The following is a 57,671-nucleotide window of genomic DNA, read 5'->3' on the forward strand; positions in this document are numbered from 1 at the left end:
AGCCGCGACGAGAAGCTGGTGATCCCGTTGGTGCTCGTCGTCGTCCTGATCATCCTCGGGCTGCTGCTGCGAGCGGTGGTGGCCCCGCTGGTCCTGATGGCCACCGTGGTCGTCTCGTTCGCGGCGGCCTTCGGCGGCAGCGTGTTCGTCTTCGGCACGGTCCTCGGGTTCAAGGGCATCGACTACTCGGTGCCGTTGCTGGCGTTCCTGTTCCTGGTGGCGCTCGGCGTCGACTACAACATCTTCCTGGCCAGCCGGGCACGGGAGGAGGCAGTGCGCCTGGGCACCCGCGAGGGCATGCTCAAAGCCCTGTCCGCCACCGGTGGTGTGATCACCTCGGCGGGCCTGGTCCTGGCGGCCACGTTCGCGGTCCTCGTCACGCTCCCGCTGGTGATGCTGATCGAGGTCGGGTTCCTGGTCGCCTTCGGCGTGCTGCTCGACGCCCTGCTGGTGCGGTCGGTCCTGGTGCCCGCGCTCACCCTGCTGATCGGCCGGCGGATGTGGTGGCCGAGCCGGCTGTCCCGGCCGGTGGAAGAGCTGCCGGACGCCCAACGCCCGCCCGCCGACGATGAGGAACCCGCGCTGCGGCGGTGAGCACGGACGAGATCCGGGACGGGACCCGCCCCGTCCCGTCCCGGATCAGCGCACCGCGGTGTCCTCTCCGGCGGTGAGCCGGGCGATCGGGACGGCCGGGAGGTCGACCCGAAGCAGCGCACCACCGCGTGAAGAGCGGCCCACGGTGGCCCGGCCACCGTGGGCGTCGACGACCCGCTGCACGATCGACAGGCCCAGACCGGATCCCGGCAACGCCCGTGCGCTGTCGGCACGGTAGAACCGGTCGAACACCCGTGGCACATCGGCGGCGTCGATGCCCGGCCCGGCGTCGTCGACCTCAAGGACCGCCGAAGCGCCCTGGGCACGGAGCCGGACCTGGACCGGCTGGTCCGCGGGGGACCACTTGCCGGCGTTGTCGATGAGGTTGAGCACCGCCCGTTGGAGCGCAGCGGGACGCCCGCTCACCCACACGGAGGTCACGTCGAGCGCGATCTCGACATCGGGCGCACGGGAACCCGCCTGGGCCGCGGCGGCCACCACCACGTCGGCGAGGTCGAGCAGTTCGGTGCTCTCGTCGCCGACGTCACCGCGCGCCAGGTCGGTCAGCTCGGCGGCAAGGGTGCTCAACTCGACCACCTGGGCGCCGAGATCGTTGAGCAGCCGGGTCCGGCTCTCCGAGGGCAGTGCGCTGTCCAGGGTGCCGCGCCGATCGAGCCGGACCAGCAGCTCGATGTTGAGGCGCAGGCTGGTGAGCGGGGTCTTGAGCTCGTGGGCGGCGTCCTCGGCGAGCAGCCGCTGGGCCTGCCGGGAGTCCCGGAGCGCGGCGAGCATGTCGTTGATCGACCGGATCAGCTGCCGGATCTCCCCACCGCCCTCGTCCGGGATGTCGGCGTCGAGGTCCCGCGTGCGCGCGACGCGGACCGTGGCGGCGGTCAGCCGGTCGATCGGTGCCAGCCCGGTCCGCGCCACGGCCCGTCCGACGAGGGCCCCGCAGACCACGCAGAGCAGCCCGATCAGCAGCATGCCCAGCCCGAACCGGTTGATCGGGGCGTCGTCGGCGGCGCGGGCCACCTGGACCGCGCCACCGCCCGCCCGCAGCGTGTAGACGAGGTAGCCGTCTTCGTCGCTGTCACCCGACTCCACCAGGTCAGCGGACCCGCCCTGCGCCACGCGCACCGCGTTCTCGCTGACCGGGGGCAGCGCGGGCTGGCCGACCGGCGTCCGGATCGAGCCGTCGGGCAGGACGACCCGCACCAGCCGGCCGGAACCGGGATACGGCGGCAGCTCGACCCGCGCCAGACCGACACGCTCCGCATTCGCCGCCAGGACGCGGGAGTCGGCGCGCAGCTGATCCTCCGCAGTGGCCCGCAACTCCCAGTCCAGCAACTCGCTGGCCACCTGGAAGGCCATGAACACGCTCGCCGCGATGGCCGTAGCCGCGATCACCGTCAGCCTGGTCCGCAGGGACCGCCGACGCCACCACCTGGTCACCCGCCCGCTCACGGAGGAGTCTCCCGCAACGTGTACCCCAGGCCCCGCCGCGTGTAGATCAATCGCGGCTCACCCCCGGCCTCCATCTTGCGGCGCAGGTAACTCACGTACACCTGGAGGTTGTTGGAGGTGACGCTCATGTCGAAGCCCCAGATCGCCCCGAACAGCTCGCCGCGGGTCAACACCCTGGTCGCGTTGCGCACGAGGACCTCCAGCAGGAAGAACTCGGTCCGGGTCAGGCGAAGTGCCCGCTCCCCCCGCCACGCCTCGAACCGGTCGGGATCGACCCGGACATCCGCGAACGTCAGGACCTGCGACTCGTCGTCACCCGGCGAGCGGCGGCGCAACAGGGCCCGGACCCGAGCCAGCAACTCCTCGGTGGCGAACGGCTTGGGCAGGTAGTCGTCAGCGCCCGCGTCCAGCCCCGCGACCCGGTCGGAGACCTGGTCCCGCGCGGTCAGCATCAGCACCGGCAGATCCCGCCCCGCCGCCCGCAACCGCCGGCAGGTCTCCACCCCGCCGAGGCGGGGCATCATCACGTCGAGGATCAACAGATCCGGCTCGTCACCGTCGACCCCGTCGAGCACGGCGAGACCGTTGGCGACGGTGCTGGTGTCGTAACCCTCGACCTGGAGCACCCGCTCCAGCGACTCACGGATGGCCGCCTCGTCATCCGCGATCATGATCCGCACCCGGCCCGCCCTCCAGTCGATGTTTTGCCGCACATCGTCTCCGATCAACCTGAGGCCAGGATTAGAGCGTCGTCACGGTGGTGCCCGCGGGCCGAGCACTTACAGATGCCCAAGTGGTCCGCGCCGTTGATGCGTTGGGGGCCCAGGTAAGCGCAAGTCCTTCAGTGCAAACCTGCAAGCGCTCGCGAGGCCTCGCACGGTGACGGGGATGATCGTGGGCTACCGCGTCGATGCGCGACGCGCTGCTCACCGTCACGATGTGCGGCAGGACTTCATGGCGGAGAGCGTCTAGTCGGCGTCGAGGTGTGCGTGACCGGCCGCACGCACGTTGATGCGGTACGAGCTGTGGCCCAGCTCGTGGCGGTGGGCAGCCACGGGCACGGCGGTTTCGCCGGCATGTTGCTCGGCTCGACGAGTCAGTCACTCGTCTACAACGCGCCGTGCCCGATGGCGATCGTGCGGCCCGGCTAGGCCGCGTTGCCGGCCGACTTCCTCTTCGTCTTGGCGGTGAAGGGGATGTCGGCGAACTGCAGCTCGATGCCGAGGCCGCGCAGCTCGTGGCTCAGCCGCAGCAAGCTCACCTGGGACAGCGCGAACAGCGTGTCGACGTCCCAGGTCCGGCCGGCGATGGCCAGCACGACCACCGTCGGCCGGTCGGCGACGTCACGGGTGCTGTCGAGCGCACGAACCTTGTCCCGCAGTTGCTGCATGGCCTGCGGTTCGAAGTACTGCGCCCACGCCGACACCTGTGCCTGCGTGTACAGGTGGCTCGCCGCGGTCGCCCGGCCGAGCCACTTCATGTGCACGATCTCGTTGCCCGGACCGAAGACATCGGCGATCTCGAAGCCCCGCAGGTGCATCGGCGTGTACGCGAGGCCACGGTCCATGCACAGGTAGCCGGCCTGCTTGGCCACCTTCCTGGCGAACTGGTGCTCGTCGTCCCGCTTGCCGGTCGGCACCCACACGGGGAATGTCAGCGAGCTCTTGTTCTCCAGCAGCGCACGGACCTGCTCGCGAACACGTGCGACGGCGCCTTCACCGATCTCGTACCACTTGCCCTGGTGCAGGGCGTAGGTCTTGTCCTTGACCACGGTCTGGAACGCCACCCACTTGATCATGGAGATGGGCCGGGTGAGCGGTTCCGCGCCCAGTTCGTCCTCACAGGGAGCGAGCCCTGCCTTGCGCAGCACCTCGATCCGGCGTGACGCGTCGACGGCTGCGAGCGGTTTCACCAGCTCGTGGATCTCGAACCCCGGCTCCAGCACTCGGGCGCTGGTCGGGCCGACTCGGCTCGACAGGAACGACTGGGCCTGCCCGATCTCCCGGATCGCGGAGGAGGGCCAGCAGACGCCCAGCTGTCCGGACTGGTCGTCGCCACCGAGTGCTGCGGCGAGCTGGTTCTCCAGGTCCGGCATGGCCGGGTCGTTGGCGGCCACGGGACGGATCTCGGCGATGTGGCGCAGTGGCGCACCCGCGAGGTCTTCGTCGACGACCGCGCAGATCTTGCGCAGGTCGCAGATGAAGGCTTCGGGTGAGCGACCGAGCTGGATGTTGAGTGCCCGGCCGGCCGTGATGTGCCACGTCTTGCCGTCGGTGGCGGTGTGGTAGGTGAGCCCGGACAGATCGGCCGGTCCCTCGATGCCGGTGACGAGCTCGCCCGCGGGCTCCAGCGGAAAGCCGGACAGCGAGCTCCCGGACGGGAAGGACACCTCCATGCCGCGTGCGGACACGTCGAGGAGGTTGCTCCGGATCGTGCGGACCTTGTCCGGGTCGATCCGCCTGATGCCGAAGTTCAGGCCGAAGTCGTCGTCGAGCAGCAGCTCGTCGAGCATGAACCTGCTGGAAGCGCCCCACGTGACGGCGCAGACCCACTCGTCGTCGATCTCGACGACGATGAGGGCGAACGGGGAGCTTCCCGCGAGGTCCAGGTTCTCGAGGCCCGACGCCTCCGTGAGGTGCCGAATCCAGTTCGGCTCACCGCTGCTGCGGACGCCTGCGAGGACGTGTGTGCGGGTGCCGGCGATCAGGAGTTCGCCGTCGTACCTCACGTCGACACCCTCGACCTTCTTGAGGTAATCGCTGAGGTTCTCGTGCGTGACCGGGAGGCGGTACACCGTCGCCGCACCGGTCGGAAGTGCCCTGGGCAATGTTCTTCCTCGGAGTTCTGGGGACGACGCGGTGGAGATGGCGGATGCGTCGCCAGGCTGATACGGGCGCGCGAGGGAACGCGCGCAGCCGGACAGCCGTGCGGCAGGCCTGTGACGGTCCGATGTGGACATGGAGTGACGTCGCCCGTTCGGATGCCGACGTCACACGATCGTGACTGGTCCTGCGCGCTTGTGAAGCCCTAGACTCGGCGCGCGTTCTCCCGACTTGTTCTGGTTTCTGAGGCCAGGTTCTTGCCGGTGGAACTTCACGCGGCCTCCTGCTGGAACAGGGGGTCGCGTTCGTACGTCCAGGGCATATTCGCCTTGGCCGTGATCCAAGGGTGACACGCCCCACGTATCAAGTCTGCCTCCGACACGCGTCAGACCTTGAGTGGTCGACGCCCTGCGCCGAGTGGTGAGCAGTGAGCGGTAGGGCCGAACTCGGCGGCCGCTGGAGCGATTCCGCAAATGGTTGCCGATAAGTGTTGTCCACTTTTATCGTCGGCCCGCTATGACAACCTTGTCGGCGGCCTTTATTGGACAGAAAGTGGTCATTCCAAGCCGGTAAATTGCCGCGATGTTGCGCAGAGTAACTGATCGTATGCTCATTGCGGCTTCGGTCGCGAGTTGCTGAACGACCGTTCGTCGCAGACGGGAGCGGTTGTGTCCGCCGCGACATCGTCGTCTCGATCAGCGCGTGCGTTACAGGGCGTTGTTCGCCTGGTGTCGTCGAGGCTGGTCGGCGTGGAATCGATTCCTGCGACTTGTTCGCGGGTTGGGTTAGCGCGTCGCGCAATGTGCGCATGCGCTGCCCGAATGTCTACTCAATCGCAGCCGCAGCCGCGTGGGGTTGAACCCGTCGAGCACAGGCAGCGGACGCGGCCACGCCGGTCACGGGTGGTGCAGCGGGGATCCGGCACCTGGGACACTGGACCCCCGACCACCCGCAAGACCAGGAGTGCACCGTGCAGCAGGGAACCGTCCGCTGGTACGACCTCGAGCGCGGCTTCGGCTTCCTCGCCCCCGACGACGGCAGCGACGACATCTTCGTGCACGTCTCGCAGGTGCAGGGCGAGGGCGCGGCCCGGGCGCTGCGCGAGGGCCAGACGGTGGAGTTCGAGACCGGTGAGGGACCCCGCGGTCCGCAGGCGCTGCACGTCGCCGTCACCGGGGACGTCGCACCCGACGCGGCCCTGGGTGTGCTCGCCACCGTCTCCTGGTACGAGCCGGCCAAGGGCTACGGGTTCGCCGCGCCGGACGGCGGGGGTGCGGAGGTGTTCGTGCACTCCTCCGCCATCGTCACCGGGGGAGTCCTCGCGGCCGGGCAGCGGGTGGCCTTCGTCGTCATCGCCGGCGAGAAGGGGCCGCAGGCCCAGCACGTGGTGCCGCTGAGCTTCGACGCCGGCGTCCGCAAGGGCCCCCTGGTCGCGCCCGGCGACGGCGCCGACGGCTCCGTCCTGTGGTTCGACGAGGAGAAGTCGTTCGGCTTCGTGGCCGCCGACGACGGGGCGGGTGACGTCTTCCTGCACGTGCGCGCCCTGGTCGACGACCGGTACCTGCCGGAAGAGGGCGACCGGGTCACGTTCACCACGGCCACCACGGACCAGGGCCGTCAGGCGCGCGAGGTGCGGTTCGTGACCACCGGCGAGCCGGTGGAGGCCGCCGCGACCCCCGCCACCCGGCCCGCAGCCCGCGCCGGCAACGGCTCGGTGGCCCGCTACGACGCCGACCGCGGCTTCGGCTTCATCACCCCCGACGAGGGCGGGCCCGACCTCTTCGTGCACGTCTCGGTGGTCTCCGGCGAACCCCTGGTGGCCGGCGAGCGGGTGCGCTTCCGCATCCGGCAGAGCGACCGTGGCCCGCAGGCCGACGCCGTCGAGCACGCCTGACCGTCCGGGACGTTCCTGTCACATGGTCCGGCAGGACCTGAGATAGCTGAGGAACGAGGCTTGCAGTCCGGTCACGTGCGTGTCGTGCAGCACCTCGCTGGTGACGGCCGCGCCGCGGGCGGTGAGGCGGTGCACGATGGTGGCCGCGTTCTTCGCGAGGTTCTGGTAGATCGGGATGTTGCCGAGGATCTCCCGGACGTTGAAGGTCACGTGGAGCTTGGCCGGTTGGTCGGTGAGTTGCTGGAGTTGTTCGAAGACAAGGCTTTTCTCGCTGGCGACGCCGGGGCTGCCCGCTCCGACGCTCTCGAAGAGCGTGGTTCCGGTGAGCCAGGCGTAGAGGCTGAAGAGCCCTCCGTAGGAGTAGCCGAAGAGACCATGTCCGGTCGTGGCCGTGCGGTAGTCGCGTTCGATCCGGGGGTGTAGTTCGTCGGTGATGAAGCGCAGGAACACATCGGCCCGGGTGTCGCGCAGTTCGTCGACATATGCGTCGGCTTGCTCGCGGGCCATCGCGTCCCTCTGGACTGCCAGCTCCACAGCGTCGAGGAGCTCCTGGGCAACAGGCTCGCCGGGCGGCACCAGGTCCCTGTTGCGCACGCGTTCCCAGTGTTCCGCCTCCTCGCCCGCGTAGCCGATGCTGACCTGGACGTAGGGCTTGATCTGCTGCATGGGATCGTGCTGGGTGACGATGAGCGGGGCCGTCAGGCCCACGGTCCAGTTGCCGTCGATCACGTACAGGACGGGTGCCTGCGCCGTGGTGGGGTCGTAGCCCGGCGGCCTGGTGACCCAGACCCCGTAGTCGTGTCCAGCACCGGAGGCATCTCGAAGTAGTCGGTGTTGGCGAGGCAGCCCTGCCACAAGGTGCTCATCGGAGGTCCTTCACAACTCGGCCGGCCTGCATCACGAGGACGGCGTTGGCGGGGTTGGCGAACAGTTCTGGGTCGTTGAGCGGGTTGCCGTTCCAGAGCACGAGATCTGCCTTCATGCCAGGAGCGATGGCACCGATCTCATCCAGTCCGAGGATCTCGGCGTTGGTCTTCGTGGCCGCCACGAGAGCGTCCATCGGCGTCTCGAGCTGTGCGCGTAACGCGAGTTCTTCGCCTCGGCGGTCCTGAGCCGGGCCGATGAGATCGGAACCGAGGCCGATCCGCACCCCGGCGTCCCTGGCGACGGCGAGCGCCCGCGCCATCCGCTCGCGCACGCCGGTCACGCGTGCGCGGACCGACTCGTTCAGCCCGGCTGCGGCGGGATCGTGCAGCAGCCGCTCGACGACGGCGAACGTGGGCACAAGGGCCACCCCGCGAGCAGCCATCAGTGCGGCCGTAGGTTCGTCGATGTCCGTGCCGTGCTCAACACAGCGGGCCCCGGCCTCGACCGCGTTCCGGATGCCGTCGTTGTTGTGGGCGTGCACCGTCACGTAGGTGCCTCGTGCCGTGGCTTCTTGGACCGCGACGGCGATCTCCTCGACGGTGAACTGGGTGTCGGCCAGCCGATCCTTGCCGCCTACCACTCCGCCGGTCACGCAGAGCTTCAGGAAAGTCGCCCCGCGCCGGAAGGCCTCGCGCACGTTGCGCCGCAGCTCGTCGGCGTTGCCCGCCATCATGGACAGGGCGCACAGGCCAGGAATGTGGTGGCTGCTCCACAGCTCCGTGGGCTCCCATTCGGCCCCGTAGTAGCCGTGGCCGCCGGTCTGGCACTGGACAGGCCCGCACGACAGGACGCGAGGCCCTCTGACCTTGCCCTTGGCGATCGCGGTGACGACGCCACCGTCGATCCCGCCAGTGTCCCGGACAGTGGTGAAACCGGCGTCGAGCGCCGAGCCGGCCGCGGCGAAGATGTCCGCCGCGATCTCGGCGGCGCTGATCTGGAACGAGAACTGCGGCTGGATCGGACTCGAGAGACCCAAATGCACGTGAGCGTCGATCAGGCCGGGCGTCATCGTCAGCCCAGCGGCGTCGAGTCGCTCATCGCTGGTGCCGCGGGCCCCGAGCGCAACGATGCGGTCGTCGTCGACCGTGACGGTGCCGCCACCCGGCTCGCGACCCGACCCGTCCACGACTGTCGCGCCCACGATGTGGAGACGAGCCACGGGCCCTCCGAAGTTATCCAATGGAAAATTTCTTCCAATGGATAAACTACATGGGTGGACCTGTCAAGTTCGATCCCTACCGGTGGTGCCCGCGAGCGCCTCCTGGCACGGCTCCTCGACGCTTTCGCCGACGGCCTTCCGCCGCCGGAGACGTCACTCCGTGAGATCGCGTCCCGAACCGAGACCAGCCACGCACTCCTGCGGTACCACTTCGGGTCCCTCACCGGCACCCTGGCCGCCATGCTCGAGGCACAGCGAACCCGAGACAACGAGACGCTGTTCAGGACCGCTGAGCGGGGGACTTTCCACGACCTCGTCCTGGCGATCTGGCGGGCCTACACCCGTCCGGAGCAGATGTCGCGCATCCGCGGGTTCTTCCACGTCGTGGGGCTCGCCGCATACAGCCCGGATGACTTCCGCGCATTCATCTCGTCACTGGAGGACCTCACCAGGATGTTGGCCTCGCTGGCGGAGCGCGAAGGGCTCGACAATACGGAAGCGCTGACCAGGGCCACCGTCACCGTCGCCGCGATCCGCGGCCTGCTGCTGCAGGAGGTTCTGACGCCGGGGGCATGCACGAACGACGCGCTCGCGCTGATCCTGGGCATGGGCGGAGAGGGACCTCTCCGAAGCCGGTAGATCGGTTCCGACGATCGCGAACCATGCGCGCTGCAACAAGTATTTGACTCACGTCCAGCGGAACCGGTTCATGAAAGCGGCAGCGACTGGCACCCGAGACAACATGGAGAACGCCCACATCCAACGCCGGCCACGTTGAAGAACAGATCGTTCACGTCGGTCAGGTGCCCACTCCTGATCCGATCCTTGAGGGGATGCAGGGAACCGCCCGTGCGTCACGGGCGAACCAGTACTCTCACTGGCCGTGGCGAACAACGAGTCTTGAGGCAGCAGCCGGTCCAAGGACCGCGCGGCCCTGATCAGTGCGATCGCTGCACTGATCACAGCGCTGGTCGGCGTGGCCGCCTTTTGTTCGGTAAGGGCGCTGCCGACGCAGCGGCGCCAGCGGCGGCCACCATCGTGCCCGTTGTGCCGACGGCCAGCGGGACGAGCGCCGCTCAGGCGGTGCAGCAGACGAACCAGGCGAAACCGCTGCCTGCGGGCGTCCAGCTCGACGAGGAAGTCATCTTCGGTCAGTGGAACCTGGACTCGGTGCCGCCGCGCAAGGTCGACTCGGAGAAGATTCAGGCGCTCGCCGGCAAGATGCTCTACGTGACTGGGAAGCACGTTCTGGCGGAGTGGCCGGGGTCAGGTTCACCGGAAAGGAGCAGTGCGCCGCGCAGGTGTCTGAGCACGGCTTTGATCACGTTGACAACCTGGTCAAGGGCGGCATCGTCTGCGGTCGGACGCCAGAAGGCCGGATCTTCCGGCTCGACGTGCTCGCGTCCGGAAGCGAGATCTGGGCCCACGCCACGGTCTGGACCAAGTAGACGGTTGAAAGCGGCTGATCGTCCAATCGGCTGTCAAGCGGGTGGTCCGGCATCTGAGCAAGGCTATCGACGATCAACTGCGGCCAGTTGGTCACAACCGAGCGGAGCCGGGAGTCCGAGCGCCGCAACAACTCCGGTGCATGTATGACAGCGGCTGTTCGCCTTCGTAGTAGGCGTCCAGCAACTCCAGCTCCGGCAGCTGCCGGTTGTGCAGCCGCGCGAGGCGGGTTACCCAATGCTCGGGGGTAACTCGAACTTGGTCATGATCAGGAAGACCACCACCGTCGCGCTTTGTGCTCAGCTACAGGTAGCTTCGCCAACCGTGGATCGCATCGTCGCTGTCGTCAGCATGATTGCTGGTATCGCATCGTCAATCTTTGCTTACAGACAGGTTCAATATGCCAAAAGTCGGCATGTCAAAACTCGGCCTCGGAGTCTGAAAAGTTCGTCCATTGGGCGGAGTTTCTTCGCGGCTTTGGGATTGACGTGGCTTTGCTTGGCGTGCAGGCATATATGGTGTGGGCGGTAAGTGCGTCTGTTCGTGTAACCAAGTTTGGCGCCATTTTGGTGTTTGTAGCTGGATGGATAGTACTGGTTGGGGGCATCCTTCATCAATTCATCGACTTGCGCAACCCGGAATCGACCGACGCCTTGTGTGATGCCCGGAAGGCTCGTGTCGGTGCTCGAACAGCTCGTCTGAGTTTGGTTGCTGGCCTCGCGATTCTCCTCATATCGTCCTGGCTGTTCACTCAGTTGATTCACTTGTTCAACCGATGATCAGCATCTGCGAAGGCTTTGGAGGCTGGCTTTCAGCAGGGTCCGGCCCCGGCCGTTTCGATGCATTGACCCTAACTCGCAGATCAGGCTGGAAAATTGCCCAATGCGGTCCCTTCAGGTCCTTTGAGGACGTTCTGGCCCGTTGAACGCACGGAATTGCTCCCACTCTGTTCTCCCGCGGGCGTCGGTTCTGTCCGATGAGGCTGGTTGAGACAGGCTGGAAGGAGTCTCCGGGTTAGCGTCTTCGGCAGAGCTGATGGCAAGAGTGACTCCAGAGGTGTGTAGACGTTGGCGCGGTGAGCTTGTGTGAGCGGCCTGCGGGCATCGTGTGTCCATTTGGGGGGCAGGGTGAGAGTTCGGGCACCCGTAACGCAGGGTTTCGGTGCCTGGACCGCAGCGATATGACTTCGGGCTGGCTGCGGCGGCAACGTTCGCCGGTGCCTTCTAAGACGAGGCCGAAGACCGACGACTCGCTCCATACACGCTTGCGGGGCGATCCGGTGAAGATGTGAACGTCAACTTCGCCACGAGGCAAAGTTGATCTTGCTCGCCGCGTTCCCTTCTCGCATGGACTCGTCCATGCTGCTTCAGCACAGGTCGGGGGACCGTATGTGAGTGGCTGCCGGGAGTCCCGGTAGTGGGGGGATAGATGAGAATCGCCAGAGGGCGGGGCTTTGCCCTGCCCGTGTTCAGTGCTGCCATCGTGTTCACGAGCACGCTGATCGGCTCGGTCGCCACGGCGAGCGCCGCTGTACCGGACGAGGTCGCCGACGCGGCCGGTGCGGAGAAGCTGGCGCGGCAGAGTGGCAAGTCGATCGTCATCGGGGCGGAGACGACCGAGGGGTCGCAGGTCAAGGCCAATCCGGATGGTTCGCGGACGCTGATCAGCCACACGCAACCGGTGCGGGTCAAGAACAATGGTTCGTGGGCCGGGATCGACCTGGATCTCGCGCCGCGGGCCGACGGTTCGCTGGCGCCGAAGGTGGCGCCGGTGTCGATGTCGTTCAACCCCGGCGGTCCTGGATCGGCTGCGGTGCCGGTGGCGCGGCTGATCAAGGACGACGCCGAGGTCGGGTTCGGCTGGGAGACCGACCTGCCTCCCGCCCGAATCTCCGGCGAGGTCGCGACGTATCCGGACGTGCTGCCCGGCGTCGACCTCGAGGTGAAGGCGACGCTGACTGGCTTCTCCCAGAACCTCGTGGTCAAGAACGCCGAGGCCGCGAAGAGCCCGAAGCTCAGGAAGTTCTCGTTCAAGTCCCACGTCAAGAACATCAGGATCGCGGGTCCCGGCCAGATCGCCGCCAGGTCGGCTGCCCCGGCGGACGCGGCTGACGGGCTCGCGGGGTTCGGGGCCGACGGCACGAAGATCTTCAGCGGTGACGCCTCCCGCATGTGGGACTCGTCCGAGTCCGGCCGGACGGCGATCATGGGCGTCGAGGTCGGGCAGGACACCGTCTCGATCACTCCTGACCAGACGTTCCTCGCTGATCCGACGACGGTCTACCCGGTGCGGCTGGATCCCGACTACTCCTGCACGACGTGTAGCAAGCAGCACCACGTGGTGGTGCAGTCGCCGTGGGGGAACGCCACGAACTACGACGTGACCTCCGGCCAGTTGGGGGACCTGAAGGCGGGGTACGTCAACGCGGCAACGCTCGGCTCGCCGTCAGCGGGTGTCTCGCGGACCTACTTCGACATCAACACGTCCCAGCTGGCCAACAGGACGATCCATTCGGCCACGGTGCACGCCACGGTGATCAACTCGTACTCGTGTGATCCGACCCCGACCGAGCTGTGGCTCACCGCCGGCATCGGACCTTGGACCACGTGGAACAACCAGCCGGCACCGGATCGGAGCCTGTCGGCGAACAACACCCGCAACAGTCCCGGCTACTGCGCGACCGATGGCGGTGCGGACTTCGGCGCGCTCGAGGCGGTGAAACTCGCGGCGGCCGGATCGTGGCTTTCGACGACCTTCATGTTCAAGGCCCAGAACGAGCTGTCGCTCGACCGCTCGTGGCGCCGGTTCGGCCTCAACCCGTATCTCGAGGTGAAGTACAACTCCACCCCGAATCCCCCGAGTGAGCACGGGATGGAGGGGTGGGGGCCCAATAAGCTCGACGCTCTGCAGTGCGTCAGGGGAGCCGCTCGTCCGGCGCTGGCCACGCGCACACCACGGCTTCGGGCTCGGGTGTCCGATCCCGACGGCGGGATGATCGGCGATTCGGGCTTCGCCGTGTATCGAGGACCGGTCGAGGCCCGCACGTGGATCGTGGAGCCGGTGGCGCTCAACGTCCCTTCCGGCTCGTATGCCCAAGTGCAGGTGCCGCCGGCAAAGTTGCCCGAGGACGGTGTCTACAGCTGGTCGGTTTTCGCGGGTGACGGGGACATTCGTTCCCCATGGAGCGGCGACTGCGAGTTCACCGTGGACACGGTGGCGCCGAACAAGCCGGCGGTGGCGTCCACCGACTATCCGGCGAGCGGTTTCCACGGCAGTGTCGGCCGCACCGGCACCTTCACGTTCTCGCCCAACGGCAACACCGGTCCGGCGGGGTCGATGGACGTCATCCGCTACGGGTGGTCTCTCAACGTCGACACCGTGCAGAACCAGGTCAACGTGACCGGATCCAACGGTGTGATGAATGTGCCGATCACGCCGACGCAGGGTGGCACGAACACGTTGTTCGTGCAGGCGTACGACAAGGCCGGAAACCGCGCCGCGGCCCCGCAGCAATACGTGTTCAACGTCGCGGCGCCCTCCAACCCGATGGCGGCGTGGAATTTCAACGAGACCGGCGGCACGACCGCGGCTGACATCACCGGCCAGGGCCGCCCGCTGACGTTGACCGGTGCGACGTTCGGTGCAGGCTACGCGAGCAACGGCCAGGTCAACACCGCCAGCACGTTCTCCACCACCACGTCCGCGCCCGTGAACACGTCGCTGGCGTTCTCGGTGTCGGCGTGGGTGAAGCTGGCCGACACAGCCGATTTCTACACGGTCGCGAGCCAGGACGGTGACCGCTCGAGCGCGTTCTTCCTGCGGTACGCGCGGGATGTGAACCGGTGGTCGTTCAACGCGGCTACCGCCGACCAGGACCACTCCCCGCTGGTCGGCGCGACCTCGGCGGCGCCGCCGGAAGTGGGTGTGTGGACGCACCTGGTGGGCACCTACGAGCCCAATGGCGGCACGATGTCGTTGTACGTCAACGGGAAGCTCGACGGTACCGCGACCGCGACCCTGTGGAACGCGACGGGTCCGTTTGTGGTCGGAGCAGCCAAGTGGGTCGGTGGACGCACCAACCAGGTGCGGGGAACGATCGACCACGTCCAGGTGTGGGACCGGCAGATCAGCGCGGCCGAAGCGGCCGGGCTGAACAACTTCGCCGTGCTGCGCGCCCACTACAACCTCGACGAGCGCACCGGAACCACGACGAGGGACGAGGTCACGGGTCAGAACGCGACGGTCTCCGGCGGCGCTACATGGGCGGGTACTCCGGTGGACCCCGACGACCCGAACCAGATCCTGACCAGCAAGGACAAGTGGCTGAACTTCGACTCGTCCTCGACGGGACAGGTGGCGGGCGGGCGGCCAGCGAACCTGCGTACCGACCGGTCATACACGGTGTCCGCCTGGGTGCGGAGCTCCGGGTTCGACGCCTCTGGTCGGGGCGCGGTGAGCTTGGGAGACGCTACGCACTCGCCGTTCATCCTGGGCTATCGCCCGGAAACGGGTAAATGGGGCTTCTCGCTGACGAGAACACCGTCTGGTGACGGCAGGGACGCACTGTCCGACCGACCTGCGGTGGCAAACGTGTGGGTGCACCTCGCGGCGACCTTCGACGCGACCACCGGAACCGTCGCGCTGTACGTCGACGGGATCAAACAGGAGACGTTCAACGGTCCGAGCACCGGGCAGCAGACTTTCAACGGGTCAGGGGACCTATTTGTGGGACGCGCCATCTGGGCGGGCCAGAAGTCGGACGTCTGGAAGGGCGACCTCGACGATGTCCGCGTTTACTCGGGTGTTCTCACCCTCAGGGACATCGAGAGCATTCGCACGTCCACTCAACACGGCTGACCTGGGGATTCTACAGTGAGAACAAGCAGAAGAAGACGCCTCACGACGCTCGGTGTCGTGCTGACGTTGATGCTCGCGACCGGTCAGGACGCGCTCGCGGCCGGTGAGAACAAGTACAGCTGGAAGCTGCCGGAGCTGCAGAAGGACAAGTCGGTCGCGACGAGCGCGGTGAGTGCGCGCCCGAAGCCGGTGGATCCCGCGGCGCGGGCCGCGGTGACGAAGATCGACGCGCCGTCGTGGCCCGGCGAGTCACAGGCGGACGTCGACCTGGGCGGGGCCGGAGCGGCCGCTGCGAAGGCGGCGCCGGGGCTTGTGTCGGTGCAGCGCAAAGACAACGGCCTCGCGGCGAAGTCGGCGAAAACCGCGAAGGTGCGGGTGAACGTCAAGGGGCAGGACGCGGCGCAGAAGCTCGGCCTCAACGGTGTCGTGTTCACCCTCGGGGACGCCGGTGGTGCGGCGGGAGCGCCGCTGCGGTTGGGCGTCGACTACGGCAAGTTCGCATCGGCGTTCGGCGGTGACTACGCCTCGCGGCTTCGGCTCGTGACACTTCCCGCGTGCGCGCTGTCCACTCCGGACAAGTCGGAGTGTCGTCGTGCCACGCCGCTGGAAGGCACTGGCAACGACCGCAAGACGAACACCGTCTCGGCCGACTTCACGCCGTCCGCAGGCACGGGGGTGCTGGCCGTGGCGGCCGCCCCGTCCAGTGGCAACGGCAGCTTCGCGGCGACCTCGCTTGCTCCGGCGGGATCGTGGAACGCGGGTGGTTCGTCGGGTGACTTCAGCTACGGCTATCCGATGCGCGTTCCGCCCGCGGTCGGCGGCAAGGCGCCGTCGGTGTCGCTGGGGTACTCGTCGCAGAGCCTGGACGGGCGGATGTCCGCGACGAACAACCAGGCGTCGATCGTCGGTGACGGCTGGGACATCTCGCCCGGCGGGTTCATCGAGCGGCAGTACAAGCCGTGCAGTCTCGACCTGGGCGGCAACAACGGTCAAGAGAAGACCGGTGACGCGTGCTGGGCCACAGACAACGCCACGATCAGCCTGGCCGGTGTCTCCGGCAAGCTGGTCAAAGCCGGTGAGGACGCTGCCACCGGCATCACCACCTGGCGTGCGAAGAACGACGACGGCGCGCGCGTCGAGCGGCACAAGGGCGCGGTCAACGGTGACAACGACGGTGAGTACTGGAAGGTCACCACGACCGACGGCACCCAGTACTTCCTGGGTGTGAACCGGTTGCCGGGCTGGACCGCGGGCAAGCCGGAGACGAACTCGGCGTGGACGCAGCGCGTGTTCGGCAACAATTCTCTCGAACCGTGCAACCAGTCTTCCTTCGCGGCGTCCGGCTGTGATCAGGCGTACCGGTGGAACATCGACTACTCGGTCGACCCGCACGGCAACGTCACGACGTATCACTACAAGAAGGAGATGAACCACTACGGGCGCAACGGTGACCCGGCGAAGGGCACCCCGTATGTGCGTGGTGGGTGGCTGGACCACATCGAGTACGGCCTGCGCAGCGACAACTTCTTCGGCCCGGTGGGCGGGCGCGTCCAGTTCGACATGGCCGAGCGCTGCCTGCCGAATGGTGCGATCACGTGTGCGGAGGGGCAACTCAACGCCTCGACAGCGGCGTCGTGGCCGGATGTTCCGTTCGACCAGATCTGCAACGCGGGCGAGCAGTGCACGCTGCGGATGACGCAGACGTTCTTCACCCGCAAGCGGCTGGTCAAGGTCATCGCCCAAGTGGGCGACGGCAGCGGCGGGTACTCCGATGTCGACTCGTGGGCGTTGACGCAGGACTTCCCGCCCACCGGGGACGGCACGTCGCCGGCGCTGAACCTGAAGTCGATCGTCCACACCGGACACGTCGGTGGTGGCGCCGGGATCGCGCTACCCGCCACGACGTTCGACCGGCAGGTGATGGACAACCGGGTCGACAGCGGCCATGACAACCTGTCGCCGTTGACGCGCTACCGGATCACCGGCATCACAGGCGAAGGCGGTGCGCGTACCGAGATCCGCTACAGCGGCCGGGACTGTGTACCCGGTACGCGGATGCCCGCTTCGCCGGAGTCGAACACGCTGCGGTGTTATCCGACGTGGTGGACGCCGGACGGTGCCCAGAATCCGATCTTGGACTACTTCCAGAAGTACGTCGTCACCGATGTCGTCGACGACGACCGCACGGGTGTGTCGTCGTTGCTCAAGACGCACTACGACTACCTCGGTGATCCGGCCTGGAAGTTCGACGAGAACGACTTCGCCGAAGCCAACCGCCGGACCTACTCGCAATGGCGCGGCTACGGGACCGTACGTACGGTCAAGGGCGACCCCGGCGGCAAGCAGAGTGTCTCGGAAACCGTGTACATGCGCGGTATGGACGGCGCCACGGTGTCGAACAGCGAAGGCGAGCCGATCACCGATGCCGACCGCCTGCAGGGTTTCGTGCGCGAGACGCGGGAGTACAACGACGGCGTGCTCGTGTCGGCGTCGGTCAACGACCCCTGGGTCAGCGAGGCGACCGCGACCGGCACGGACGGCAAGCAGGCGAAGCTGAGCAACGTTCTCGCCGTGCGCGGCCGGACGTTGCTGGAAAACGGGCAGTGGCGGCGCACCAAGGTCGTGAAGTCCTACGACTCGGTCGGCATCGTGACCTCCGCGGAAGACCACGGCGATCTTGATGTGACAAGCGATGAGTCGTGCACGGCCACCACGTTCGCGCGCAACGAATCGGCGTGGATGCTGAGCTACGCCTCGCAGGTCGAGACCACCAAGGGGCTCTGCGGTCCTGCGGCAACCGCCGCGAACATCCTGTCGATCGCGAAGTCCTCCTACGACGGCCAAGCATGGGGAACCGCGCCGACCAAGGGCGACATCACCAAGGTCGAGGCGCTGGACAAGTGGGACGGGACCGGCCAGAAGTGGGTCACCGCCACCACATCGACGTTCGACGCGTATGGCCGTCCGCTGGAGGTGGTGGACGCGGCGGGGCAGAAGACGACCACCGCCTATACGCCGGCGACCGGCCCGGTGAAGCAGGTGACCAGCACGAACGCGCTGGGGCATGTGTCGAACGGCTATTTCGAGCCTGCGTGGGGTGCCTCGACGGCGTCGGTGGACGCGAACGGGCGTCGTTCGGACCTTTCCTATGACGCGCTGGGCCGGATGACGGCGGCGTGGCTGCCGGGCCACCCGAAGGCGACAGCCAAGGCGGACGCGGTCTTCGAGTACACCTACAACACGAACGCGCCGAGCGTTGTCACATCGAAGCAGTTGAAGGAAGACGACACCTATCTGGTTTCGTACACACTGTATGACGGTCTGTTCCGCGAGCGGCAGACACAGTCACCGTCTCCCGCTGGTGGCCGGCTGATCTCGGACACGTTCTACGACTCGCGTGGTCTGCCGTACAAGACGAACGGCGCGTACTGGAACGACCAGGCCGCGAGCGGAACGCTGGCCGGGGCGCTGGACAACGCCGTGCCGAACCAGACCATCACCGAATACGACGGGATGGGCCGGGCGGCGGCGTCGATCTACCGCAAGTACGCGGTGGAACAGTGGCGCAGCACCACCTCCTACGGAGGCGACCGTGTCCACACGGTTCCACCGCAGGGTGGCACGGCGACGACCGTCATCAGCGACGCCCAAGGACGTACGACTGAGAAACGTCAGTACACGGCGGGTCTCGGGACCGCGTTCGACGCGACGAAGTACGCCTACACCCCGGCAGGGCAGCTCGCGTCGGTGACCGACCCGGCGGGCAACGCGTGGCGGTCCACCTACGACCTGCGCGGCCGCAAGATCGCCTCGGACGATCCGGATGCCGGGCACACCGACATCGTCTACGACGCGGCGGGCCGGGTGCTCTCGTCCACCGACGCCCGTGGTCGCACGGTCGCGTACGCCTACGACGCGCTGAGCCGCAAGATCGCGTCCTTCGACGGGTCGACTTCGGGAACGAAGCTCGCAGAATGGCAGTACGACACGACCGCAGCCGGGCTCGGCATGCTGACGTTGTCTCGCAGGTGGGTCAACGGCCAGGCCTATGTCAACAAGGTGAACGGGTACGACGACGCAGGCCGCCCGACCGGGCAAAAAGTCATCGTGCCGGCCGCTGCGGAAGGTGTGCTGGGCACGACGTACGAACTGAAGTACTTCTACTCCTACACCGGAAAGCTCCGGAGTCTGAACTACCAGGACGCCAACTCCGGCGGTAAGACGATCGTGCCCGGCGAGGGGGTGACGACCGGGTACAACAGCTTTGGTCTGCCTGAGTACACGCTCGGCCAGGATCGCTACGTGAGCAGCACGAACTATTCGGCTATGGGCGAGGTGCTGCAGGAAACCTACGACCACGAGAACAGCGAGAACAACCTGTGGGTGACCAACTTCTACGAGGAGGGCACCCGCAGACTGGAACGCACGATCGCGGACAAGGAGACCCCGACCGGGTACCGGATCGCTGATCGGAACTACAGCTACGACGCGTCGGGCAACATCAACCGGGTCGCGGACACGCCCGAAGGCGGCGCGTCGGACATCCAGTGCTTCGGCTACGACCATCTCCGTCGCATGACACAGGCATGGACGCCAAGCTCAGGTAGCTGTGCCGCGGCGAGGTCGACGTCTGCTCTGGGTGGTGCGGCGCCGTATTGGTTGTCGTGGACGTTCGACAAGACCGGTAATCGCTTGACGCAGACCGCGCATGCCAGCGCGGGTGACACGACCAACACCTTCACCTATCCCGCAGCCGGTGCGGCCCAGCCGCACACGGTGTCGAAAGTCGACACTGCCGGTCCGAACGGCACTTCACAGGACACGTTCGGTTACGACGCCTCCGGCAACACGACCTCACGCAGGATCTCGGGCGACACACAGACGTTGGAGTACGACGTCGAGGGGCGTGTGTCGAAGGTGCGCAACGCCGACGGTAAGGAGTCGACGTACCTCTACGACGCGGACGGCAACCGCCTGATCGCACGTGAGCCGTCAGCGAAGACGCTCTACGTGTTCGGCCAGGAGATCCGCCTGGAAACAGGCGCCACCACCCCGTCATGGACCCGCTTTTACAGCCACAACGGTCACACCGTGGCACAGCGGAACTCGATTTCGGGTGTGAAGTGGTTGTTGTCGGATCATCAGGGCACGGAGATCGCCGCGGTGACGCAGAGGAACCTGACCGTGGCCTCCCGCCGTCAGACCCCTTTCGGTGAGACCCGCGGTAGTGCCGCGACGCCGTGGAACACGCAAGGGTTTGTGGGTGGTACGCGTGAGGAGTCGGGTCTGACGCGTGTGGGTGCGCGTATGTACGACTCTGGTTCGGGTCGGTTCTTGTCGGCGGATCCGATCATCGACAACAACGATCCGCAGCAGCTCAACGGCTATGCGTACAGCAACAACAGCCCGGTGACGTTCAGCGATCCGACGGGTCTGCTGGCCGGTGGCCAGTGTGGTCCGGACGGGATCCTGTGTGGTGGTGGCCGGGAGAACTACCAGAACGACAAGGAGTACAACCAGGTCCGGGACGATTTCAAGCGGGAACGCAGTGCTCAGCAACAGCAGGCTTCGACCATCCGGCAGCACACCGATCAAGGCTTGCGGGATGCGGGGATCAGTCGGGCGCAGTACGAGGAGGCCTTGAAGAACGCCCACAAGACGAAGTGGGACGTGATCAAGGAGGTCGCGTGGGAGATGTTGAAGGACATCTCCGGCTGGAACGACATCGTCGGCTGTTTCACCAAGGGCGACATCTGGGCCTGCGGCGGGCTGGTGATGAACCTCGTGCCGTGGGGCAAGGTCGGAAAGGTGATCGAGGCCGGCTACAAGGCGGTCAAGGCCGTCTCGTCGATGGCCACCATCATCTCCAAAGCCCAGGGGTTGCTGCGCCGGGTCGAGGGCTTTGTCGCTAATGCCCAGAGGGTGGCTCTGGATCAACTGCGGAAGATCGGTGGCACGGCGCCCGGCTGTGACAACAGTTTCATGCCAGGCACCAAGGTGCTTCTTGCGGACGGATCGTCCAAGCCGATCGAAGAGATGCAGAACGGCGATCAGGTTCTCGCGACCGACGAGAAGACGGGAGAGTCCTCGGCGCGCGCGGTCGTCGGCACGATCGTTGGTTTCGGCAACAAGAACCTCGTCGAGATCACCGTCGATGGTGGCGGCATGGTCACTGCGACTGACAACCACCCGTTCTGGCTTCCGGAGCAGAAGAAGTGGGCGAGAGCAGACCAACTTGAGGTCGGTTCAGTGCTCCAGGCCTCGTTGAACACTTGGGTAAAAGTCGTCGCTCTGCGAATGTGGACAGCACAGGAGAAGGTCTACAACCTCACTGTCGACCTGCACCACACGTACTACGTCGCCGTTGGTGCCAGTTCTGCCTTTGTTCACAACTGTGGAGATGGGGGAGTCTGGGGTCGCCTGAAGCCTTCAGGCGTGGGTAACGAGATCAACCACATGCCTCAGAACGCTTCCACCAGTATTACAGAGTACAGTGGTCCGGCAATTAGAATGGACATAGAGGACCATCGGCAGCTCTATTCGACCGGTAGTACAAGAGTGTCACGAGCGTGGCTTGCGATGCAACGCGATCTCGTGAGCTCGGGTCGGATCGATAAAGCTTTAATGAACGACGTTAATGACGTGCTTACGCGCTTTCCTGGCAAGTATAACAATGCAATAGGTGAAATGATCGGTGATCTGGCTGGAAATGCTCAATATCAGGACTTGCGCAAGGTGCCGAGTCAGGTTCATGTTCAGTTGACGCTATGGTGATGCGGCGAGCCCTTCGCGCGACCTGAGGAGAGTTATGGACCTGGTGATCGATCCGCCGCAAGCTGTAGGCTCCATCCGGATCGGCATGCCGTTTGAGGAAGCCCTTCAACTGGTGCGAGGCATCGAAGGGTTCCGGCTGCAGGCGCCAACGGGTGGCTACATGTCACCTGGGTTTGCACATTTCGATTCTGGAATGTCGATTTCGATCGGCGCGGATCGCAGCGGTGCGGTGGAGGCGATCGAGGTTTACCGGCCCAAACAAGGGGTCAATGTCTTCTTTCGAAATATCGAAATCTTCGCCGAGGAAGCCGATGAGGTGATTCGCTTGCTGGCGGGTGAGGCTGAGGTGGTTGTCGAAGACAACGGTTTGAGGGTTGTTGCGCCGCAGCTTTTGCTCGTTTTGGCGAGAGACGTTCTGCCTGGTGGTGGAGACGCTGAGAGTGGACGGCACTTCGAATCTGCCCTGATCGCTACACCTGGTTACTACGACGATTTGCTTTAGTTAGTCGGAATTGGCACGCAGGTGCGCTGGTGATTTGGTAAATGAAGCTGAAGGTAAGCTTAGTCAGCGGCCGTGATGGTGATGATGCATTCGCATCATCACCATCACGGCCGCGCTGAACATGATTAACGCAAGTGGTGCACCAGTTGCGGCCGTATAGCTTCTAGGGGATGGTGATAGACCTGGTGCTGTGGGGCAGGGTTGGGAAGGTGATCGAGGCTGGCCACAAGGTCGTCAAGGCGGTCGTCTCCCTGGCCACCATCATCTCGAAGGCTCAAGGGCTGCTGCGCCGGGTGGAGGGATTGACGCTCGTGCCCAGGAAGTCGCGCTGAACCAGCTGCAAAAGCTGGGTGGCAAGCCCAGCGGTGCCGGTGGTTCATGTCCACTGCACAGCTCGTGGCCGGTATGGGGGTGTTAATGGCCGACGGGTCGTCCAAACCCATCGGCGCCGAGGGGGGAAGGCCCGCTCGAGACCCGCCTCTCCAGTAGGAGTGAGATCGAGCTGGAGGTCACGGCCTCGGCTACGCAACCCGCACCCTCCGACACCCAGCCGGAGATCCTCGATCCCAGCCCAGCGCAGGGCCTGCGGGAGCGCCACCACGGATCGGACCGCGCAGACGTCGCTGGTGCGGAGGGGGAGCGTCCACAGCCGGGCGAGCTCACCGATGATCCGGCGCCTGCGGACGGGCACACCGAACCCGTGGCCGCAACACCGCCGGTCTTCGCCACCCACCACGAGGACGACATGGACGCCGCGCAGATCACGGTCACCGTGCTCGGCGGCCTGCGTGTGCACTGGCACCCCGAGCCCCACCCGGCCACGAGCTCCCTGGAGATCACCGGGACCTTGCAGCCCAGAACCCAGGAACTGCTGGTGTTTCTCGCCCTGCACCACGACGGCGTCACCCGCGACCCGCTCGTCTCGGCGCTGTGGAGCCACGACCCGCCAGCCCGACCGACCAACACCCCGCACACCGCGCTGGCACGGATGCGCACCGCACTGGCCGCCGCCACCAACGGAGCGGTAACCGACATCGTCTCGACGAGCAACGGCCGCTACCAACTCGACCCCGCGGTGGTGAGCGTCGACTACCGGCGCTTCGCTCACGCTGTCGCCGTACGCCGCGCCGCCACCACCGACCAAGCCCGAATCGACGCCCTCTGGGACGTGGTCAACGCCTACGGCGGAACACTGGCAGAAGACACGACAGCCGAGTGGATCGAATCCGGGCTCACTGTGTCTCCGCTGGCGTTCTTCGCTGCCGATGCGATCACTTTCGCTGTTTTTCCGCTGAATCTTCCGACGCCTCCGGAGGAGCTGCAGCGTTCGTAGGAGGACATGCGGTCCTACATCGAGAAGCTCGCTTCTGAGGCGGAAACCGAGTTCAGGGAGATCGGTGAAACCCTGATCAAGATAGCCGATACATATGAACGTAACGAAGAGATCGTCGAGCTTGACCTGGATCAGGTCTACTAGGTTTCGAGGGGAACCGGGGGATATGAGCAGTCCTGAAGCGTCTCACTATCCGGCGTTGATCGAAGCGTTGAACGACTCGTTCCGCCTGGCGGGTGAGGCGGTGAACCTTCTCATCGACAACTTCAACAAGGGTGTCCACAACATCAACACCAACCCGCTCATCTACGTGGCGCCGGACTTCTTCGGCGGGCTCGAGCGAGCGCTGAACAATCTGCGTGACTACGTGGACAAGTTCGCCAGGGTGATGCTGGGCTTTCTGAAGCACCACGCCCCGATCATCGGGTTGATCCAGGCCAGCTTCGACTGGCTCACCGTGATGCAGAAGCCCGTCTCGGACATCGCCGCGCGAGCGGGAGACCAGAGCGAGAACAAGAGCTTCGGCCAGTGGACCGGTCCCGCTGCCACGTACTACAACTCGCAGGTGCTTGCCCGGCAGCAGAAGGCAGCAAGTGGCTGACGCAGGTCGCCCAGACGAACATCAAGCTGCTCAACACCTACGCGGACAGGATCGGCAACTTCGTCGCCAAAGCCGTCTCGGCGCTGACCTCCGCGGGCACGATCATCGGTGCGCTGGAAGCGATCGGCGACGCCGCCGAGATCTGTGGGGAACTGGTCGCATCCGCTGTGACGGTCTTCGGTGACAGCGTGGAGTACTACACCAACACCGTCGGATTCATGCGAGACATGCTCAGCACGCGCACCAGCAACGGAGCGTTTCCCAACGAAGCATGGCCCCAGGCGGTGACCTGAGAACATGCTGGACAAGGAACTGAGCAGCCTGAAGCTGGCCGAGCTTCACCTACCGCCGATCGCCGCGACCAGAATGTCGCCACCTCCGGAGCTTCCCTCCGCGCCGGCCGACGCCTACAAGGCGAGCGACGCCTCAAGGTCGCTGTGGGTCATCGTGGACCCGAACGGAAAAGTGCTGCGGTTCGACGTGAGCAGCAGCTGGCAGTCACGGCTGCCCGTCGCAGAGTTCGGGCAGGCACTGATGATGACCTACCTCGACGCGGTGCGCATCGCCGCCACGGTCGAGCGCCAAGCGCGTCGGGATCGCCGCGAGGATCCCGAGCCGGTCAGCTTTCAGAGCTGGTCCAGCATGCCCGACATGGACACGTGGCTGGCTCAGATCAGGGAAGAGCAGTCTACCATCGGCCGGCAGTTGCGCGAAGCCTGCGAGAACGCGGACAGGGTGTCACACGAGGTGACGGCTTTACGCAGCCCGTATGGCCTTGTGACACTGCAGATCCGCAACGGAGCATTGGTCGGCCTGACGGCGAACACCGCTGCGATCTCGCAGGCTGGCGTCGGACAACTGCAGCAGGACCTGTGGGAGGTGTTCGGCGATGCCGGGCTCACCTCAGATCGAGGTACGGCCCCGGTGAGCCCGCCCCGGCGTCGTTCGCGTGCCCAGGAGGATCCGGAAGAGGACTTGTGGAAAGGGCTGGGGGCGCAGTGAACCGATCCGCAGGGATCGTGGGTGCGGTTGTGTTCGCGTTGAGTGTGACGGCGTGCACCGCTGACGGCACGGTGATCGGCAGGCCGGAAAGCATGTCGATCGCGCCGCCGACGTCCACCACACCGTCCACGCTCGTGCAGGCCAAGTACACAGCACTCCCAACCTGTCGGCAGGTAACGGACAAGGTGACGGGCCTGCCGCCGTTGCGGTCAGGCAACGAGAAGCCTTCAGCGTCCGACATGCTCACCGGTCGCGAGTTCCAGCGCATACCCGACTGGCCGCGGGTGAACTTGCAAGTGTCGGCCTGGCGAGACGACGTTGGTGACATCTCGTATCCGGCCAGTGCCGGCCGAGGCGCGCTCAAGGCGCGCGAAGCCTACGACGCGCCCTCCAAGCCGGGCTCCGACCCGGCCGACGACGGCACTGCCGAGGACGTGCAGGTCGGCGAGAAGGCGAAGTGGCTGACACCGAAGGACAACGGCAGCTGCACCCTGATGATCCTCGATCAGAACGCCGTGCTGCATCTTGAGTACAAGCCCGCCGACAAACCGGCGCCGAGGTCACAGGAGTGCCGAGGGCCGCTACGTGAACTCGCGAAGTCGTTCTACAACGCAGTCCAGACGCAGTAAGCGCCGCGAAGACTCCAACCGAGACCACGGCCATCGACTCCTCTGCCACGGCGATCTACCTGGTGTGAAGCAAACGAGCGCTTGAATTGCCAACGGTTCTCTCGACGCCAGCCAAGCACGTCACACCCGCAGGCAAGCGGAAATGCCGTGTCCCGACGGGCGATTCCCGTTGGGACACGGCATGACCTGACACAGACGCGGGCTAACTGATCGGGACCGGAATCGCCGTCCGTTCCGTCAGAGCTAGGGCGAAACGCTTCGGCTTGTCGTTGGTCTGCGCGGCTGTACCGTTCGCGACCAGCTTGTCAGTGCGTTGCTCACCGCGCCCGATGACTTCCCGTCCAGGGCCTTCGCGATCGCGGCAGGACCGAACTCCTCGCCGGGGTGGTCATGCAGGTAGTCCTCGACCATTCCGAGCAATGCACTGGCTGCCAGCCGCGCGGTCATCTGTTTGATCAACTTCGCCACACGTTCCGTCGTCGTGCTGCGACCGCCATCGACGGCTTCAGGAGCGCTCACCTCGGCGACGACAGGTTCTGCCTCAACAGCGTCGATCGCTACGGAGTTGATCGGATCCTGTGCCTCGTCAGCTGCCGTGTCTGTGAGGTCGACGCTGTCTTCCTCAGCAACCGTGATGCTGCCGAAATCGGTGATGACCCACAGGTCGGCAGCACGCCGACCACCCTCGGCGATCCCAGGGGTACGGGTGACGGCGCCATCCGATGCCCATTTCGCGAGGATCTTCGGTGCGGTTGACTTTCCGATCTGCGCCAACAGTGACAGGTCGGCGGCGGTGCTGTTCGGGTTGGCGTGCAACGCCTTCCAGAGCTTGTCTTCGGTGTCCGTGCGGAGGTTCGCGGCAACGGTCTGGTCGGGAACCGACCGCAGCGTCGTGGCGGATCCCGTCGTGTTAGCAGTGGTGCGGGGGTGTACGGGTCTTGCTGGGCATGACGTCCCTCGATTCGTGTACGTGATCGCAATGATGTGGTCATGCCCCGGCTGGAGCGGGTTGTGGCCCCCGGTGCGCTGCCGGAGTGTTCGGGCTACACGACTATGGACGCTTCCTTCGGTCCCTGAAGTCAAGCGGTTGCGGACCAAGGCATCCGTCTGGTGTGGATGGTTGTCGATCTGCGACGCCAGGCCGCTTGGTCCGTGTCGCTTCGGTCCCCACACGGGTTCATCCGCTGTTGCATCGCACAGCGCTCATTGACAACGGTGCGCCGACGAAACATCTATACATGTGGACACGCGATCACAGCTCGAATCCCAAGGCATGTATGGGAAATGGCCAAGGATCGCGCCAACCGAACCGAGTCAGGAGGCTGGCATGACATCCACTTTTCACAACGAGATCAGATTCGGCGACATCAACTACAGACTCTGCGCAACGCGGATTCCGAAGGCTCACTGGTGATCGACCTGCTTGGAGCGGCACTGTCGGCTCCGCACAGGCTCGGCCGTGCGCACCTCCGCTGCTTCTTGATGCCGACCGGTAACGCCGCGAAGCGTTTGGTGTGTCGGCGGCCTGGTCTTCGAAGCAGTGCGCTGACATCGGCAACGGCGTCGGCGTGCACGGGGAGAGTGGCAAAACCTGATGAGCGACTACAAATTCCCGGATGCGCCGAAGATCGAGGCTGCGTATCGGAAAGCGTACAAGGCTCTTGAATCCCTCTTTCCTGGAAAAAAATCGTCGATACCGAGGAAAGAGCGTCATTTTTGAACGTGCTGACAGAACCGCGGTCGAACTCGCAGACCTCGTGACCGTGGCGCAGTTGGGCTCGCGCGTCTCACCGCAAGGACTGCGTCAGGACGGCGACTGGCAGCCGATCATCGCTGGCCTTGATCTGGACGATGGCCCACACGACTTCGGCGCCGACCTCAACGCGACCACATATGAAGGTCCGGCCGGTCGCTGGGCAGGTAGCGCTCTTGATTGTGCTGCATTGGTCTACAAGCGAGCGTGCAGGTGGGACTTCCCGCCAGGAGAGGCGGGCGTGTCGCTGCTGATGCTGGCTCCGACACGCGCTGTCGGTGGCGACGAACCGTGACTCTACAGCGGCTACATCGTCGACTTCGTAATCCTGTACGACCGCGACGACGACGGCTCCTATGAGTCAGTGGGCCATATCTGGACTGCGGCGGCATGGCAGCGCCAGGGGATCGCGCGGCGGCTGCTGACTGAGGCGAGGTCACGATTCCCGGTCACGAGAGTCGAGGAGCCGTATACCGACAACGGTAAGGCGTTTCTGGCCGCATGCCCAGAATAGAGGCTTGGCCTCAGGACTGCCTCACGCAGTTCGAGATGAGGGACGCGTAGCGGCAAGGTTGCGCCCGATCGGATCGGTGCGCACAACGGCGCCGGGTTCGGGGGCGTTCACCATGTGGGTGGATGAGATGGCGAGACCGACGTGAGTGATAGCCCCTGGCGAACGGCACTAGCTTCTTCGTCGAGCAAATGGCGAGCACGGGTGGCCCAGTCTGCGTCGATGCGGAAGCTGTCGCCGCGGAAGCGCGGAAAGACGTGCAGATGGAAGTGGAAGATCTCCTGGAAGGCGGCTTCTCCGTCGGCGAGGAACACGTTGACGCCCTCGCAGCGCAGGCCAGAGCGTCGAAGGGCGCGGCCGACGCGGTGGCCGATCCTCCAGACGTGTGTGCTCGTCTCCTCGTCCAGGTCTTCCAGCCCGATGGCATGCAGACGTGGCACTATGAGGACGTGCCCCGGCGTCACCGCGCCGAGGTCCATGAACGCAACGACTCGATCATCTGCGTACGCCACGCTCGCCTCGGCCTCTCCGGCGACAATGGCGCAGAAGACGCATTTCTCTGGCCTCTGGTCATTCACGTGCAAAGCGTTGCAGCTGCGTCCTGGGCGACGCGAGCGAGTTTCTCTCAGGTCTGAACGCACGGTCACGACGTGGCTGGCTGCAGTGATCGTGTGTCCGGCCTCGGCTGACTCGCCGCGTCCGGGCACCGAGAGCCACCGGGCGCGGGTATCTTCACCGGATGACGGACGTCCGCAACTTCCGGAACGCCTGTTACGAAGCTGCGCGCCGCACTGGCGGCAATGTGATCGAGTTCCGCCTTGCCGGCGACGTGACACCCAACTTCCACCAGGGGCTTATCGCCTACCGCGAGCGTACGGTCGCCGTCGCCTGCACGCGCGACTCAGCGGTGCTGGCCCTCGCAGAGCCCCGGACCATCGACTTTGTCGACGGCGTCGGGGAGTCGGGCCCGCTGACGTTTGTCGACGCCCCTGAGTTGGTGGCTGTACTGGCCGCGCTGCTGCCGGGGTCTCAGGTGCGCACCCCGTCCGAGCTGAACGGCCCGTTCGACGCCACGACTTGGCCCCATATCTCGTCAAACGACATCACGCACTGGCGGCCCGGCACCCTCGGCGAAGCGCTCTTCAACTACTGGGACTGAAAAACCCGCAACCTCTCATGCTCCGATTGTCGTCACGCACCGCACTGACATCGCGGCCAGATAGCCTCCCTGCAAAGTGGCCGCCTGCGGGGGATCCGACTGGCCACCGACAGGCGGCAGGCTCCTCGGCGGAGCAGCGGTAGCATCAACGTTTTCGCACGTCAGCTGGCAGTTGCGTCCTCTTTGTGTGCAGCAAGGATGCTGGACCCAGACCGGTGAACGTGGTGGACTCGGTGCGTGACGCAGCGGGCGGATGTCCTTCGCATCCTGGCAAAATCTCCAGCCGGAATGACTGATGCCGAGATCGTGCGAGAACTTGTCCGGTTGCATCCTCGCGCAACGCATCAAACCGTCAACCAGATCTGTCGCCAGCTGGCCGTGGAAGGCCTGATCGCGCGAGACGGCGCCGACCGTCCCATCCTCAATCGGCTACGCGACGGCATCCAGCAGGTTCCTCGTGAGCCGGTGCCGGTGCCTGCCACCTCGCCCAAGGCGTGGCCCTGGGAAGGTGCGGTCCAGGAGGCCGTTGTGGGATGGCTGGAGGCGCGTGGAGCCGCGATTCGATCCCAGGTCGATACCGCGGCGCGGCAACGTGGCACTGATGTCGTTGCGTTTTGGCAGGGGTCGGTTCTGCACATCGAGGTCAAAGGTTGGCCGTCCGCCGAGTACGCGGACCCCAAGCGTGCTCACGAGACGAAGCCAACGCGACCGAGCCTGCAGGCGAGTCATTGGTTCGCTGGCGCGCTCAGCAGTGCGTTGAGGTTGCGTGAGGCGCATGCAGATGATCGCGTCGTTATGGCGTTTCCGAACAAGCAGCGGTACCGGAACCTCCACGCTGAGCGTCACGGCGTGCTCCACCAAGTGCGCATCGAAGTCTGGTACATAGACGAGTCGGGACAGATGGAATGCGATGGCGCATGAGCACTGCACGACAGATTGCCCGAGCGTGAAGTACGTATGCATCTGCAGACGGTTCGATTGGTTCAGCTGCAGAGCTCGATGCCGTTCTTGCGGTAGAAGGTGACGGGGTCGATGGTTTGGCCGCGGACTTCGATCTGGAAATGCAGGTGAGGTCCGGTGGATTGGCCTCGGTTGCCGGCTTCGCCGATGGGTTGGCCCGCGAGGACGGTCTGTCCTGTATGGACGTGGTTGCGGTTGTTGTGTCCGTAGGTGCTGATGGTTCCGTGGGAGTGTTGGATGCGGATCCAGAGGCCGTATCCGCTGGCAGCTCCGGCGTCGATCACCAGGCCGTCGCCGACTGCGACGATGGTGGTGCCGATGGGTGCGCGAGCGGTCGTCATTCGCCGACGAAGGTCTGCACGCTTGTGGCTACATGTTCGATCTGCCGGCGCAGACACCGCTGGGCGCCCCTCGTCATCTTCTTCGGCTACTCCGAAGCGGAACAGTGGCCCAAAGCGTGGCTGTGTCCCATGTGTCATTCGCGATGGCATCGAATGATGCGACAGGCCAGGGGATGGAAGCTCGCCGAGGGCGAGATCGCAGCGGAGCTCATGGACTATGCGCGGCAGCGCGGACCTGCTGAACAACAGAGCCACGAATGCGTCGTCGACCTACGCACCGTACTTGCCTTATGGCCAGACATCATGACGGCTGTGCGGGCACGGAGCCGGACGATCGAAATGATGCTGGAATCTGCTTAAGCGCACGCGATAGGAGGACAGACGATCGTGATCCGAGTTCGGGCTGGCGCGATCGCAAATTGACTCGGCGAGGACCGAAACGCCGCCGTCATCGAGGACGCTCTGGCCGAAATTCTCGGAGGAACGTGGTCGGTCATATGGGACTTCGACACGCGCTTCACACCTGATGCCGCCCGCCCAACTCCTGAGCACCGTCGACCCACCGAACCGTGAGCACGGCATGCGGTGGCACCGGCCAGCGGCTTGGCCGCTGTACCGGAACCACCGCGACGGACCTAGTAGCCGGAACCGAGATGTTCGAAGTCGCCAAACGGCGACGGTTGCCAGCCGACCCCCGGCACGACCCACTTGTGCACGAGGTCGCCTCCCGTGCCCTGCCCGAAGATGTCGAGCTGGCCGTTGGCTTGCTGGATCAGCGAAGGCTCGCTGGCCAGGCCAGTGCCGAGACGTTCAGGTTCACCGAAGGCTGAAGGTTGCCAGCCGACACCGGACACGAACCACTTGTGCCAGAGATCGTTCGCGCTACCGCGGCCGAAGATGTCGAGCTGCCCGTTGGCCTGCTGGAGCACAACCGGTTCACTCGCCAAGCCGCCACCAAGCCGTTCAAAGTCACCGAAGGGAGACGGCTGCCAGCCGACGCCGCTGACGAGCCACTTGTGCATCAGATCGCCCGCAGGTCCTCGACCGAACACATGCAGCTGACCGTTCGCCAGCTGAGTCACGGACACGTCGCTGGCCAGGCCGCCACCGAGCCGCTCGAAGTCCCCAAACGGCGACGGCTGCCAGCCCGCACCGTCCACCATCCACTTGTGGAGCAAATCACCGTTCGTGCCGCGCGCGAAGACGTCCAGCTGACCATTGGTTTGCACGAGCGCAACCGGATCACCACCCAGGCCGCCGGCCAGCCGTTCAAAGTCGCCGTACGGCGATGGCCCCCATCCGACACCGTCGACCATCCACTTGTGCAGGAGATCCCCGTTGATGCCGCGGGCGAAGACGTCGAGAGTCCCGTTGGGACCGATGATGGCGATCGGATCGCCGCCGAGCCCGGTGCCGAGGCGTTCGAAGTCCCCGTAGGGCGACGGTTGCCAGCCGACGCCGGGAGTGAGCCACTTGTGCAGCAGATCTCCGTTGGTGCCGCGGGCGAAGACATCGAGAATCCCGTTGGGGCGCCGGATCGCGGTCGGCTCACCGCCGAGCCCGGTGCCGAGGTGCTCGAAGTCGCCGAACGCGGACGGTTGCCACCCGGCGCCGGGAACGAACCACTTGTGCACCAGATCATCCGTGGGCCCTCGGCCGTACACCTCCAGGTAGCTGCTCGGGCCGAACACTACGCTGCTGCTGCGACGCGGCGACGGCTGCGCGGGCGGCGGGTTGTTCGGAGCCGACGCTACGTCCTTGAAGTGGATGAACCCGGTCGGGTAATAGCCGCCCGGCGTCATCTTCTTCCAGTGGAAGTCGCCGCCCCAGTTGTCCTCGGACGCGAGGATGTAACCCGAGCCGACTTCCTCGACGTAGGCCACGTGCCCAGTCGAGCCTGAACCGCCAGAGTTGGCCGCCCACCACGCAATTGCACCCACCGCTGGAGTCGAGTTGACGGTAACACCATGGGCTTGTGCCTGGGATCCCCACTCGTAAGCCATCCCGTGGCCGCGTAGGTAGCTGGCATCGGCGCCATTGCGGACGAGGCGGTAGGCGGCGTAGTTGGTGCAGTTGTGGCCGGCGTACATGCCCCAGTACGACGTGCCGCTGTTCGCGCTGTAGTCGCCGTTGCCGCGTCCGGCGTTGGCACATCCCGCATACCCACTGCACAACGTTGTCGACGCTGCCGATGCGGCGGGCGCAACGAGCGCTACACCCAGTATCAGGGCGACCAGGGGCGCTAGCCGTCTTCGCAAGGTGAGATGGATGCGCATGAACGGTTCCTCCTTGGCGGTGGTGAGGGTGGTATGTCGAGGAGCGCTCCGCGCCGGTTAGCGCGGTCGTGCTGGATCACGTGGACCGCTCAAACGAAGGTCTTGCAAGGCGACACTCGGTGAGCCGACCAGTGGCCATTGGCGCGGCTGGACCACTGCCGTGATGGAGCGGCGCGACGGCGGTGGTGTCCGGCAGGTGTCGCGCTTGCCTGTCTGAGTGGGCGTAATGCCCGGACGCTTCGCTACATGACGAACCGGTCAGACGGTCCGGCGTAGCCGGCAAGGGTCGCCCAGTGCGCCCACCACGTCGAGTAGCCCGTCGCGCTGTCGAGGACGTGCGCTTCCAGCCTGCCCGACCCTGTAGGTCCGGTGCTGACGACGACCAGATCGGCGCGGCTGTCTCCGTTGACGTCGCCTAGCACGAACCTGTCCGATGGCGCGGCGTAGCCGGCTGTGGTTGCCCAGTGTGCGTACCAGGTCGAGTAGCCGGTGGCGGCGTCGAGAACATGCGCTTCGAGCCGGCCTGAACCGGTGGAGCCAACTCCCACGATCACGAGATCCGCACGGCCGTCGCCGTTCACATCACCGAGAAGGTGCCTGCCGTTGGGGCCATCGGTGTATCCCGATGCGGTCGCCCAGTGTGCGTACCAAGTGGAATATCCGGTCGCGGCGTCGAGGACGTGCGCTTCGGTGCGGCCCGACCCGGTTGGTCCGGTGCCGACGATGACGAGGTCGGCGCGGCCATCGCCGTTGACGTCACCGAGGAGGTGTCTGTCGTTGGGACCGTTGCTGTACCCGGCGGCGGTCGTCCAATGAGCCAGCCAGGTCGAATAGTTGGTCGCGCCGTCGAGGACGTGCGCCTCGGTCCGGCCTGAACCTGTCGGCCCGGTACCGACGATGACCAGATCCGGCTTCCCATCACCGTTGACGTCGCCGAGCAGGTGCCTGTCGTTGGGACCGTCGCTGTACCCGGCAGCTGTCGCCCAGTGCGAGTACCACGTCGAGTACCCGGTGGCTGCATCGAGGACGTGTGCCTCGGTGCGACCGGAACCGGTGGGCCCGGTGCTAACGGCAACGAGGTCGGCGCGGCCGTCGCCGGTGACGTCCCGCTGGCCCATGTCCTTGAAATGGATGAATCCGGTCGGGTAGTAACCGCCCGGCGTCATCTTCTTCCAGTGGAAGTTGCCGCCCCAGTTGTCCTCGGACACCACGATGTAGCCGGGGCCAACCTCCTCGACATAGGCGACGTGTCCCGTAGAGCCCGAGCCACCGGAGTTTGCGGCCCACCAGGCGATGGCACCGACCGCGGGCGTCGAGTTCACCGGCACGCCGTACTGCGCGGCCCGAGATCCCCACTGATAGGCCATGCCGTGGCCCTGCAGGTAACTTGCGTTGGCGCCGTTGCGTTGGAGCCGGTACGCCGCGTAGTTCGTGCAGTTATGACCGGGCTCCATGCCCCAGTACCTGGTACCGCTATTCGCGCCGTAGCCGCCGTCGCCGCGGCCGGTGCTCGCGCATCCCGCGTACCCGGTGCAGAGGGTGGCGGACACGGCCGAGGCGACGGGTGCAACCAGCCCGGCGAGCAGTACCAGGATGGCTAGCAGCACGAAACGTCTTCGCAGGGAGGCCAAGATCGACACGATTGACTCCTTTGTCGCGGAGTGGCCTGTGGTCTGTCGCGCGGTTATGTCTCGCAGTTAGCCAATCCGCCTGCAACCACACGGAACGCTCAGCGGAAAGTCCTATACGCAGACGCACGGTGGCTGCATGTCCTCAATGCTCACCCCAATGTCCTCGAATGCGTGCACGGGGCCGATCGCGGATGCATCAATAACCGTCCATATAGGAATTTTCCACCCGCTCAGGCATAAAAGTGTTCTGTCACAATCGATTCCAATGAGCCGATAGATCCTGCATGGGTCGATCAACAGATCCACGGCAGACAGACCGACAGCAGCGACTACCGACATCGAAGACGCCTGTTCGGGATGGCGGGAGTGATCGCGTTCCTCGCCGCGTTGCTGATCCCAGCCTCGGCACAGGCACTGGGCGACGTCTACCCGTGGCCCAACGCGGCTATGAACCAGCTCTCACCCTGAACTTCAACTACCGCAACTGCACCGACTACGCCGCACGGACGCTCAACCGGCAGCTCGGCGGGACGACCACCGACATCCGATGCAACTGGAGCAGCATCCAGTCAGGTAACAGCGATCACGCCAAGGACTGGCGGCAAGGAGCGATCAACCGGGGCAAACCGGTCGACAACATGCCGAAGCGTGGCGCTGTCGCCTGGTGGGGAGCCAGCCACGGCGGCGGGTATGGACACGCGATCGTCGCCGAGGTGCGCGACGGCGGGAACACCGTTGTCGTCCACGAGTACAACGGCAGCAACACCGGAAGGTTCGGAACCCGCACGCTCATGCGGTCCGGCGAGTGGCCTCAGGCGTCCCTGCACATAGCCGACCTGCCTGACGCGCCGCTCGCCGGTCCAGCCGCGCCCGGCGCGATCACCGTACTCACGCACGGGTCGCGAGTGAACCTGTCCTGGGGTGCGTCGGCAGGCACAGCCGACTACCAGGTATATCGCGATGGCCTGCTCGTCGCGACCGTGGGTGGCACCACCCACCTCGACGCGCACGTGTTACTGGGCCAGTCATACAACTACACCGTCGTCGCACGGAACTCGGCGGGCATTTCGCCAGGAACGGTCAAGCGGATCTCCACCAACTTCGAGGCCGCGGACCGAGCTTATCTGCCCACAAAGGACGGTCCAGCGCAGTGCGGCCGCGCTGGCGGGCAGCACTACCAAGCGCTCGTCTGCACCATGCATACCTCGACCGGCTGGTCGTCCGTGTCGACAGGGCACGGCGACTGGGAATACCTCGCTGATCGGAGATGGCTGCCCAACCGCGACGGGACCGTGTCGTACTGCCGCCGCGTCGGCGCGGGCGGCCAGATCATGTGCGACCGGTTCGACGGTGTCACGTGGACGAGCTCCACGTCACCCAACGTGGACGTCGGCTACCCGGAGGACCGCGCGGTGCTCGCCACCAAGGACGGCCCGGTGCTGTGCGGTCGCGCTGGTGGGGACAACTACCAGGTGCTCGTCTGCACGGTGCTCACCTCGACCGGCTGGAGATCGGTGTATTCGGGCGGCGGCGGCTGGGGCTACCCGGCTGACAGGTCGTGGCTGGTGAATCGCGACGGCACGGTGTCGTATTGCGCCAGGGTCGGCGATGGCGGTCAGGTGCGTTGCGACCGGTTCGACGGCACGATGTGGACGAGCTCCACATCACCACAGGTCGACGTCGGCTATCCCGACAACCGCACCTACCTCGCCACGAAGGACGGGCCGGCGTTGTGCGGTCGTGCGGGTGGTCAGGAGTGGCAGGTGCTGGTGTGCACGGTGCTGACGCCGAACGGGTGGACATCCGTGACCTCTGGACGTGGTGATTGGGGCTACGGCTCAGACCGAGCCTGGCTCACCAACAACGACGGCAGCGTGTCCTACTGCCGTCGAGTGGGAACTGGTGGCAATGGGCTGGTAACGGCCTGGGACGGCGGTGATCGGGGTCAGTGCGGGCCAGAGCGCGTCCTTTGAGCTCGAGGTCGGCGTGGACGTAGGTTTGTGTGGTGGCAACACTTCGTGGGCGAGCCAGAGGGCGATGACAGTGACGTCGACGCCTGCGTGCAGGAGTCGAAATCACGGTCGAGTGCCGCAGCACGTGCAGAGTGATCTTCTTGCCCATCATTGAGTGGCTCGAGGCCGGTCGCAGGGCGAGTCGAACTTCCTGGCGTTGGTGGTGCTGCTGCCGTGGTTCCGCAACTGCGACCAGCCGCGATCGCGCGAGAGACCCATAATGGCCTCGAATCCGCCGCCCGGCACGGACGCAAGCGGCTGCTTCCGCGTCGCCACTTGGCCGGGAATCGCTCGGCGACTACTGCGGTTCAGACACACCTTCGAGCACTGCGAGGTCGCGCACCGCGTAACGGTGGTGCTCGGCTTCTTCCTTCAGCACTACCTTGAGGCAGCGGCGCACGACGTACTCCTGGTCGGGATACATGTCCGCTGGCTTGCGACCGCACGCCCGGTCAAGCTCCGTCGCAGTGAGCCCGTCGACGACACGCCGCATCGCGGCCATGCGGGCGAGCCGCGGCGCGAGCACCTCATCGAGCGTCGGGACGGCGTCAAGGGTGAGTCCGAGCCCCGCCGCAGCGTCGGGTGGCGTCCCCCCGGCGGGCAAGCCCAACGGATGGTAGGGCGCTTCCTCCTCGAGCACGGCATTGCCGAGCCAGGCATCGCAGGCGAACAGCAGATGCCGTTGTGTCTCGACCAGCGACCACTCACCGTCGACCTGCTCGTGCAATGTGGCCTCGGGCAACAGCCTCGCCCGGTCGAGCGTCGCGTCCCACAGGGTCTCGATGGCGTCCCAGGCAGCCCGGTAGTCCTCCGGGGACGCCGCGTCCCGCGCCAGCATCCGCGCGGGGTGCCGGCGGTCGAGCTCAGCCTCGACGTAGGCGGTCACGTCGACGTCGTTGACGACAAGGCGCTCGAAGAAGCCACCGAGGTAGACGTCGCTGCCGTAGCAGTCAACGATCTTCAGACCGTCCACCCCGCAATCGCGGATCTCAAGGCCCGCGAGATCGCATAGGTGGATACGAGCACCGCGAAATTGGTCGCTCTGAACGTATTCGGAAACCATCGAAGCAGTCTGGCCCATCCGTCCCGTCCGCGCCACGTTCGGCGACGGCCCTGAACGTCGACTCGAGGCGCGGCGCAGGACGGCACATCGAGACGAGGTCCTGAACCACATCTCCTCGGCGCACAGCAAGAACATCAACTCCCGTATCCCGGCGGTCCCCGCTCAACGGTCCTGCAACCGGGCGGACAACCAAGCCAGTCACCCGTCCACACTGGGGAAGCGTTCTGGAGCTGCCTTTCGCCGCGCCGGTCAGATCCAGGCTGACCGGTAGAGATCACGTGCCTCACTGCACCGGGCGTGCGGGTGAACAGGCTGCCCAATTGGACCGAGACGCCGATGACCATGGCTCTGCGGCCGTGCCGCTGTCTTATGAAAACTATGTGGTTATACCGATCTTGCGTCGGTTAGGGCTGGTAGGCAGCGCAGCCATTCGAGTGAGGTCCGCATCATCCGCGTCACGTGCCACCGGTTTCTCCGCCTGGTCAATGCCAGATCCAGACAGGAGAAAGATCATGACCTGGTCTCGGGCGCGGTTGGAGATCTCTGGGCCGCTGGCGTGGTACGCGGCGGGTTTCGCCGAGTGGTTGGGGCACAACGGTTATGCGCCGACGACAGTGCGGACACATCAGCGTCGCATGATCCGCCTGAGCCGGTGGATACAGACAGCAGGAATCGACTCCGCCGAGTTCGTCCCGGCAACCGTGGCCGCGTTCATCTCGGCTCAGAGTGCAGTGGGGCGGTTCCTGGACTGAAAGGCCGGATCGTGGGAGGCGCTTCTGCGGTATCTGCAGTCGATCGGTGTGTCGTTGGCCGACCCGCCGACCCCGGTGGTCACCGCCGCTGACGCGCTGTTGACCCGGTACGCCGAGTACGAGGCATCGGAGCGGGGCCTCGCTACTCGGTCGATCGAGCGGAATGCCCGCGCACTTCGGCCATTTGTGGAATGCCGGATGCACGACGGCCAACGTGGGCTGGAGCAGCTGACCGCCGCCGAGGTGACCGCATTTGTGGTCGAGCAGGCGCGGCTGGCTCCCCGTTCGCTGGCGCATCTGATGCCTGCGTTGCGGTCGCTGTTGCCGTACCTGCACGTCACCGGGGTTATCCCGGTGGGGCTGGCGAGCGCGGTGCCGACGGTGGCCCGGTGGTAGTTGACCGGGTTGTCCAAGGCCCTGCCCGAAGATCAGGTGCGGGGCGCTGTTGGCCTCGGGCGACCCGGAAATCGAGATAGGGCAACGGGATCAGGCCATCATGACCGTGATGTGGCGGCTGAGGCTGCGCATCGGCGAAATCGCCGCGCTGCGGCTCGAGGACATCGATTGGCGCCGCGGTGAATTGATCATCAGGGGTAAGGACCCGCGCTGTGGGCGGCTGCCGCTGCCCAGCGATGTCGGGCGGGTGATCGTGTCCTATCTGACCGGCTGGCGGCCCGAGACCGATGCCCGGCACGTGTTCGTTTGCGCGAAGGCCCCGCCCGGTCCCATGTTCCGCAATACGGTAACCAACGTGGTGGCCAGAGTCGCTCGCCGGGCCGGCCTGGGCGTGGTGCACGCGCATCGGCTGCGGCAGTGCGGCCACCGCCATGCTCAGCGCCGGGGCCTCCCTCGGAGAGATCAGCCAACTGGAGAGTGAAAGAGGAGTGGGGCGACACCTACACAGGACCACGGTCTGGCGTTCTGCTGGGAAGACGGTCGGCCGATCTACCCAGACATCATCACCGAGGAGTTCAACCGGATCGTCGATTTCCTTGGGCTGTCGAAGATTCGATTTCATGACATACGCCACACATACGCGGCGATCGCACTCCGGACCGGTGTGCACCCGAAGATTGTCAGCTCCCGGCTTGGTCACGCGACCGTGGCGTTCACCCTGGACACCTACTCCGCGGACATCGAGGACCTCGACCGCGACGCTGTCGAGGCAGTGATTGGTCTGTTCCTGCCGTCCTCAGCGAGAGGGCTGATCTGACGTGCGGCGACGCCGGTTTACTACCACTTTTACTACCGAGACCTTCAGGACAGGGGTCTCACGGTATGCAAAAAACCCGAAAACCCTCGACCTGTGCAGGTCAGAGGCTTTCGGTTTGTGTGGGCGATACTGGGATCGAACCAGTGACCTCTTCGGTGTGAACTATGGCACCAATACCGCGCTGACCTGCGGAAACAAGACTTCTGCAGGTCGGTGCGGGGTCCATTCAGGTCCATTGATGACCGTTCCGGCATGTTGAGTGCGCGGAGCTGCTCCCAATCTGCTCCCACTCCGTGCTCCCAAGGCTAATGACTCTGTCTCGTCTGTGGTCGGCGTGCACGCTCGGCGACAGAAGTGGATGTTTGACCGCTGTTGAACATTTCTGGTTTGGGGTGATCGCGTGCGCACCCCACCGAGGGTGGACGAGGCGGTTGCCCCCAGCCTGGACACCTTCGAACGCATGCTGACCAGTCTGTGACTGACAGGTTGCTTGACTTGATGCTGAACCGCCGTTCGAGCTTGTCCGAACTGAGCCTCGGCGCCAGGTTCCGCGAGCCTGAGATCGAGGCGGTGTCCGTCGCGGGTGCGGTAGTGGACGCGCCAGGACTGCACGCGGATCTGCTCTGTCCAGGCCATGACGGCCTCTCAGGTGTACTGGAGCAGAGGCCTCAGTTGTGCGCCCAAGTTTCATGAACGCAAGCTGACCCGACAATCGGTCTTGATGCCCTGGAACGGCAACGCCCGACTTCAACCCCTTGGGCCCCGGTGGATGACCTTCATCGGTTCAACGTCGGGCCTGTTCGCGTGTGTAGGGATCATCGGACACGTTTTTCGCCGTATCGACCGTCAATTCGACTAGATCGAATCCTTGTGGACCTCTGCCCCAACCGCCGGCGGTCCGGCGAGTAGGACAAAAATCTTGTGGAACGAGTGGGGGGACGCGCGGACCCGGCGCCTAGAACCAGATCAGGCGGGTGGAACCCCCGACGCCACCTGCTACGGGAGACGGCATGACGGAAGCGCGACGACAATCGGGACACCCCGAGGACGATGATCACGCCCAGGCCTGGGCGATGCTGTCCGACGAGGAACTCGCCGAGGTCGTTGCCGAGGCGGTGACCAGTGAGGACGTCGTCCGTGCCGAGGCTGCGCTGCTCGGTGCGGACGCGGCCGCGAGTTCCGACGCGGAGCGGTTCGAGCGGATCGAGGCCGACCGCCAAATGGTCGAGCTGCTCGCGTCGACCGGGTTCACCGGTCCGCGGTTCGACGGGGTGTTTCCCAGGCTGAGCGGCCGGATGATCGGGTACGCCTACCCGATCATCCGGCTGTGGGTTCGCGAAGGGCAGATCTTCCGCGAGTGTCTGCGGTACCGCGGCCACATCAACCCGGCCGCAGCCGCGGCGGCGAGGGCGTGGTCTGACGCCGAGCGTGAAGAAGCGGTGATGGACACTCTCCTTCGCGGCGTCGACTTCTTTCTCGACTACGGGCTCCGCAAGGGGAAGTGGGACCACCGTCGGGGAGCCACCCTGGCGACCTACTTCATCGGGTCGTGCGTGTGCTGCTTCATCAAGGTCTGCAACGACCGGTGGAAGCAGGACCAGCTGCAGGAGGCGTTCATCCGCTCCGGCTCCCGCAACGAGCAGGTCGATGGCGACGGGACCATCGACCTCGCGGAGCACCTGGTGGATCCGGGGATGGACCCCGGCGAGCGGGCGCTGCTGCGCGTCGAGGCGGCGAACGCCATGTCGGCGATCACCGACGAGAAGGTGCGCCAGGTGCTGGCGTTGCGCATGACGGGGATGACTCAGGCCGCGGCCGCCGACGAGGTTGGGCTGACCGCCAAGGCCGTCGAGCGCAGGCTCCACACGCAGCGCCGGAAGCTCCGGCCGCCGAATTCCACCAGCGCAAACGAGGACGAGGGGAGGTCGTGATGACCTTCAACACCAGCAACGAGATCGACCTGTGCTTCCCGCCCACCGCCGATGAGGTGGCGACCGCGTTCGAGGATGAGTTCGACCGGTTGCTCGAGCAGTCCAGCCTGGGGGCCTCTAATGCGCGCGCAATCCAGGAGTTGGCCGGAGCCGATGTCGTCGAGCAGGTGCAAAGCCGTCTCGATCGCAAGCACGGCGAAGACGGTTCGGCTGAACCCGAGGGCGATGTCGACGACTTCCTGCTCAGCCTCGTGTGCTGGGCGGCTGCGCCGGGCAAGCGGGACCAGCTTCACAACATGCACGTTCGTTTGAAGTTCTGGAAGAGTGCGCCGTTTCCGATCTCCTTCCTGGCCCCGGAGAGGGAGAGCAGGGGCACGGCCATCGCGATGGTCGCCTGGCTCGCTGAGGCGAACGTGTTCGAGCACGTGCGGCGGGACATCGCCAGGTCGGTGCTCGACCTGACCTTCCGCAGCGAGGGCATGCCCCTCGGTGTGCTGCTTCTATTGCAGCACAGCGCATTGCCGTGCAGCGGTGTAATCGACGACTTGACCTGCCGACGCCCGCGGGCCGCGCTCACGGACTGGGTGAGCTGGTGCGAGCGGCGTGGGCTTCCGATGGTCTCGCTTCCACCGGCCGCGACTTGCCCTGCTTTGGAAAGGGCGGCGACGGAGCAGGGCGATGAACAACGTGACGCCGCACGGAAAACTCCGCACGAGCTTTGGACGCGTGTTGAGAAGGGCCGTCCAGACACGCGTCTGGTCCGGCCGCACGACATGCTCGACGACCTGGTCATAGCCATCGAGCAGTTCGCCGTGCGCTGGGACAGCAACTTCGCGGAGGTGTGGTCGGCGTCGATTCCCCCACCTGCCAGGGAAACGGCCGATGTCACGCCGCTCATGGGTGCCATGCTCGGGCTGATGCACGAAGGACCGCAAACTAGCAGGATTCTTGTGCCTGCGGTGCACCGACGATTCCAATTGCCGGATGTCACTCACGCGGGCGTATGCGATTCACTGGGGCGTTTGCACAAGAGTGGCCTGATCCAACCCACCAGCAGAGGCCGTGCGATCAGGCGGTACGAACTCACCAGTTTGGGGAGAGCAACGTTCCGGCAATGGCTGTTGGGCGAGCAGGGACCAGACAGGGGAGGGGTGGTGCTGGGAATGCTCAGCACCACGTCGTTCACGGAGGAACAGCAGACCAGGCTGGTCGTCCTGTCCAGGGTGCTGACGATCGACGACGACCAGGCCCGTGCCCTGAAGAAGTGGATGACCGCGAAGCAGGTCACGATCAACGACACCTGCCACCGCATTCTGGTGAACCTCATCGGCACAGGCCGGCCGTGAACGATCGCCCCGGCTCGCACGAGTCCGATGGAGGACTGCCGGACCGCCCGCAACGACCGTTGTCCCGAACAGGCACCGGTTCTGCTCGACGGCGGCCCCCCGCCCGGCACACGACACCTAAGGCGTTTCAACGGCGCAGCGACAGGAGATGAGGCAGGTTTCTGTAACACGCCCCCGAGTTTCTGACCATGACGACGTGACGTGTCCTGGCGTCAGTGATGGCGGCAGGACACGGGAGAACGACGATGGCGGGACATGACCTATACGGGTCTCCTGCGGGCGGCGTCGACCGACTCGTCACCTGTCAGCTGACTCGCGGCGTTGCGTAGTGGTCACGGATGTGGGCGTGGAAGTACTTGCCATGACTCGTGGCCTTGATGAACTGAGCGTGCACCTCGACAGGCACCGCCTGATACCTGTAGGTGCTGCCGTCCGTGAACGTCACCTCTAGGAGGGTTGACGACGCGTCGTAACCGATGGAGCGGATGTTGGATGAGGTGACCTGCTGGTGATGCATGTCTCTCCGATCTGTCAACGAGGTCCTTGACCTGCGGATTTGGCCTTCTTGAGTAAAAATGTCGGTGGTGCGCGGTACAACATCGGTAGCGGACTCGGGGAGGGCTGATGGCAGGCAGTGGGCGTCATGACGACTGGGATCTGACCACTCCGAACGGCTGCCGGTGGTGTGGTGTGGTCCAGCGCGAGCACGCGCGAAGGTGGACGCCCCCGACTGGCTGGCACCAGTGGGAGCCTCCGACCGACGAACAACGCAAACACCGGATGCTCGCGCGCCGACGTGGCGGCGCAGAGCCTCAGGAGGCTGAGGCGTGGCTACTGTGCGGCTAGTTCGGTGAGTTCCTGAAAGATCTCCCGCAGTTGGCGTGGCACCTCGTCGGCGCTGCGCAGGGACAGGGCCAAGCCGACCATCATGGCCGGCTTGCCCGCAGGTCCCAGTTCGCTCTCCGTCTGGAGCATTTCCTGGACGTCCCCGCTGAACTTCTTGCCTGCCCGGTGCCGGGTGAAGTCGGCTGGAGTCCACGGCTCCGGCCTCGGCCAGCGTTCGTTCGCCACCCGAGCCCAGAGTTCGTCGTTGAACAGTTCCTCCAACTCCCGGACGTTGTCCGGCTGTCCCACGAAGACGACCACGTCGTCGAACCGATCTTCGAAGATCCGCCGGAGGGACGCCTCCTTGAACAGCGACTCGCGTTGGCTGTCCGCGTCGATCATCACGAGCACGTTCCGGCCGTGTTGGACGAGGTACTTCCCGAGGTGCAGGGCGCCCGCGTTGTTGTCGCAGGACCAAAGCGCGACTCCGGCGGCTTGGAGCGAGAGTCCCTGGCTGAGCCGGAAGAGGTGCGGCACCGCTTGCTGCTCGGTGTCTCCCTCGACGGCGAGGAAGTAGCGTTCGTGCAGCAGCACCGAGTTGCGCAGACCGACGCTCGCGGCAATCTTGCCGAGAAAGTTGTCGATGTTGTCGTGCGTCTCGGTGCCGAGGCGCTCGACGACGGAGTGCCCGTCCTCGATCTTCAGGTGCACCACGTCGGCGATGTCCACGCCGTCGATCAGGTTCATCGAGTGCGTCGCGACCACGACGTTCACGTGCGGGATGGCGCTCTGCTCGCGGATGAGGTCCATGACCTTCCGCTGGTGGGTGTAGTCGAGATGGGTGTCCGGTTCGTCGTAGACGACGATCGTCTGGAGAGGCGTGGCCTGCTTTTCCCCGTCGGTGACCTGCTCCTGGGCCTGGTCCGCGAGAAGTTCGCTCGTCCACTCCCAGATGGCCAGCGAAATGCGCCGCTGACTGCCCAGCCCGGACCGGGTGAGGTCGACGGGGCCGCCGGCCTTGCGGGAGATGCGGATGCGGGTGCCGCGCAACGCCTGGCTGAACGAGACGTCCGGCTCGACCACGACGTCGGTGATGTCGGGGCACCGCTGCATGATGTGGTCGCAGAGCGACTTCGACTCGGTGCTCAACCGCATTCGGACCTCTTCCTCCAGCTCGGTGAGCTTGCCCTGGAGGCTCGGGTCCTTGATGTGCGCGGAGAAGCTGGAACTCAACGCCACCTTGATCGCGTTCTCGGCGCTCGCCTTGGTGCCGTCGAACGACAACAGCCGGGGGAGCCGGTTCTTCAAGTCCTTCGGGAGAGGGATCCAGTCTTCTCCGCTGGAGTTGTCCTGGCCGTACGCGCGCAGAGCGGCGAGACGCTGCTCCTTGAGCGAGACGGGAGGCAGCCCGAGGTCCTTCATCAAGGCCGCGAGCTCGGGGGCCTTGTGCTGGGACAGGTCCCGCAGCCGCGGGTCCGTGGGAACGGCGGCCCTGAGTTCCCACGAGGCGCTGGTGCCGTCGCTGATCCTGCGGATGCGGATCAGCGACGGCCGCTGGAAGGTCTGCTGTTCCCACTCGTCGAGGGCGAACTGCCCTTCGACCACGATCGTCGCGCAGCGCTCTCCCGAGCCGCCGGTGGTGTAGGTGAGGTCGGCCTCTTCCGCGGTGTGCTCGCCCAGCAGGAAGCTGAGTCCGTCGAGCAGCGCGGTCTTGCCCCCGTCGTTGTGCCCGGCGACGAGTGTCGGCGAACTGACCGGAATGCCTTCGACCCGCATGAGCGAACGGAATCCGCTCACGGAGAAGTTCATCAGGTCCATGTTTCGGGAATGCTCCGTTCTGCAAGGCCGCCGCGCTCCCCGAACCTGCCCGCGGTCTTGCTCATGTGAACTCCAGGGCGGCTGACGGCACGCCCGAGACTCTGATGCTAACTCCGCCGCGAACCGGTTCCTCACCGGGACACGCCAAGCGAGTCGTCATGACTGAGTGCTGATTCGTTGTCCTGGCAGGAAGTGCGGGTTTGACAGTCCGTGGGGTTCGACGCCGCGCCGTCTGCTGCGGGGCGATGGCCAGTTTGCCCGCCAGACTTGCGTTTGGACAGTTATGGGACAAATCAAGGACATTCGAGGTGAGTGAGGCACATACGAGGATTATCGATGTGTGGATGCGACAGTCCAATGGGTCACAACCCGAGCAGGCGTCGCTGCAGGAGGGCGCCCGAAATTGTCGGGGTCGCGTCGTAACCTCAGCTGATGGGGAACTCAGGGGACCTTCGAACACCAAACTGCAGCAGGGAGTCGTCGCTGTTCACGAACTTCATGCCCGTCCGGTTCTCCGGGCAAGTCATGGCCGGCGTGGTGCCCTTTGAGTCCGCGGATCAGTTGAAGGACCTCCGGGAGCGCCTGCGGGAGTCGCACGTGGTCGTCCGCGAACGCGGCAACATCATCTGCGTTCAGGTGGCCGAGGGCGCTGCACAGGTCGGCACGCAGCGCGTGGTCACGTCCGGCCCTGAAGACGTGCTGTTGCAGACCAGACTGCTCGAGGACCGTTTGCGGCGCGTGCTGATCACCGAGTGGAAGTACGAGCTGCGGCGTGAGTATCCGATGCGGTTCGTGTCGCGGAGGACCGGCGGGGACCTGCTGGCACAGGCGTTGGGGCGCGCCATCGGTGGGCTCCACGTGCATCCGGAGCACTCGATCGAGGTCCGCCGCAGTGGACCTCGTGGGTTTCCCGGTGTGGTGATCGGGATGAAGGCCCGCTACGAGATCGACATCCCCGCTGACGTCCTGCTGAAGCGCGGGGTCGCCGTGGTGGGGACCTACGTGATGGCCGAGTCGGAGCTTGCGCGGAGCTGGCCAGGTCAGGATCCGCAGGCGAAGCGCGCACTCGTCGGCCGCGCGGTGGCGGTCGAGGGCGACGAGCTGGTCGTGCAAGGACGGGAGGGCGAGGTGAAGATCTACGCCGCACAGGCGTGGATCGAGCCGAACAAGGCCAACTTCCACTCGGTGCTCCGAAAGGTGTGCGGCCGTTCTTTCGACCACGCTCTGGCCGCGCTGGAGGGCAAGATCGCCGCGTTCAACGATGCGCAGCGGCGCATCGCGGACACGGACAAGATCGCGAAGGTCGTGCTCGGCCTCGGACCTCTCGACGTCGCCGCAGGCATGAAGGCCCACCTGGCCATGCCGTTGCGCCTGAAGCGGGATCAGCCTTCGCATCTGCGGACGTTGACCGAGCCGACTTTTGTGTTCGACCACTCCGGCGACAAGACGGACCGGTACCCGGACTCCGGTCTGACCAAGTTCGGTCCTTTGGACGCGGAGTCGTTCACGCCGAAAGCGCCGACCATCGCCGTCGTGGTGCCCCGGCAGTTCCAGGGCAGGGTGGAGACCTTGCTCAACAGGTTCCGCGACGGTGTGCGAGGTTCCCCGGCGTTCCCAGCGGGCTTCGTGCGCAAGTTCAGGTTGACGGACTGCTCGTTCGTCCTCACAGCCTTCGACGGCGACGTTCAGGACGCTGCTGCGTACAAGCGCGCCTGCCTGAGCGCGTTGGAGACAAAGGAGAAGATCAACCTCGCGTTCGTCTTCACCAGCGCTGCCCAGGAACACCTGACGGGCAACGACAGCCCCTACCTCGTGTCGAAGTCGACCTTCATGAGTCAAGGGGTCGCGGTGCAGGAGTTCCAGGTCGAGAACATCACGGACCAGCCCAGCATCGCCTACCCGCTGACCACGATGGCGCTCGCCGTGTACGCCAAGCTGGGCGGGACCCCGTTCGCGATCAAGGACAGCGGTCAGCCCATGGCGCGGGAGCTGATCTTCGGTATCGGCAGTGCGCAGGTCGTCCAGGACCGCATGGTCAAGGGAGAGCGCTACGTCGGGATCACGACGGTCTTCAACACCGACGGCACCTATCTCGTGTCGAACGTCTCCAGGGAGGCGCCCTACGAGCAGTACCAGCAGGCGCTGCTGGACACATTGCGCGCGTGCCTCACCGAGGTCAGGGACCGGGAGGGGTGGCAGCCGAAGGACTTTGTCCGGTTGATCTTCCACGTCTTCAAGCCTTTGAAGGATGAGGAGGCCACCGCAGTGAAGGAGTTGGTGGCCGGGCTCACCACGGACTTCGCCGGGGTCGAGTTCGCGTTCGTCAACGTCGTCGCCGAGTCGCCGTGGATGATTCTCGACGAGAGGGCTGAGGGCATCAAGGCTGGACGGGGCTACAAGGGGAAGTGCGTCGCGAACCGCGGATTCGCCGTGCCGATCAGCAAGAGCGAGATGCTGGTGACGGTCACGGGACCACGGGAGTTGAAGACCGAACGGCAGGGGGCGCCACGGCCGTTGCTGCTCAAGCTGCACCGCGAGTCCACTTTCACCGACATCGACTACCTCGCCGGTCAGCTCTTCAGGTTCACCGCCATGTCGTGGCGTAGGCCGTACCCGACCTCGAAGCCGGTGACCATCCTGTACTCCGACCTCATCGCCGGCTTGCTGGGCAAGCTGCGCCACGTGACGAACTGGAACTCGGACGTGGTTTTCGGAAAGTTGCGCTACAGCAGGTGGTTCCTGTGACCGGGCCCGTCGACGTCCCAGCGGAACGCACGTACTTCGGCGGTCAGCTCCTGGCGTTCGCGGACCGGGTCGAGAGCGAGAACGTGCCGGGCAGCCTCGACGGCTTGTTCGCGCGCCACGTGCTCGGCGAAGGCACATCGATCCGGTGGCACGTCGAACCACAGCTCGACGAGTGGCTCAAGACCAACGCCGGCCGGTTGGAGTCCCATTCGGCGCTGGCTGTGCTGGGATATCTCGTCGGCCAGCGACCGGCGTGGCTTCCCGTGGTTAGCGACGTGCTGGTGAACGGACTTGAACGGCTGGTCGGGCGTGACCCGTATCCGGCGGATCGGATCACGCCGATGTACTCGGCGGGTATCGTCCTCGGTCTCTACCTCGCGGCGCGTGCGGTACGTGACCGCGTGCCGGGTTTCCTGGACTGGTTGAGGAAGTCGTTCGACCATCGCCTGCGGGAACCCAACGAACTGTGGATCGACCTCATGCAGAGGCACGTTCTCGCCGAGCTGACCGGTGAGCCGGCAAAGGTCTCCGATCTGGCGGCGATGACGGACAACGCGCTTGTCGCCGCGTTCTACCTGCTCGCGTCCGGCACCAGCGTCACGCGGGAAACCCCGGAGGATCTGCACGTCGCGAAGCGGCGGGCGATGCTCGCGTTCCTGCGCGCTGATCCCGCACATCTGGAGGTTCGGCACGCCGCGTTGTGGCTTCACTTCGCGGAAGCGGTCGCCGCGACCAGCGCCGACCAGTTGGTCGTCAGCGTGCCCCAGGTGAGTCAGGTGCTGAGCCGGTTCCCGCCGGCGATGAAGCGGTGGGTGTGGGACCCCAGCCACCACAAGGATCCCAAGCGCTGGCGCGTCGACGCGGAACGGGAGGTGCAAGCCATCCTGTGGGTCATGCTCCGGGCCGTGTTCGACGACGTGGTCGACGAGGAGAACCTGCCGAAGCTCGGGCACAGCGCTTATCGCGCGGACTTCGCGCTGCCCCGCCTCGGGTTGCTCGTCGAGGTCAAGTACGTGCGCACCAAGCACCACTTCAAGGACGTGGAACAGGAGGTGATCATCGACTCGATCGGTTACCTCAAGGACAGCGAGCGCTACCGCGAGGTCATCGTCTTCATCTACGACGACTCGTGTTCCACCGAGCACCACGACGAAACCCGACGAGCGTTGATCGACCTGCCGGGGATCACCGACGTGATCATCGTGTCGCGCCCAGGAGCGATCCCGTCAGCGGCCGAGCGCGCTGCCGTCCCGCCCTCTGATCCGTCCGCGCCATAGGCACCGTGCTTCATCGCGTCAGGCGGTAGGCCGTCCACGTCCTGTTGAGCGGTGTCCGCTCGAGTTCGACGTCAACACGGTCGTTGAGGCTCAGCGGGTATCGTCCGCCAGGCCCGCGATCCGGGTCCTCGAACTCGATGCGGACCTGCGGCCAGCCCCGGTGTTCTCGCCGATGCGGCCGAGCACCGCCACCAGCCGGCGTTCCAGAACCGCCACGCTGCCAGGAATCCTCACCGCGGCCGCCCGGTGGTCAACGAAGCAGGCCAAGACTTCGAGCAGGCGTTAGTGAAGCTGCGTGATCTCATGCGCGAGAACCTTGGCTTTAGTCGCTGCTAGCGCGCTTCAAAGTTCCTGAGCCGGCGGTTTCGTCAGTCCCACGATGACGTCGACGTCGACCGGTTGGCGGGTATGCCAGTGCTGCAGCAGTTGATGTACCTCTGTGGCGTGCCGCCAGAGACGGGGATCGAGTCCGTTGACCAGCTCGATGATCGACCGCTGTAGCTTCGGATCACGGAAGTCCGCGGTCAGCGTGGTGGACTGCGTCAGCAGTTCAGCTGCGCGTTCGAGCCGTGAGCGTTGATCTGATGGCGGATGCGCCTCGGCGACCGAGCGCAGCAGGACGGAGTCGAGCGTTTCGCGTTCGCCTCTGGGACGGTCGAGGCCCTGGCGTTGCCAGATCTCGTTGCTGCTGTACATCCGCAACTCGTGGACGGCCTCCTCCAACGCTGGTGGCGGGTTGTTGCGGATCTTGTCCACCCGGCTGCGGGCACTGATCGAGGCGTCGCCAGAGTGTCGCGCCCAGGCGGCGAGAGCGTCCAGTGCCGTAACCGTCGCTTTCCCGTGACTGCTGATGCGGGTGTCGATGGCGTCCAGCACCAGGCGGATCAGATCGAGATCCCGGCTGGTGATGCGATGCACCACTGACATCAGGCGGTTGACGGTGTCGCCTGGGTACGTGTCGAGCAGCCGCAAGGCGCGGGTGAGCAGGAGCTGCGTGTATCGAGGCTGCTGAGCGGCGATGTCCTCGTCGAGCATGTCGAGCGCGAGCCGAGCACCGGGCATCAACCAACCGGCCAGAGAATCGGTAGTGTCGAGCTCCTGAAGCATGAGGATCATGTCACTGCGCAGGGGTTCGTGTTCGACGAAGACCCTGCTCGCCGCGAACAGCCAGGTGTTGCGCCAGTGGGCGGACACCGCGAGGTGCTTCAGCACCTCCAACAGCTTGGCATCTCCTGCGGTGAACAGCGCCCTGCCGGCCATGAGCTCCTGCAGGCTGCGCACTTCGAATCCGATGGTGGCCCTGGGCATGCCCACCAGCAGCACCAGGCGATCGGTGGCCAGCACCAGCAACCGCCCCGCCATCCACGTGGCCTTCTCCTCGTCGTACCCCTCCTCGACGAGCCGGTCGTGGATCATGCTTCGCAGATCGCGTTCGGGCAGGTGCGCTTCTGCCTCGCCCGCGTGCTCGGCGCGGATCTGCAGGAGCAGTCCGGCGCGCTCGTGCACGCGGTCGATGTTGTTGCGCTGTTGCTCCAGCAGTCGGGAATCGGGCGTGTCCTTGCCGACCTCACGCTCGTACAGGGTCTTGTAGTAGGCCTCGAACAGGCCGTGCCGGTCCTGTGGTGCCCGGGCTCGTCGTTCCAGCAGAAGCGTCATGATCGTGACCTGCAACGGCGTGTGCATGAGCCGTGCGGTGAGCGGCTCGGCCGCTGCGGTGCGCAGTCGCTGTACGAGCAGGTCGTGCATTTCCGGGTCGTCCGTGTACTGCAGGCCCGCGAGGTGCTCGGCGTACTCCAGCGAATTGTCGGCGCGCATGGGCTGCAAGGTGAGCTGGCGGTAGTACGCCGGGCTCAGCTCGCCTCGGTATCCCTGTGGCCGGGTGGTGGCGACCACCAGCAGGTCGGCTTCCGCCTGCGCCGCGTCGACGAGGAAGTCGCGGACGGCGGAGAGCGTCGCCTCGCGGGTCTCGGGGTCAGCGACTTCGTCCAGGCCGTCGAGCACCACCAACCAGGGCCACTCCCGCAACCACGCGCGGGTCATCAGCGCGTTGATTGGACCGGTCGCGCGCGCAAGGTCGGCGATGTAGTCAAGCAGGCTGATCGAGGGACGTACCGCTAGCGCGTCTGCGAACTGGCTCAACGCGACCCGCACCGGCCATCGGTTGCATCGGGGCGTCGGGATGTTCAGCGTGCTCAGGTGGTCCTGATAACGCCGGAGCATCTCCGGCACGTCCGGCCCCAGCGTGTGGGACGGGCGCTCGGACAGCAAGGCCACTCGGTACACCTGGCACAACAGTTGTCCCAGGGTGGTCTTGCCCTGCCCCGGACCGCCGACGACCGTGAGGTGCGGTAGATCCGCGGATGCGGGTTTCCCTCGCCGGATTCGGTTGCCGTGCTGGACGATGTGGGCGACGACGCCCTCGACGGCTTCGGAGTGGCTCTCCCCGTCAGGACCGGGTTCGAGTTGGGCGGGCAGGTCGATCGCGACGTTGCTCAGTTGCAGCTTGCGATTGTTCGGCGCTCCGGCCTGGCCCAGCCGGACCCACTGCTGTGCCATCAGTTCCTTGGCCGCCTGGCCGGTCAGCAGCGTGGAGAAATCAGTAGGAGGAACCTGATCGGGCTTCAGCGATGTCAGCGCCCGGTAGGCCTCGGACAACACGTCACCCGTCAGGGTGAAGCCGGAGTAGGTGCGTCGTACTCCGTCGTGGACGTCGAGGAAGCGGCAGATCTGGTCGTGGTGCCACACCGCCCAGTCCTTGAGCTCAAGGCCTTTGGTGGTCACGTAATGGCGAATGAGTTGATCGACCTTGTCGATGCCGCCTCGGCCAGGATCAGGTGACAGCACGACGTTGGTGCTGAAGACCAGGTACTGGGGAAGCCGTCCTTTGGTGGTGCGCCTGGCACCGACCTTGACCCAGTTCTCCAGCTCCTTGCGGACCTCGCCGAGGAACCAGTCGGTGTCCGGTCCGGTCTGGCCTGCGGTGCGGCGGAACTTGGCTTGCAAGATCCCGTAGCCGTTCCACGGTCCGGACGCAGGCTCAGGCTGCGGATAGCGCATCCGCCCTTCGAAGGTGGCTTCGCGACCGCCGTCGGGTCCCGCTCCGAACACGGACACCGCACTACCCAGTACCGCGATGGTCAGCGACTGCGACATCTCCTCGAACTCCTGGGCTCCCAACCGGGTCAAGTCGTACCGCACCCAGACGTCCTTCCCCTCTTGGAAGCCGCCAACTTGCTTGGCGCATCTCCAAGAACCTTACTGGCATGCCAGACGAGTTGATCTCCGAGCGTCCCCGGCCTGAAGCGCACCGGGGACTCGCCAAAGCGGGTGCGCCGGAGAAAGTAGGCTCATCCGGTGAGCGACAAGGCTCGTGCGGGCAAGGGAAGCATCGCCGGCGCCTCGGGCGATGCCGGTGTCGGGTTCGTCGTGCTGTCGAGGCGTACACGGTGGCGCACAGCCTGTCTTGGACTCCGTTGGCAGGGTTGGACATTCCGTCCACGGATGCTCGGTGACCTCGGTTAGTCCGGCGACGAGGACACGGTCGACGATCTTCGCGTCGAGTTGCTCAGCGATGGGATCGACGGGGACAGCTTGGCAGCGTCGGCGGAGGCGGCGCTTCTCGCGTTCCAGCTGGGCATGGAGTCCGAGTACCTCGGCCTTGTGGGCACACTGCTGAAACACGACAGATGGAGTTCTGCCTCGGTCGCACTGCGCGCTGTGGACCCGGCCATCACGCGGCTGGTCGCGGACGGGCTGGAACGGATCAGATCACCAGCACCGGATGGGACGGGCGCATGAAGATCGTCGGCATTTACCAGCTGTACCTCGGGTACGTGCTTCCTCGACTGAACGAGGGGGAGGAGGCCGGGCAGATCGGGATCGACGCGGGTGACTTCAGAGCGTGGGTTCGTCCGAAGGCGTTGGGCGACCCGCTGTTTCCCGAAGACATTGATGTCACGCTTTCGAGCATGCAGATATCGATCGCCCGTGCGGACGGATCCGAGGGAAAGCTGGATTTTGCGGTGGAATCGACCTGCCTCGACCGGGTGCAGGTCGTCCTGGAATGGGAGGTGGACCCCGACGCCTTCGACGTGGACGAAGAATTTCAGCGGTCATTGGACCGAGTCACGATCATGGCCGACTACTACCTAGACCACCTCCGTTTCGTGGCGAACTCCCCGTTCGTGAAACGAATCGACCGTTCGTGGAGGACTCAGGACGACCGATTCGTCATCAACGTTCCTTACAGCTGCACGTGGTTCAACGGAGACGACAGATCGAGTCTGGGCGTTTTTGGTCCAGGGGTCAATGGTGTCGCGAAGTCCAACAGCATCAGATCGCCTGAAACCGGCGTAGCGGATCTGGCCGCTCTCGAGACCAGCCTGGGCACGGCGTTGCCGCCCCCGTTGCACCGCTCACTCATCATCGACGCCGAGGAACACCTTCACGGCACAGTGCTGCGGGAAGCCGTCCTGTCCATGGCCAGCGCTTGTGAGATCGCCGCGCATCTTCTCATTGCCAGGAATGGAGGCGAGCGAGACGGAACGATTGCCCCGGTTCTGTCCAGGCGCAACGTGCCCTTCGCGCAACGGTATTACGACGATCTTCCCAGCGCTGTGGCGGCGAGGTCGCTGCGGACGGAGGACGCCGAGAGTTTCGATCTGGTCCAGGAGATGTATGGGCAACGGAACTGGCTGATGCACAGGGGAGCCTTCAAGGACGACTTCCTCGATCTCGGCTGGCGTGATCAGCATCGTCGGGTTCATTCGTGGCTTGTCGCGGCGCGAACAGCGGTCTCATGGATCGACACGATATGAGCCTCCCGCGCACTCGTGTCAGCGTCACGCTGACGGCGGTCAACGAGCATGCCGCTGTAAGCAGGAGAACACACCGGTGTCGCTGCCCAGCGTCAGCACTCACTGCTCGCTAAGCCTGGAGGAGTGGATCTTTGTTGACTGTGTGGACTGACAGCAACACTCTTCACAATTCGTCAACTGCGTTTAGTTGCGTTGGAAATCCTGCTTTTGCAGGTCAGCGGCGCGTGAACCCGTATCTGGGGGTTATGGGTCGGCCAAGCTAGTAGACCGTCGCTTCTAACCTATGGGGTAGAGGTGGCGGAGTCGGGTGCGGGCGTCGTCGGTGGTGAACTGCCAGTCGACTCCGCGCTGGTTGGTGTTGGTGGTGTGTTGCCAGGCGGTGAGTTCGGTGTTGAGGGTGTCGAGGTCGCTGATGCGGCGGTCGAGGCATTGCCGTGACAGTGCGGACAGTTCGATCTCGGCGATGTTGAGCCAGGATCCGTGTTTGGGGGTGTGGTGGATCTCCAGGCGCTGGGCCAGGGCGAAGGCCTCGCCGGGTTCGAAGGCCTCGTAGAGCGAGGCGATGCCGTGGGTGTTGAGGTTGTCCATGACCAGCACCACGGTCTCGGCGTCGGGATAGTCCACGGTCAAGAGCTGTCTGACCTGCCCGGCCCAGTCGAGTTTGGTTCGCTGGGCCAGGGCGTGGACACGGCGCCAGCCTCGCAGGGGCTCGGCCCATACGAAGATCGCCGGACGGCCCGCCGACTACGAGCGTGCCTGGACCCGTACGTCACGACGATCGCGCTGGTTGACGGAGACTTTGCTGTGGGCCAGAAACCGGCCGGTGCTGGCGCGTGGGATCGTGCCTGTCGCCGCCCGCGCGCCATGGCTGTTCGCCGCCGCTGTCGACCAGTTGGCACGCTGATGCCGACGAACATCGAATGGGACGTGGTGGTCGTCGGGGCAGGGCCTGCGGGATCGACAGCCGCGCTCGCGGCGATGCGCGCGAATCCCGCAGCCCGAGTGCTGCTGCTGGACTCGGCATCTTTCCCGCGCGACAAGATCTGCGGCGACGGCGTCGCGCCCCACGCCTTGGACATCCTTGCCGGGCTAGGAGTGGACATCGCAGCACTCACGGCCGGTACCGCTGCGGTCCATCAACTACGTCTGACCTCACCGCGAGGTGCCACGGCCGCACGCCGGTTCATTCGTCCGGCCTCGGTCGTGCCCCGCGCGCTACTCGACGCACGGCTCGTGCAGGCTGCCTGTGCCGCAGGCGCGCACCTGCGACAGCACCGGGTCCGCACACTCACCCCCGTCAACGGAGGTGTCGACATCGACGGTGTGGCCTACGCCCGCACGGTCATCGGCGCCGACGGCGCGGAGTCGGTCATACGGCGGCAGTGTGGAGCCAACCGAGCACGGGCGGGCACCGTCGCCATCGCGCTGCGCGGGTACACGAACGCACAGCCGTGGCCCGCAGGGGAACAACGACTCGTCATGACCACCGCACACTGGCCCGCGTATGCGTGGGTGTTCCCCGTCGGGGACGGCACTGCGAACGTCGGTTATGGCGAACTCATCCGCGGTGAGACGCCGACAAGAGCGCATTTGACGGAGCGCCTGCACCGACTGTTACCCGACTGCCCGCCCCTGGCGTTGCGCGGACACAAGCTGCCGCTGTCGACCGGCAGGCCCGAGGTCGGCCACGGCCGCGTCCTTCTAGCAGGCGACGCCGCATCGCTGATCAATCCGCTCACCGGCGAAGGCATCTACTACGCCGTCCTGTCCGGATTTCTCGCCGGCACCGCCGCACTGACAGCCGACCCCGGCGACCGGTACCGCAGAGCGCTGCGCCATCACCTGGGCACACACCTGCGGCACACCGACGCAGTCGCCCGGCTCATTCGCGCGCCCTGGCTCGTCGACCTTGCGACCACTACCGCACGTGACCACCAACGCGCGTTCGACAACCTCGTCGAGATCGGACTCGGAGCGGGCACCGTCAGCCCCGCCCTCGTAACGGCGATGCTCGCCACCCTCGTTCGCCATCCGCGTCGCAGGGATACCTGAACTGCCTCCGCAGGCTGCATGCTGAACTACCGATGATCGTCATGCAGGCTTCACTTCCGCCAGGTGCTCGTCGAGCCAGGTACGGAAGTTCTTGAGCCGCGGATTGAGAGAACGCACGACATCAAGGTCACGGGAACCGACGAAATCGTGCTCGCCCTCGGTGTAGAACTGGAACATGTTGCCCATCTCGTCGCTGGCGGGGAGATCTGCCGCGCGCACCTGGTCGTGCGGGACCGGGTAGTAGGTCACCGGCTCACCCAGCGCGTCAGCGAACGCCTCGGCGTACTGCGCGCCGGTCAGGTGCTCGCCCGCGATGCTCACGGTCTTGTCACGGTAGGTGTCCCCGGCCAGGAACACGCCATAGGCGGTACGACCGATGTCCTCGGACGCGATGCCCGGCAGCGCGGCCTGCCCGATCGGCAGCGCCAGCACCAACGCGCCGTTCTCGTCACGCCGCGGTGCGAAGCCGGTGATGAAGTTGTCCCAATAGAAGGTGGTGCGCAGGAAGGTCGTCGGGACACGCGACTTGCGGAAGAACTCATCCGCCTCGGCCTTCGCGTCGAAATGCGGCACCGAGTATCGCTCCTGCAGCACCGGCACCCGCTTGTCGGACAACGGCAGAACCTTCCGCGTGTCCTCCAGCGTCGACCAGACGACATGCGCCGGGCCCGCTGCCGCCACTGCGCGCGCGGCCCGCGCGGCCTGTGCCAACTCGACATCAGCGGAAAAGCTGTCCCAGAAGTTCGTGACGACGAAGACGCCGTACGCGCCTTCGAACGCCGCTCGCAGCGAGTCCTCATCCTCCAAGCTGGCCTCCACCACCTCGGCGCCGCGCTCGGCGAGCGCGACAGCCTTCGGTGCCGTAGCGCTGCGCGTGATCGCCCGAGCCTGGAAGCTGCCGTCGAGGTCGTTCAGGATGGCGTCGACCACGCCTCCGCCCTGCGCCCCCGTCGCGCCGAGTACCGCGATGATCTTCTTGTCGCTCACCGTGTCTCCTCTACCGTCTGCCTTTTCGCCAACTTACCTAGTTGAACAGGTAAGTTGGCCCGGAGATTCCAGAGGGCGGTGTGAGCTGGGTCATGACGGTCGGGTCGTTGAGCTCGAATCTTTGCGAGCAGGGACCATGGAGGGATGTCAGGACAGCAGGGTGGGCGGACGAGTCCAAGCGCTGCCGAGAGCGGCCCG

48 protein-coding genes and 2 pseudogenes (1 of these 50 cut by a window edge) are annotated in these 57,671 nt (G+C 65.5%); 30 read left to right on the forward strand and 20 right to left on the reverse strand.

Going from position 1 to position 57,671, the window contains the following annotated elements; genetic code table 11:
* Positions 1-594 carry the final stretch of an MMPL family transporter gene (locus IEY88_RS16505; RefSeq protein ID WP_229693446.1) on the forward strand. 1,497 nt of this gene lie to the left of the window's left edge, so only the last 594 of its 2,091 coding nucleotides appear in the window; its start codon lies beyond the left edge, outside the window; the stop codon is at positions 592-594.
* A 45-nt stretch (positions 595-639) separates the two neighbouring features.
* Here IEY88_RS16505 and IEY88_RS16510 read toward each other — a convergent pair whose 3' ends face one another.
* Together IEY88_RS16510 and IEY88_RS16515 are read right to left on the reverse strand one after the other, a co-directional pair.
* Positions 640-2,058: a HAMP domain-containing sensor histidine kinase gene (locus IEY88_RS16510; RefSeq protein ID WP_229693447.1), complete on the reverse strand. Its 1,419-nt coding sequence runs from the start codon at positions 2,056-2,058 to the stop codon at positions 640-642.
* Positions 2,055-2,738, reverse strand: a complete 684-nt coding sequence (locus IEY88_RS16515; RefSeq protein WP_308425993.1) for a response regulator transcription factor — start codon at positions 2,736-2,738, stop codon at positions 2,055-2,057. Before IEY88_RS16515 ends, IEY88_RS16510 begins: the two co-directional genes overlap by 4 nt.
* 303 nt (positions 2,739-3,041) lie before the next feature.
* Between IEY88_RS16515 and IEY88_RS16520 the strand changes: the two genes are divergently transcribed.
* Positions 3,042-3,209, forward strand: a complete 168-nt coding sequence (locus tag IEY88_RS16520; RefSeq protein ID WP_189155643.1) for a universal stress protein — start codon at positions 3,042-3,044, stop codon at positions 3,207-3,209.
* Here the strand turns inward: IEY88_RS16520 and IEY88_RS16525 are convergent.
* A complete protein-coding gene (locus IEY88_RS16525) occupies positions 3,206-4,885 on the reverse strand; it encodes a TIGR04141 family sporadically distributed protein (RefSeq protein ID WP_189155644.1) in 1,680 nt (559 codons plus the stop codon). The genes IEY88_RS16520 and IEY88_RS16525 overlap by 4 nt on opposite strands.
* Positions 4,886-5,850: 965 nt before the next feature.
* On the opposite strand from IEY88_RS16525, the pseudogene IEY88_RS44240 reads away from it, so the two are divergent.
* A pseudogene (locus tag IEY88_RS44240) lies at positions 5,851-6,054 on the forward strand (cold-shock protein); the annotation flags it as partial.
* A 30-nt stretch (positions 6,055-6,084) separates the two neighbouring features.
* Positions 6,085-6,774 (forward strand): cold shock domain-containing protein, encoded by a 690-nt coding sequence (locus tag IEY88_RS45275; RefSeq protein ID WP_373294122.1) that lies wholly within the window; start codon positions 6,085-6,087, stop codon positions 6,772-6,774.
* An 18-nt stretch (positions 6,775-6,792) separates the two neighbouring features.
* On the opposite strand, the gene IEY88_RS16535 is transcribed toward IEY88_RS45275, so the two are convergent.
* Both IEY88_RS16535 and IEY88_RS16540 read right to left on the reverse strand, forming a co-directional pair.
* Positions 6,793-7,629 (reverse strand): alpha/beta hydrolase, encoded by an 837-nt coding sequence (locus tag IEY88_RS16535; protein ID WP_308425990.1) that lies wholly within the window; start codon positions 7,627-7,629, stop codon positions 6,793-6,795.
* A 7-nt stretch (positions 7,630-7,636) separates the two neighbouring features.
* A complete protein-coding gene (locus tag IEY88_RS16540; protein WP_189155646.1) occupies positions 7,637-8,860 on the reverse strand; it encodes a metal-dependent hydrolase family protein in 1,224 nt (407 codons plus the stop codon).
* A gap of 54 nt (positions 8,861-8,914) precedes the next feature.
* Here IEY88_RS16540 and IEY88_RS16545 point away from each other — a divergent pair, with 54 nt between their 5' ends.
* The 3 genes from IEY88_RS16545 (at position 8,915) to IEY88_RS16555 (ending at position 15,163) form a co-directional block, all read left to right on the forward strand.
* A complete protein-coding gene (locus IEY88_RS16545; RefSeq protein ID WP_189155647.1) occupies positions 8,915-9,499 on the forward strand; it encodes a TetR/AcrR family transcriptional regulator in 585 nt (194 codons plus the stop codon).
* A 617-nt stretch (positions 9,500-10,116) separates the two neighbouring features.
* Positions 10,117-10,308, forward strand: a complete 192-nt coding sequence (locus IEY88_RS16550) for a hypothetical protein (protein WP_189155648.1) — start codon at positions 10,117-10,119, stop codon at positions 10,306-10,308.
* 1,480 nt (positions 10,309-11,788) lie between these two features.
* Positions 11,789-15,163 (forward strand): LamG-like jellyroll fold domain-containing protein, encoded by a 3,375-nt coding sequence (locus IEY88_RS16555; protein ID WP_189155649.1) that lies wholly within the window; start codon positions 11,789-11,791, stop codon positions 15,161-15,163.
* 83 nt (positions 15,164-15,246) lie between these two features.
* Here the strand turns inward: IEY88_RS16555 and IEY88_RS16560 are convergent, their stop codons facing one another.
* The 3 genes from IEY88_RS16560 to IEY88_RS16570 all read right to left on the reverse strand — a co-directional run bounded on the left by IEY88_RS16560 (position 15,247) and on the right by IEY88_RS16570 (position 16,461).
* On the reverse strand, positions 15,247-15,549 hold the full coding sequence (locus IEY88_RS16560; RefSeq protein WP_189155650.1) for a hypothetical protein: 303 nt from the start codon (positions 15,547-15,549) through the stop codon (positions 15,247-15,249).
* Positions 15,550-15,951: 402 nt separating this feature from the next.
* On the reverse strand, positions 15,952-16,104 hold the full coding sequence (locus IEY88_RS16565; RefSeq protein ID WP_189155651.1) for a hypothetical protein: 153 nt from the start codon (positions 16,102-16,104) through the stop codon (positions 15,952-15,954).
* A gap of 48 nt (positions 16,105-16,152) precedes the next feature.
* The gene (locus IEY88_RS16570) at positions 16,153-16,461 is read right to left on the reverse strand and encodes a hypothetical protein (protein ID WP_189155652.1); all 309 of its coding nucleotides are present in this window, start codon (positions 16,459-16,461) and stop codon (positions 16,153-16,155) included.
* Between IEY88_RS16570 and IEY88_RS16575 the strand changes: the two genes are divergently transcribed.
* From IEY88_RS16575 to IEY88_RS16615, 9 genes are all read left to right on the forward strand, one after another.
* A complete protein-coding gene (locus IEY88_RS16575) occupies positions 16,451-21,937 on the forward strand; it encodes a polymorphic toxin-type HINT domain-containing protein (RefSeq protein WP_189155653.1) in 5,487 nt (1,828 codons plus the stop codon). The two genes, IEY88_RS16570 and IEY88_RS16575, sit on opposite strands and share 11 nt — an antisense overlap.
* A gap of 34 nt (positions 21,938-21,971) precedes the next feature.
* Complete coding sequence (locus IEY88_RS16580) at positions 21,972-22,439, forward strand: hypothetical protein (RefSeq protein ID WP_189155654.1); 468 nt, start codon at positions 21,972-21,974, stop codon at positions 22,437-22,439.
* A 170-nt stretch (positions 22,440-22,609) separates the two neighbouring features.
* Complete coding sequence (locus tag IEY88_RS16585; protein WP_189155655.1) at positions 22,610-22,771, forward strand: hypothetical protein; 162 nt, start codon at positions 22,610-22,612, stop codon at positions 22,769-22,771.
* Positions 22,772-23,184: 413 nt separating this feature from the next.
* Complete coding sequence (locus IEY88_RS16590) at positions 23,185-23,772, forward strand: AfsR/SARP family transcriptional regulator (RefSeq protein WP_189155656.1); 588 nt, start codon at positions 23,185-23,187, stop codon at positions 23,770-23,772.
* 6 nt (positions 23,773-23,778) lie between these two features.
* Positions 23,779-23,916 carry a hypothetical protein gene (locus tag IEY88_RS16595; protein WP_189155657.1) on the forward strand — a complete coding sequence of 46 codons (138 nt, stop codon included), beginning with the start codon at positions 23,779-23,781 and terminating at the stop codon, positions 23,914-23,916.
* A gap of 55 nt (positions 23,917-23,971) precedes the next feature.
* On the forward strand, positions 23,972-24,373 hold the full coding sequence (locus IEY88_RS16600; RefSeq protein WP_189155658.1) for a hypothetical protein: 402 nt from the start codon (positions 23,972-23,974) through the stop codon (positions 24,371-24,373).
* Positions 24,301-24,666 carry a hypothetical protein gene (locus IEY88_RS16605; protein WP_189155659.1) on the forward strand — a complete coding sequence of 122 codons (366 nt, stop codon included), beginning with the start codon at positions 24,301-24,303 and terminating at the stop codon, positions 24,664-24,666. The genes IEY88_RS16600 and IEY88_RS16605 overlap by 73 nt, the downstream gene beginning before the upstream one ends.
* 4 nt (positions 24,667-24,670) lie before the next feature.
* On the forward strand, positions 24,671-25,375 hold the full coding sequence (locus IEY88_RS16610; RefSeq protein WP_189155660.1) for a hypothetical protein: 705 nt from the start codon (positions 24,671-24,673) through the stop codon (positions 25,373-25,375).
* Positions 25,376-25,467: 92 nt separating this feature from the next.
* Positions 25,468-26,004, forward strand: coding sequence for a hypothetical protein (locus IEY88_RS16615; RefSeq protein ID WP_189155661.1), 537 nt, complete (start codon positions 25,468-25,470; stop codon positions 26,002-26,004).
* Positions 26,005-26,247: 243 nt separating this feature from the next.
* Here IEY88_RS16615 and IEY88_RS16620 read toward each other — a convergent pair whose 3' ends face one another.
* Positions 26,248-26,820 carry a hypothetical protein gene (locus IEY88_RS16620; RefSeq protein ID WP_229693448.1) on the reverse strand — a complete coding sequence of 191 codons (573 nt, stop codon included), beginning with the start codon at positions 26,818-26,820 and terminating at the stop codon, positions 26,248-26,250.
* Between the two features lie 845 nt (positions 26,821-27,665).
* Here IEY88_RS16620 and IEY88_RS16625 point away from each other — a divergent pair.
* A complete protein-coding gene (locus tag IEY88_RS16625) occupies positions 27,666-28,052 on the forward strand; it encodes a hypothetical protein (RefSeq protein ID WP_189155662.1) in 387 nt (128 codons plus the stop codon).
* Between the two features lie 69 nt (positions 28,053-28,121).
* Complete coding sequence (locus IEY88_RS45495) at positions 28,122-28,271, forward strand: hypothetical protein (protein ID WP_189155663.1); 150 nt, start codon at positions 28,122-28,124, stop codon at positions 28,269-28,271.
* Positions 28,272-28,378: 107 nt separating this feature from the next.
* On the opposite strand, the gene IEY88_RS16635 is transcribed toward IEY88_RS45495, so the two are convergent.
* Positions 28,379-28,846 carry an HIT family protein gene (locus IEY88_RS16635; protein WP_189155664.1) on the reverse strand — a complete coding sequence of 156 codons (468 nt, stop codon included), beginning with the start codon at positions 28,844-28,846 and terminating at the stop codon, positions 28,379-28,381.
* A gap of 161 nt (positions 28,847-29,007) precedes the next feature.
* On the opposite strand from IEY88_RS16635, the gene IEY88_RS16640 reads away from it, so the two are divergent.
* Both IEY88_RS16640 and IEY88_RS16645 read left to right on the forward strand, forming a co-directional pair.
* Complete coding sequence (locus tag IEY88_RS16640) at positions 29,008-29,427, forward strand: hypothetical protein (protein WP_189155665.1); 420 nt, start codon at positions 29,008-29,010, stop codon at positions 29,425-29,427.
* 237 nt (positions 29,428-29,664) lie between these two features.
* Positions 29,665-30,348, forward strand: coding sequence for a MarR family transcriptional regulator (locus tag IEY88_RS16645; protein WP_189155666.1), 684 nt, complete (start codon positions 29,665-29,667; stop codon positions 30,346-30,348).
* Positions 30,349-30,410: 62 nt separating this feature from the next.
* Here the strand turns inward: IEY88_RS16645 and IEY88_RS16650 are convergent, their stop codons facing one another.
* The 3 genes from IEY88_RS16650 to IEY88_RS16660 all read right to left on the reverse strand — a co-directional run bounded on the left by IEY88_RS16650 (position 30,411) and on the right by IEY88_RS16660 (position 34,644).
* Complete coding sequence (locus tag IEY88_RS16650; protein WP_229693449.1) at positions 30,411-30,728, reverse strand: M23 family metallopeptidase; 318 nt, start codon at positions 30,726-30,728, stop codon at positions 30,411-30,413.
* A 635-nt stretch (positions 30,729-31,363) separates the two neighbouring features.
* Positions 31,364-33,004: a DUF8189 domain-containing protein gene (locus IEY88_RS45280; protein ID WP_189155667.1), complete on the reverse strand. Its 1,641-nt coding sequence runs from the start codon at positions 33,002-33,004 to the stop codon at positions 31,364-31,366.
* Positions 33,005-33,246: 242 nt separating this feature from the next.
* A complete protein-coding gene (locus IEY88_RS16660) occupies positions 33,247-34,644 on the reverse strand; it encodes an FG-GAP-like repeat-containing protein (RefSeq protein ID WP_189155668.1) in 1,398 nt (465 codons plus the stop codon).
* Between the two features lie 422 nt (positions 34,645-35,066).
* On the opposite strand from IEY88_RS16660, the gene IEY88_RS16665 reads away from it, so the two are divergent.
* Complete coding sequence (locus tag IEY88_RS16665) at positions 35,067-36,608, forward strand: CHAP domain-containing protein (protein ID WP_189155669.1); 1,542 nt, start codon at positions 35,067-35,069, stop codon at positions 36,606-36,608.
* 337 nt (positions 36,609-36,945) lie between these two features.
* On the opposite strand, the gene IEY88_RS16670 is transcribed toward IEY88_RS16665, so the two are convergent.
* Entirely contained in the window at positions 36,946-37,710 is a 765-nt protein-coding gene (locus IEY88_RS16670) for a DinB family protein (RefSeq protein WP_189155670.1), read from the reverse strand.
* An 800-nt stretch (positions 37,711-38,510) separates the two neighbouring features.
* On the opposite strand from IEY88_RS16670, the gene IEY88_RS16675 reads away from it, so the two are divergent.
* The 5 genes and pseudogenes from IEY88_RS16675 to IEY88_RS16695 all read left to right on the forward strand — a co-directional run bounded on the left by IEY88_RS16675 (position 38,511) and on the right by IEY88_RS16695 (position 42,952).
* Positions 38,511-38,858, forward strand: a complete 348-nt coding sequence (locus IEY88_RS16675) for a site-specific integrase (protein ID WP_189155671.1) — start codon at positions 38,511-38,513, stop codon at positions 38,856-38,858.
* 49 nt (positions 38,859-38,907) lie between these two features.
* A complete protein-coding gene (locus tag IEY88_RS16680; protein WP_189155672.1) occupies positions 38,908-39,339 on the forward strand; it encodes a tyrosine-type recombinase/integrase in 432 nt (143 codons plus the stop codon).
* Between the two features lie 33 nt (positions 39,340-39,372).
* Positions 39,373-39,675 (forward strand): annotated as a pseudogene (locus IEY88_RS45100) (tyrosine-type recombinase/integrase); the annotation flags it as partial.
* 1,010 nt (positions 39,676-40,685) lie between these two features.
* Entirely contained in the window at positions 40,686-41,606 is a 921-nt protein-coding gene (locus tag IEY88_RS16690) for a sigma-70 RNA polymerase sigma factor region 4 domain-containing protein (RefSeq protein WP_189155673.1), read from the forward strand.
* Positions 41,606-42,952, forward strand: coding sequence for a hypothetical protein (locus IEY88_RS16695; RefSeq protein WP_189155674.1), 1,347 nt, complete (start codon positions 41,606-41,608; stop codon positions 42,950-42,952). The genes IEY88_RS16690 and IEY88_RS16695 overlap by 1 nt, the downstream gene beginning before the upstream one ends.
* Before the next feature lie 304 nt (positions 42,953-43,256).
* On the opposite strand, the gene IEY88_RS16700 is transcribed toward IEY88_RS16695, so the two are convergent.
* Together IEY88_RS16700 and IEY88_RS16705 are read right to left on the reverse strand one after the other, a co-directional pair.
* Complete coding sequence (locus IEY88_RS16700; RefSeq protein ID WP_189155675.1) at positions 43,257-43,469, reverse strand: KTSC domain-containing protein; 213 nt, start codon at positions 43,467-43,469, stop codon at positions 43,257-43,259.
* Positions 43,470-43,783: 314 nt separating this feature from the next.
* Complete coding sequence (locus IEY88_RS16705) at positions 43,784-45,586, reverse strand: AAA family ATPase (RefSeq protein WP_229693451.1); 1,803 nt, start codon at positions 45,584-45,586, stop codon at positions 43,784-43,786.
* A gap of 441 nt (positions 45,587-46,027) precedes the next feature.
* Between IEY88_RS16705 and IEY88_RS16710 the strand changes: the two genes are divergently transcribed.
* Both IEY88_RS16710 and IEY88_RS16715 read left to right on the forward strand, forming a co-directional pair.
* Entirely contained in the window at positions 46,028-48,340 is a 2,313-nt protein-coding gene (locus IEY88_RS16710; RefSeq protein WP_189155677.1) for an argonaute/piwi family protein, read from the forward strand.
* Positions 48,337-49,617 (forward strand): PD-(D/E)XK nuclease domain-containing protein, encoded by a 1,281-nt coding sequence (locus IEY88_RS16715; protein WP_189155678.1) that lies wholly within the window; start codon positions 48,337-48,339, stop codon positions 49,615-49,617. The genes IEY88_RS16710 and IEY88_RS16715 overlap by 4 nt, the downstream gene beginning before the upstream one ends.
* Before the next feature lie 90 nt (positions 49,618-49,707).
* On the opposite strand, the gene IEY88_RS45105 is transcribed toward IEY88_RS16715, so the two are convergent.
* Together IEY88_RS45105 and IEY88_RS16720 are read right to left on the reverse strand one after the other, a co-directional pair.
* Entirely contained in the window at positions 49,708-49,833 is a 126-nt protein-coding gene (locus IEY88_RS45105; protein ID WP_268241241.1) for a hypothetical protein, read from the reverse strand.
* A 126-nt stretch (positions 49,834-49,959) separates the two neighbouring features.
* Entirely contained in the window at positions 49,960-52,815 is a 2,856-nt protein-coding gene (locus IEY88_RS16720) for an NACHT domain-containing protein (RefSeq protein ID WP_189155679.1), read from the reverse strand.
* A 596-nt stretch (positions 52,816-53,411) separates the two neighbouring features.
* Between IEY88_RS16720 and IEY88_RS16725 the strand changes: the two genes are divergently transcribed.
* Positions 53,412-54,434: a hypothetical protein gene (locus IEY88_RS16725; protein WP_189155680.1), complete on the forward strand. Its 1,023-nt coding sequence runs from the start codon at positions 53,412-53,414 to the stop codon at positions 54,432-54,434.
* A gap of 276 nt (positions 54,435-54,710) precedes the next feature.
* Here IEY88_RS16725 and IEY88_RS16730 read toward each other — a convergent pair whose 3' ends face one another.
* A complete protein-coding gene (locus tag IEY88_RS16730; protein ID WP_308425995.1) occupies positions 54,711-55,160 on the reverse strand; it encodes a transposase in 450 nt (149 codons plus the stop codon).
* Positions 55,161-55,238: 78 nt separating this feature from the next.
* Here IEY88_RS16730 and IEY88_RS16735 point away from each other — a divergent pair, with 78 nt between their 5' ends.
* Positions 55,239-56,486 (forward strand): geranylgeranyl reductase family protein, encoded by a 1,248-nt coding sequence (locus IEY88_RS16735; RefSeq protein WP_229693453.1) that lies wholly within the window; start codon positions 55,239-55,241, stop codon positions 56,484-56,486.
* 39 nt (positions 56,487-56,525) lie between these two features.
* Here the strand turns inward: IEY88_RS16735 and IEY88_RS16740 are convergent, their stop codons facing one another.
* Positions 56,526-57,473 carry an NmrA/HSCARG family protein gene (locus tag IEY88_RS16740; protein ID WP_189155681.1) on the reverse strand — a complete coding sequence of 316 codons (948 nt, stop codon included), beginning with the start codon at positions 57,471-57,473 and terminating at the stop codon, positions 56,526-56,528.
* Positions 57,474-57,671 lie beyond the last annotated feature (198 nt).

This window comes from Lentzea pudingi (genome assembly GCF_014646255.1).
Lineage (GTDB): Bacteria > Actinomycetota > Actinomycetes > Mycobacteriales > Pseudonocardiaceae > Lentzea > Lentzea pudingi.

Excerpts from the sequence above, each read along its gene's own strand:
- IEY88_RS16670 (WP_189155670.1), bottom strand. The coding sequence starts at position 37,710 with ATGGTTTCCGAATACGTTCAGAGCGACCAATTTCGCGGTGCTCGTATC.
- IEY88_RS16610 (WP_189155660.1), top strand. The coding sequence starts at position 24,671 with ATGCTGGACAAGGAACTGAGCAGCCTGAAGCTGGCCGAGCTTCACCTA.
- IEY88_RS16585 (WP_189155655.1), top strand. The coding sequence starts at position 22,610 with ATGGTGATAGACCTGGTGCTGTGGGGCAGGGTTGGGAAGGTGATCGAG.
- IEY88_RS16595 (WP_189155657.1), top strand. The coding sequence starts at position 23,779 with ATGCGGTCCTACATCGAGAAGCTCGCTTCTGAGGCGGAAACCGAGTTC.
- IEY88_RS16590 (WP_189155656.1), top strand. The coding sequence starts at position 23,185 with ATGGACGCCGCGCAGATCACGGTCACCGTGCTCGGCGGCCTGCGTGTG.
- IEY88_RS16710 (WP_189155677.1), top strand. The coding sequence starts at position 46,028 with ATGGGGAACTCAGGGGACCTTCGAACACCAAACTGCAGCAGGGAGTCG.
- IEY88_RS16640 (WP_189155665.1), top strand. The coding sequence starts at position 29,008 with ATGACGGACGTCCGCAACTTCCGGAACGCCTGTTACGAAGCTGCGCGC.
- IEY88_RS16650 (WP_229693449.1), bottom strand. The coding sequence starts at position 30,728 with ATGACGACCGCTCGCGCACCCATCGGCACCACCATCGTCGCAGTCGGC.
- IEY88_RS16695 (WP_189155674.1), top strand. The coding sequence starts at position 41,606 with ATGACCTTCAACACCAGCAACGAGATCGACCTGTGCTTCCCGCCCACC.
- IEY88_RS16690 (WP_189155673.1), top strand. The coding sequence starts at position 40,686 with ATGACGGAAGCGCGACGACAATCGGGACACCCCGAGGACGATGATCAC.
- IEY88_RS16580 (WP_189155654.1), top strand. The coding sequence starts at position 21,972 with ATGGACCTGGTGATCGATCCGCCGCAAGCTGTAGGCTCCATCCGGATC.
- IEY88_RS16565 (WP_189155651.1), bottom strand. The coding sequence starts at position 16,104 with ATGAACCCGCCGGGCGAGATGTCCCAGCCGTCACCGACGATCGACGCC.
- IEY88_RS16700 (WP_189155675.1), bottom strand. The coding sequence starts at position 43,469 with ATGCATCACCAGCAGGTCACCTCATCCAACATCCGCTCCATCGGTTAC.
- IEY88_RS16705 (WP_229693451.1), bottom strand. The coding sequence starts at position 45,586 with ATGAACTTCTCCGTGAGCGGATTCCGTTCGCTCATGCGGGTCGAAGGC.
- IEY88_RS16615 (WP_189155661.1), top strand. The coding sequence starts at position 25,468 with ATGTCGATCGCGCCGCCGACGTCCACCACACCGTCCACGCTCGTGCAG.
- IEY88_RS45280 (WP_189155667.1), bottom strand. The coding sequence starts at position 33,004 with ATGCGCATCCATCTCACCTTGCGAAGACGGCTAGCGCCCCTGGTCGCC.
- IEY88_RS16725 (WP_189155680.1), top strand. The coding sequence starts at position 53,412 with ATGAAGATCGTCGGCATTTACCAGCTGTACCTCGGGTACGTGCTTCCT.